Origin of the sequence: Clostridium sp. MF28 (assembly GCF_002969175.1) — a bacterium.
GTDB lineage: Bacteria > Bacillota > Clostridia > Clostridiales > Clostridiaceae > Clostridium > Clostridium beijerinckii.
Genome location: NZ_CP014331.1, coordinates 5,205,799 through 5,263,469, shown reverse-complemented (window position 1 = coordinate 5,263,469; position 57,671 = coordinate 5,205,799). Strand labels below are relative to the sequence as shown.

Sequence of the window (57,671 nt, the reverse complement as noted above, 5' to 3'; positions counted from 1 at the left end):
CCTCTGAAACAGTTAAAGTCTTAATATTCATTTTCCCGTAAAGCCTCACATGCATTTTTTATTAATAAAGTAGTTGTTAACGAGCCAACTCCACCTGGAACTGGAGTTAAGTATCTACATTTATCTATTACCTTATCAAAATCTACATCTCCAGTTATTTTACCCTCAAAAGATGATGTCCCAACATCTATTACAATCGCATTTTCATTTACGTATGTTTCATCAATGAATTTTGGTCTTCCTATAGCTACTACTAAAATATCTGCATTCTTGCAAACTTCTCTTAGATTCTTAGTTTTTGAATGACAAATTGTAACTGTCGCATTTTCATTCAATAAAAGCTGAGCTACTGGCTTTCCAACTATATTGCTTCTTCCAAGGACTACAACATTCTTCCCTACAATATCTATGTTTAGACTTTTAATTAAGGTAATTACTGAATTAGGTGTACAAGGTAAAAATTTTGGCTCTCCCATATATAGTTTTCCTTGACTCTCAAATGTAAGACAATCAATATCCTTATTAGGAGATATTTGCTTGATAATTTTCTTTTCATCAAAATTATTCGGAAGTGGCAACTGTAGAATAATTCCATGAATATTATTATCTTCATTTAATTTATGTATTTCTGCTATAACATCTTCGTCATTGCAAGTTTCTGGTAAAGTTAATTTTAGAAACTCAACTCCAAGAGAATTAGCTACTTTCTCCTGACTGCCCATATAATAAATAGATCCACCATCATTTCCAACTAATATTGATGCAATTTTAGGAACTTGAAGATTTTTTTCTTTTCTATTATTAACAAAATTTTTTATTTCTTCTTTCACTTTTAATGCAACTTCTTTACCATTAATAATTTGCCCCATTTTATCATTCTACCTACTTTCACTTTGTAATCCTATTTTATATAATTTTAAGTATCTTTATTGCAAATATTCTAAACAAAATTAAGTTATAAATCATGTATATTTAAAATGTATTAGTATATAAAAATTAGTCCTACTTAATCTTATCTAGTACTCCGTTTATAAACGATACACTTTTTTCATCTGAATATCTTCTTGTAATTTCTAAAGCTTCGTTGATGGCAACACCTCTTGGTACTTCCTTATCATATAATAATTCGTATGTTGCAATTCTTAAAATGCTTAAATTAACTTTAGATATTCTTTCAATTTTCCAGTTATGTAAATTCTCTTGTATAACTTTGTCAATTGCTTCTTTATTATTGTTTACACCAATTAACACTTGTTTTACATATGTTAAGTCAATCTCTTTTATATCCCCTTCATAATTCTCTACAAATGCTTCCACTGCATCTTCCATTGTATCTTTGCTCAAAGTCATTCCAAATAGTAACTCCATAGCCTTTTCCCTTGATAATTTTCTGTTCATATATTCCTCCTAAATATGTATCATAGTTAATTATGTACATTTATCATTATACACACTTTTGCTTTCTTTTAAACCTTGGTTAATTTCAGCATAGAAACACCCTCTGAAAGCTTCAGAGGGTGAAAATCAAACTAGTTAGATTCACTTTCTTCCTTTTTTGATATATAAATATTCTGAACATAGATATTAACGGCTTCAACATATAGTCCCGTCATAGCTTCCACGGTTTTCTTAACATTATCTTGCACCTGAGGCACAACTTCCATTATTTTTTTACCATATTCAACTGATACGTTCATATCTATAATTGCTTTATCTTCTTCTAGAGTAACTTTACTTGCTTTAGCGGTGTTCTTTTTACCTTTAAATATGTTTGTTAAGTTGTTTGCAACACCCATTTGAGCATCTAATATTCCATCAATCTCCTGAGCAGCAATTCCTGCAATAACGCTTACTACCTCATCAGAAATTTTAACTACTCCGATATTTTCTTCTCTAACTAAATCTTCCATGTTACTTTAACCTCCTAGGTTTTGTGATAACAAAACATGATAATCTTGTGTTCATTATATCAAATATAATTTAACATTACAAATATATTATGGTTTTTATACTATTTTTGTACTTGTATTATTACGTCTTTAATTTTTGATATCTCTTGAACTATTTCTTGTATAGCTACAGTTTCACTTTCTTGAAGTTCATTAGGTGATTTAACAATTACTGTTGCTTTATCTGATTGTAACATACATAAAGCATCCTCATAACCTTTATTTTTGATACTTAATTCTATTCTTCCTTCACTATCTTTTGTCATTGTTTTTTGTGTTAACTCTTTTGTTGCTTGATCCTTTTGCTCCTTTGATGTATTTCCATCTGAAATTATTGAATTTAAAGTTTGTATTGTAGTTGAATCCTGTTGATCTCTTTCGCTTCGCGCATCATAAAAATAATTTTGTTGACTTAAAGCCTGTGTATCTTGTTCAGTTTTTGATTGATCAGTAGATAAAACCTGGCTTAAATCTGTTGGATCATTTAGCCCTCCGTTATTAAGTTTTGCTGCTAGCATTCCTACACATAATATTAATGCTAATAATGTAAATATAATCCCACATTGTTTCTTTGTCATAATATTCTTCCTCCCATTCTTTTTCTATAAAATTATATGCTACTTCTTCATGCTATATACATTAACCTTATCTAAACTTAAGTTATATAGTTTTGACACAGCTTGTTCTATTCCATATTTTATCTTGCTATTGTCAGCACCTTCTGCAAGTATTATTATCCCAGTAATTTTAGGCTTATAGGTTTTCAAAATAAATGGTTCATTATTCCCATCAGATGTTGTCATTACAGTTTTTGACGTATCTGTGTCTTGATTTGTAACTCTTTTTCCACCCTCGGTATCATTTTCCTCTGTAGTTGACTTTTGATTATTATTATCATACGCCGGAACTTTTTCTCCCCCATTTTCAAAAGACATCATTACCTCAACATCACCAACTCCATTCATTTTCTTTAATATGTTTTTTAAATCATTTTTTTGTTTTTCTTCATAATTTTTTTCATCTGATTCATTATTTATTTTAGTATCATCTACATTTTCTGCATTTGTTTTAGCTGCGGTAGATGATAGTTTATTGCTGCTAAAATTATTGTTGCCAGATGAAAATACATTCATAGCAATAAGTATAAATGCAAGTATTATACAAACTGCTATAAGACTTTTCATCTTTTTCTGCTCTAGTATTTTGCTAAATTCTTTTTTAAATTTATCTTTATCCATATATATACCTCCTACTCCTCTAATCCATATACTTCTATTTTCTCCTTTGGAATGTTTAATTCATTGCTTGCAAAATCAGCTATTTCACTATATTCCGCATTTTTTCCTTCGTTATTTTCATCTGCACCTTTGCTTATTACTATTTTTTTTATTTTATTTATTTTATTACTACTTACACCTATCCTAAGTTTCTTTACATTTATAGCTACTTTACTAAAATCCACATCACAATCAACTTCGCTCTTAAAGTTCATCTCTTTGAAATTATTTTTTAAAATGTTATCACAATTTTTATTAAAGTTGGCTACAAATGCTTTTTTTCTCTCATCATCTGTATTACTTTTGCTTAATGTATTTATACTTTCAAAATTAGCTGTATCTCTATCTTTTGAAAATGCTTGTTCATAATTATTAATTACATCTGTAAAGTTTTTTTCTCCACCTTCTACAATTTGCAATATTGGATTTAATATAATTGTTATTAGTATTAATCCCAAGACAAATTTTATATATTTCTTCATCTTACTAGGAGCAATCATCTCTACAGCGCTCATAAATATAAGAACAGTCACAAGGGTAATTACAAATTTTTTTAAAGCTTCCATAAACATATTATTTTATCCTCCAACTATAAACCTACCAGTGGATGCCATGATACCTATTAATATAAAAAACATAAAGCTTACAGTTAATACACATGATATTATAAGCATCATGGAACTTCCCGCTGCCTCCAATGACTTCGTTATTCTAGAATCGCTTATTGGTTCTATTAATGCCGCTGATAATTTATATATAAACTCTATAAGAACTAACTTAATAAGGGGGTGTAAGAGAATTAAGATAATTACAACTAACCCTATTGAACTTATAGCGTTTTTTATTATAAGTGAATATCCAGCAACAGAAGTAATCGCATCCGAAAAGGCTTTTCCAACAATAGGAATAAAGTTGTCTACAGCGAATTTTGCCGTCTTTAGTGTTACTGCATCAATCGTAGTTGATGTAATCCCTCTAATCGTTAATAATCCTATAAAAATTGTTACTATGATTCCCTGAAACCATATGATGATTTGCTTAAACAACTTACACAAATTATTTATTTTATGCTCTGCTGATATGTTATTCGCAAATTCTAATACAAATCCCATTAATATCATTGGAATTATCACATTGGAATAAACTTTAGGTATAAATACAACTGCACCAAGTACTATAGGATCTAATGTAGTAGCCGCTGCTATTCCTCCAGCAAGAGAAATCATAGTCACAAGAATAGGGAGAAGCGCACTCATAAAATCTGAAATATTATTTATTACATCTTTAGCAACTGAAATTGAAATTATAAAACTCTTTGATAACACCATTATTATTAAGGCGTAGCATGCATAAAATGCTACTTGGGATATACTTTCACCTGAAAATGCATCTTGTAGATTTTTTAGTAGTGAACATATTATTGCTATTGTAACTATTGATATTACTAAAGATAATACACTTTTCACTTCTTTAAATATTATGCTTAATGCTGCTTTTAGAAGTGTATCAATTGAAAGATTCCCTTTACCTTCTTTGATATAAGTTTTGACATATTCAACTGGATTTAAATTATTCATGAGCTCAACATCTGTTTTCATTTTGCTTATATATTCATATAGCGAATTAATTTCTTCTTTCGCACTTCCCCCTAATTCATCTATGTTAACTTCATTTTCAGAAGATTGTTTACTTTTATTCTTATCATAAAAGTTTGTGTTATTACCTGTTTCAATATCAACTTTATTATTTACTTCTGCCGCATAAATAGTTCTCGATTCAATAAAAGAATCACCTGTCACAGCCGAAATAAATATGTTAATCATAAGGCTCATTAATACTATAAACGTAACTCTTTTTATCATCTTCATATATAAACACCTACATTATCTGCAATATAGAATTTAATACTGCCATAAGTATCGGAATTGCTAGTACTAAAATCATTATTTTACCTGATAAATCTATTTGAGTCGCAAGGCTATCGGCATTAGCATCCTTACATAATGCACTTGAAAATGATGCTATATATGCTATAGCCAAAATCTTGAGTACTATTCCAATATAGACCATATCAATATTGGCTTTATCTGCAATTTCTTTTACAAAGTCTATCACTTGTCTAAGTGGCTCTATCATAATAAGAAGAATTAATGCACCCGCAGTTAGAACAAGGAATGTATTTAATTCATTTTTAGATTGCTTGAATAATAGCATAATAAATAATGTTATAAACGCTATGCCTACAATTTTTACTATTAACATAATCTGCATCCCTACATTACAAACATAGTTTTAACAGTACTAAATAAATCCCCTATGATCGAAACTATCATAAGCAGAATTATTACAACTCCTGCAATATTTGTTATAGCTGCAATCTCACCTTTTCCACTGCTAGTAAGAACCTTATCTAATACTACTAAAAGTATCCCAGCTCCTCCAATTTTAAAAAGTATAGTTATATCATGCATTTATCTTCCTCCAATCCTTATTTAGTATAATTATTTTAGCTATTATAAATTATTTATAATGACCTCATATCATAAATATGATTATCATTGCTCCCAAACATACTCCAAGATATCTATAAAGCTTTGTATTCTTCTTTGCATTTTCCTCTGCATCACTTAGATTTATTTTTATTCCTTCAATCGCCAATAAGAATATTTTTTCTTGTCCATAAACACCTGATTCTCCAAGAGACTTAAAAAAATCTGACATTATCTTTCTGTCATCACGTTCAAGATAAAATTCATTTTCCAACACTTCAAACTCCTCTAATGCTGCTTCATATACGCTTTCTACATTCCCTTTTAGTAATCTATTAACCACTAATTCAATAAAATTGCTCAGAGGCTTGCACACTTTATGTGATAAATTTCCTAAAGCTTCAGGCAAAGGAGTTGTTCCATAAACTATATCATTTTGGAGAATTGTTAAAGATTTCAATATCTCTTTAAGCTGCTCCTGCCTTTTCTTGAAAGTTTCTCCATATGCAAATCCTATATATGTGCTTATAATAAATATGCATACTATAAGAATTAATTTAAGCACATACTCTCACCTCCTTTTATGCTATACACATTTTCAACTGTTCCAATACCATTTCTATTACTTAATATTATTACTCTTTCCAAAATCTCATTATCTAATAAGTCACTAAGGACCCTTCTCTTATATAGATCTTCTATTGTAAAACCATGGATTGTTGTTATTATATTTACGCCAGAATTGAACGCCATAATAAGTGCTTCTACATCTCCCTTAGTGCCTATTTCATCGCAAATTAGTACTTCCGGAGAAAGACTTCTAATTGCCATGATTAACCCTTCTCTTTTTAAACAGTTATCTAATACATCTGTTCTGATTCCTAAATCGCTTTGAGGAATTCCAAAATAGCAGGCTCCTATTTCACTTCGTTCATCTATCACCGCCACCTTCTTACCAGCAATCCCCAAAGATGGCATTCCACTTGATATATTTCTAGCTATGTCTCGTAAAATTGTTGTCTTTCCACATTTAGGTGGAGAAATTATTATAGTATTATAAACTTTATATGCTGATGTAATATATTTCATAACCTTATTTGAACATCCAATTACTTCTCTGCAAATTCTTATATTTACAGATGAAATATTTCGTATAGTCTTTACTTCACCCTTTTCCATTACACATTCACCAGCTATGCCGATCCTATGTCCACCTTTAATTGTTATAAATCCTTGCCTTATATCTTCTTCATAGGCATATAATGAATAATTGGAAACTTTTTGCATAATACTTTTCATATCTTCCTTTGTAGAAATATAATTAATAATACTTTCTCCATATTTTGAGTAAACTAAAATTGGTTTCCCAATTTTAATTCTAAGCTCATATACCTGTTCTTTATTAAGCCTATCCTTAAGTAAATTGCCTATTTTAGTTGGAAAAATTCCTACTATCTCTTCTTCACCAATCAAAACTCCACTGCCTCCTCCATCGTTCTCTTAATTAATTAATATTTAATATCTCCCCAAAATATTACTGAATTATAATAAAAATATGTAAATTAAAAAATGGCTATCTTAAATTTAACTTTAAGATAGCCATTTTATTTATATATTTAATAATTAATTATCCTTTTATATTCTTTTTACAATAAGGACATGGAATTTCTTCGTTATTGCTTAGGGTAGATTGTTCAATAAAAATTGGTTTATTACAATGAATACAGTTTATTTCCGTATATTCATCTTCGATATCATTTAATTCATCTATAGACATCTCTTCAAATAGTTCATCTTGAATATTTGATAAATCATCATCCATAAATCTAATATTTTCTTCCAATGTTTCTTGATTTACAGTCAACTCTTCTATTCTTTGATTCATAACTTCTAAAATAGAGTATACATTATCAAAACATTCTTTATAATCCTTATTTTCTATTTTAGATAAATTCTTTTTTAAAGCTTCAATCTCTTTGCTAAGCTCTTCCATATCTTTTCACTTCCTTCTCTTTATTTGTAAAAATGTTGAGATTAAATATAAAATAAAGTTGCTAAGCTTCTCGCTTAGCAACTATATAGCTTAAACTCTTTCCATGTATTCGCCAGTTCTAGTGTCTACTCTTATAACATCACCTTCATTAACAAACATAGGAACATTAACTATCGCACCTGTTTCAAGTGTAGCTGGTTTCATTGCATTAGTAGCAGTGTTTCCTTTAACACCTGGTTCAGATTGTGTTATTAATAATTCAACAAAGTTTGGAGCTTCTACTGAGAATGCATCACCTTTAAAGAATTTTATTGTTGCAAACATATTTTCTTTTAAGAATCTTATTGCATCTTCAACTTTTTCATAGTTTAAAGGAATTTGCTCATATGTTTCTTGATCCATGAAGTAATATAATTCTCCATCTGAATAAAGATATTGCATTTCTTTTCTTTCAATTACTGCTTCTTGTAATTTTGTAGTTGGGTTGAATGTTGTATCTGTAACTCCACCTGAAATTACATTTCTAAGTTTAGTTCTTACGAATGCTGCTCCTTTACCTGGCTTAACATGTAAAAATTCTACTACTGTAAATACTTGTCCATCCAATTCAAACGTTGTTCCTTTTCTTATATCTCCTGCTGTTATCATTAAAGATCCCTCCAAATTTATAAAATAAGACATATAATAAATAACACCTCTAAGATGTTCTGTATTCTTTTTGTTACTAAATAAACAACATTACATCAAAGTAATATATTATTCAGTAAATATATTACTTTAGTATTATACAAAACAGACTATCATAATGACTTGTTATTTTTTTAATATGCCTAATTACCGCGTAACTTTTTCCAAATATTAAGCTAATATACTTAATCGTTGACATAACACTCATATTTTATCAAAAGACAATGATAATTGCAATCTTTCTGATTATTTTCCAGTAAAATTTTATAATTTTATAGCCTTTTAAACACTTTCCTTAGTGCTTATATCTAATATAATAGAGGTTTCGTCCTTATTTTTATCTATAATATAGTTATTCACATCATAATTTTTTAATTTAGGCAACTCATTTAATAGATCATCTTTACTACCGGATATTTTTATTTTCACATACCATTTACCGTCTTTTTCATTAGCAGAAAGAATATTCTTTTCATTTAAGCAATCTAAATCTCTGTTAATTTGTTTTAAAGTTTTATGATCGTAAAATTTATTTTGATAATTGTGTACTTTGATATTATTAGCTTTTTTTATATTATTTATACATAGTATTTGCGTAAAGGCTAATATTATCATTATGCTTAAAATTATATGATTGAGTAGTCTATTCATATAAGCTTACTCCTAGTTTATATTTTTCATTATCATTTAAATTCATATCATGTATTTCTATAAAACCATTGGAACTTAACTCATCTATATCACTTAAATTATTTACTATTATATCCCCGCCATTATTAGTTATGTGTGCCTCTTCAATATTGTCTTTCATTAAATTTTTTACCCAAATGCTAATATCTTCAAACTTAATCTTACCTTCTTCTAGGTTACTATTTCTATTTAATTTAGAACTTTCTTTAGTTTCACTTATATTTTGAACTACAAACGGAAAAGCAATTAAGTTAATAATTAAAAATAATATTATTACTTTATTCTCCTTTCTAATTGTGTTCATTTCAGCCTTGTTAAAAAATCTTTCTGGAATGAAATCTTTGTTTTTCGTATATATTTTCATTTATAAATTCTCCTATATTCACTTTTTTAGCCTTAGATTTATTATTGTCTGAAATAATATCAACCGTATTGTCATCAACGTATATTCCTTCGAGATCACCTTTCTTTAAAAGTTTCTCTTCAACAATATGTTTATTTTCAGAAACAAATCCATCATGATATAATCTATCCCTAAATGATACATAATAATAGCATGTATCATATTTTATTAGTGCTTTAAAATTTCTATTATTATCTCTAACTATTTTCATCAAAGCATCTTTTATTATAAATTGAATTGGCTTAATTTCTATATTTATTGCCTTCTCCACTACTTTTTCAACTCTCTTAGACCCCTTTATAGAGTATATTGAAATTACATTTCCCTTTTTCTCAAAATCATATAGTATATCTCCATTTTGAGGGAAATCATTTCTAATTTTTGAATCTACAAAGCCGCATAATTTACATCTTCTTACAGAATTCTCAAAATGGCTCACAAATAATTCTTCTTGAAGTATTACCACCTTTATATTTGAAGTTAATAAACCACTTAATTCTCTAAATTCATTAAAATCATATTTTTTTCCATCATATGTGCAATAATTTTTTTTAATAAATATTATTGATTTTCTCATTAAACACCTCTTTTATAAACTCTTAGTCTAAATGCTTTTATAATTATTCACATTATCATAGATGCTATTTGTTATAGTCATCAAAATTATATGTCGGAATTAAAATTATTTTTTCCCCCTTAAAACTGTAAACAATTGATCTTTTTCTTATTACATCATCTTCTTTGTAAGTTGTTAATAGAAGTTTATTATTATCTTTATTGTATTCGATTATATTATCATCTATTTTTTTATTAAAGTTTTCTGAAAACATATCTTCATTCAGTTTCTCACTATTTACTTTCTCTCTATTAATCTCTATCATAAACTTATTTAACACTTGCTCCTCATTTGAATTCAAATCATATCTATCTTTATCAAAATTGTATAAACAGCTTAGTTCATTGTTGTTTTTCATCATTTTGAACATAAAACACCCTAGAATGCTCATTAAGGATAATACTATCATAGTACTTATTAATACAGTTCCTTTTTTCTTCAAATGCACTTAATAAATTCCCTCCCATCTTTGTCATGTAGTATAAAATAAATTAATTTTCCTTTTCCCTTAATTTCAAGATTGTCTATATCTTCAAGCATAGTATTTATTGTTTGTGTAACATCATTTCTTGTATATTTTATAAAAACTTTTCCATCATAAGATTTAATTATTTTATCCATGCTATTAAATTCATCATTCTTTAAAAATTTAATTTGGTTATTATTGACTGTTATCTGCTTAATTCCACCTTCACTTACGATATTATCTAAATCTATAAAAAAATTTTGATAGTTATTATACTTTATACTTAACTGAATTGATTCTAAATACGCTCTATACATGGATGTAAACAAACTTATTCCAGATGCCAAAATCATTGTTGTTAAAAAAATATACGCTAATGATTCAATAATAGTAAATCCTCTCTTCTTTTTAAAAACGTATCCAATTTTATACTTCATCCATCCACCAACTTTTAGTAAACTTTTTTTCCACATTCACTTCATTTTTTCCGACCTTAATATTAGCTACTATTTCTAAATTTAAGCCAATGCCATCCTCACTTATTTTGTTTAGCCTAATGTCTTCTCCATCTTCTAATTCATCTAAATTTTTATATATTAATTCTCTACTAAAATCACCATTATATTTAAATCCAATTTTATTTTCTAACATTTCATGTATCTCTTCACTTGATGTATTGTATTTTAATTCATTTTCCAAATTACTTATTGCCCTATCGACTTCTTCTTTTAAAATTCTTTCCCTTAGTATATTAGAATTTTCTATGCTCGTACTTATAATAAATGTAGCAGTCAAAGTTACAATCATTGCAGACGCTAATGTTTCAATTAATATACTGCCCTGCTTTTTCATATTGCTTCACCATTCTTTATACTAATCAAATCCACTCCAACGCCTATCGTTATATCCTGCTTTACACCGCAATTATCTATTATCTTTATTGTATTCCCCCTAGATATTTTTCCATCTGGCGTTACCAATATATTTATATCTCCACTAATGATTTTTATTTCTTTCGAAATATATACAGTCTTCTCTATACTATCCCATCCATCTATAAATTTAATTTCATTTTTACTTGCCATTACAGTTATTTTTCCATAGTTATTCTTTTCTCTACAAACCGCTTTGCCATATGAAAGTAAATTTTGAATCTCATAAATATATTCCGAATTATCTATATTTTTTGATACATTCCGAGCAAATTTACTTAATGATATTCCTACACTAAGTAAAATTGTTAGTATAAAAATACTTACCATAGTTTCTATTAAAGTGAATCCCTCTCTTCTCATTTTCTTATTCCACCCTGAAGATTATTAAACAATGGAAGGACAAATATCAGTAAAAATAAAGCTATGAAGCTTGCCATCATAATTATGAAAATCGGGTTTATCATTTTTAAATATTTTTGTATTTTCTCATTAAGTCTATATTCTAGAGTATTGGCTAATTCTTTAAAACCTTCTTCTATTGTCCCCCCTTCTTCTCTAATCCTTACAATAGCTAACGCATATTTTGAAAAAACTCCACTTTTCTCTAAAGACTCAGTTAGAGTTTCCCCGCTTATAATATTTGAATTTATTTCAGTAATTTTATTTCGTAAATACATAAAACTCATACTATTTTCACAATATTTAAGAGCCTGTGAAATATTTATTCCAGTACTTGTTATTATTGAAAAAAGCAATACCATTATATACTCAAAGAAAGATCTTACTATACTTATTTTCGTTAGCTTGTTTATGCTAATTTGATTAGATAAACACTTTGCTAAAATTATTAATATTACACTCCAAGAAAAAATTGCAGCACCAGTAACTAGATGATTGTCCTTAAAAGCAATACTCATATCATATATGACTTGGCAACCTTTTGGTAATTTGATATTCATAGATTTATAAATTTCGAAGAAATTCGGAATCACTTCATTTACCAAAAATATACTAAGTAATATCATTGAAATAAATACAAACATCGGATAAATACATGCATTTTTAATTTCTTTCTTAATAAATATAGATTTATCATAATAGATACTTAATCCCTTTAACACCTCATATAGTTTTCCTGTATTCTCGCCAATTGAAATAATTCCTATGAAGAATTCTGGATATAAGTCTTTAAACTCCGAAAATCCTTGTGACAAACTACTGCCTTGTTTTATTAACTCTAAAACGCCATATAAACTTTCCTTATATATCTTACTTTGTAATGTATCCGCCACCAAATCTAACGCTTCGGTTATTCTTATTCCATCTTTATAAATCTGTGCTAAACTTCCTGATATTAATGCCAGTTGTTCTTCATTTACTTTATGCTTAATCTTAATCCCTTTTTTTAAGCTAAAATATGTTATATTTTTAAATCCTCTATAACTTGAACTTTCCGAATCATTACTATTCATTCAATCTTTCCCCTTCTATAAATTCTATATAATCACTATTAGATATCTTTCCTTGAAGTAATAACTCTTCCAAATCTTTCTTCATATTTTCATTTGATAGGTATTTGCTATCCTTATATAAATCCCCCATCCTTTTTTCACTATTTTCCTGTAAGAAGTGAACCGAACTGATTATTTGTCTTCCTGCATACCCTGAATAATTACACATTTTACAGCCACATTTTTTATATAATATCTTTCCATTCACTGAATTTTCATCATCTATATTCTTACAATCATCACATAAAATCTTAACTAATCTTTGTGATATTATTCCAACTAGCGCATCACTCAATAGATATGGTTTGATCCCCATATTTTCTAATCTTATATAAACTTCCCTTGCTGATTTACAGTGAATAGTGCTATATACTTTATGCCCAGTAATCGATGCTCTTACCGCCATGCTAGCAGTCTCTTCATCTCTTATCTCTCCAATCATAATCACATCTGGGTCCTGTCTCAATATACTTCTAAGGCCATTCGAAAAATCTATGTCCAATTTTTTATTTAGACTCATTTGGTTGATATTAGGCATGACTATCTCAACTGGATCTTCCAAAGTCGTTATATTTAAAGCCTTGGAATCGATTTCCTTCAATATTGTGTAGATTGTAGTAGTTTTACCAGAACCGGTTGGGCCGCTAATTAATATAAGCCCGTTCTTCAAAGATATTATTTTTCTAATCAGTTTAATTTGACTTTCTGAAAATCCTAAGTCCTCAAGATTATAGTCAAAGTTATCACAATATAATATTCTAATTACTAATTTTTCTCCATATACTACAGGTATTGAAGATACTCTTAAATCGTATTTTAGATTATTATAATTAACTATTATTTTTCCATCTTGAGGTCTTCTTTTTTCAGTTATGTCCATATTAGCTTTCAGCTTAATCTTCGATGCAAGAGTTATATATTCATCAGAATCTATTTTGTGCACCAAAACTAAACTACCGTTAATTCTATATCGTACATAAACACATCCATTTTGAGGTTCTATATGAATATCGCTGGCATTAACCTTTATTGCATTAGTTATCAATATCTCTTCTAATGATTTATCATCTATACCAAATATTATATTTTTTAAACTTTCGTAATTTCTCTCTTCGATTTCTTTGATAACTATGTTTTTGTTATATATAAATCTTAGATATTCTTTTGCTTCTTCAGTTACTCCATATGACAAAACTATTACCTCGTCCAATTTTTCCTTTATTGGAATAACTCTATACTTCTCACAAATTTCTTTTTTTAAATTTTTAGCAGTTCCTAAATCTACATCTTCAATTTCATATTCCTTAATTTTAAACACACCTATCTAATTTTATATTTTTTAGTTTCTATTTTAAATTTTGAACCAAAATCTCAGTAATTATTCATTATATTCCAAATAATGTAATCTTTTTTATCGCCTAAATAATAGAAATTACTAAACTTTTAAATTAAAAATCCTAGACATTAATTAAAATGCCTAGGATTTCATGATAACTTAACGAATCAAATTCTAATACATACTTTTTATTTCTTAACATCACTATATTTTCTTGCAGCTTTCCATGTTTTACCGTACAATGACTTAGGATTTTTATTGGGCTTAACTCCCCTCATTTCTTCTCTAACAATTGCTCTAGCAATAATTTTAAATTTTCTAAACTCTTCTTCAGTAACTTCTTGCCCAAGTAAGTTCTTTGTTATTAATTCACTAGTCTTTTGGTTAATAACTTTATCAAATTTATTCATTTTCTACGCTCCTATATCACAATTTTAAATTCTAAAGATATTATTATCTTTAAAGCTTTAGTTTATCCATTAACTCTTACTTATTCTTTTATTATTCTATAAAACCTTTCATTTGCATTTTAATTGAATTTCTGAAAAAAGCCATTCCTGTTTTCATCTTTTTAAAATTTAATTTTTCATAAAATTTTTCTTTTCCAGGTGAAGCATATAATATAGCATTACATGTAGGAACGCATTCTAAGATTTTATTAACAATCTTACTTCCTATACTCTTACCTTGATATTCAGGTAGCACAGCTATATCATAAATTGCAGATTGATAAACTCCATCAGAGATTGCTCGTCCAAAGCCAATCAACTTATCATTATCAAAAGCAAATACAGCAGCATAACTATTTTCAAATGCTTTCTTATGTATTTCGCCTTTATAATGACTCATCCCTACTTTTTCTAGTATACTAGATACTTCTTCCCAATCTATATTACTACAGTTATATTGTAATTTTAGATCCATTCTACTATCTCCTTTTTTAATATATATGTTGCAATTCGCAATGCATATTTCATAATTCACAATTACAGCTAAAATTCTTTTGATATTTTTAGAATTATGATGAAGAATTATTTTTGCAATATGTATATTATTATTTTTATGATAAGAATAGCATATACTCCTACGTAAGGTAAGAGTCAATACTTTTTTATATTAATAAAGAATCCTCCATCATATAAAAACATGATAAAGAATTCTAAATTTAAATTACTGCGTATATGCTAAAAAAACATATTCTGATGAACTATTCCCTATTTCACTTATACTACCATCTTGAGTGTATGTATAAATTTGCTCTTTCTTGAGATCTCCATTACTAGAACCTATAAACAAAACATCTCCATTTTCACTTACCTCTAATCCTTTTTCTATTTTTACGGTACCCGGAAAATCAAAAACTAATCTTTTTACCTTATTATCTATTAATTCATATAAAGAATTAACATTATTATACGCTTTTCCTGTAAAATACAATTTATCTTTATTTATAATTATATCTGAAATCTCTTCTATGTTATCTGCCAAAAGCTTAACATCCTTTGTTTTTTTGTTTATCATCATTACTTCTCTTTTATTTTCCAGTGTTAATTGTAAAAATACTACATCGTCATCTCTTGATTTTATAAATGCTAAATAGCCTTCATTAATCTTATAAAGTAACTCTTCTTTATTTTCTTTTATATTATAAGTAAATAATCCATTAACGCCATCATTGCTTACTCCATAATAAACCAATGTATCTGTATCATACCAATCATATAATGTTCCCGATATTGAAACATTAGATTTCATTTCAATTTCTTTATTTCCATTTGTATTGAATATTTTTAACTTAAGCCCATTATCATCTATAAAGTAAGAAATATAATTTCCACCTTTTGATAATTTTAATCCACTATAATTTTCATCTTGGATTTCATATCTATTTCCGTTATTAACTACATAATTTTTACCACTATCTACATATATATAATTAGAACTACTTTTATCATAATCTATGATAACCTTATTTTCCTTTGTCTCCACATACTTACCATTGTCATAATTATATAGTTTATAATTACCGTCTTCGCTTTTTAGAACTGCTCCTATATTTAACTTAATATCCTCTGTCACATTAGGTATGTCTTCTTTTTTAGATGCACATCCTAAGACAAACAGTGGAATTGCAATGAAAGCAAAAATGCTTAAGCACTTTCTTACTAATGAATTCATTTTTTGTTTCCTCGTTTTTTATAATTTTATAAAGAAAGTTCACCCTTGAAAACCACTTCTGCAGGACCTTTCATATAAACATCTTGACCTAAAATTTCTATGATTAACTCTCCTCCAGGAGCTTTAACAAAAATTTCTTTATCCTTATTAACAAGTCCCAACTTCTTGGCAACTACTACTGAAGCACTACATCCTGTTCCACAAGCTAACGTAGCTCCAGCGCCTCTCTCCCATGTATTAACTCTTATATGGGTATCATCAACTATTTTCACAAAATTCACATTACTTCCTTCACCAAAAATATCCAATTTTTCTATCTTTGATCCCTCTTGAATAACATTGTATTCTCTATCACTTTCGAAAATTATTGTATGAGGAACTCCAAGGAGCAACGTAGTCATCTTATACTTTTTATCATCTACTGCAATTTCTTTTTCTATAAGACTTTCCAAATTATTTAAAGGTATATCGCATCCGTTATAAGATGGATTCCCCATATAAACTCTCACATACTTAACCTTTTCATTTTCTAATATTATTTCAATCTCTTTAATTCCATCACCAGTTTCAACTGAAAATTTATCACCCGTAGCTATTTTATGTTCATAAACATATTTTCCAAAACATCTTATAGCATTTCCACACATATTAGCTCTTGAACCATCGGCATTTATTATAACCATTCTAGCATGAGCTAACTCTGATTTTCTGACAATCACAAGACCATCGGCACCAATTCCAAAATGTCTGTCACAAAGCTTCTTTGCTAATAAGCATTCATCTTTAATCTTATTATCGAAATCCTCAATAAATACGAAATCATTTCCTGCCCCTTGCATTTTATAAAAGTTCATCTAAATTCCCCCTACTGATTAACTGTATTTCTTATAATTAGTAATTGTATAATTTCATAAGCTTCAACTATTTAATATTAAACTTTTGTATTTAATCATTAATAATATCACCAAGTTTAAATTATAACTTATTTAAAAATTTTTCTATATACTTTTTTAAATTTTTTTATAATATTTGGCTCTTTTTTCATTCTATTATTCTAATTTTACATTTATAATATATAATTTTTTAATATAAGTTTACATTTGGTATTTTAGCAATCCAAAAACTCAATTAGGATTACAATGATAAAACTATATTATAATACATCAATATAACATCTATGCATGAATTTGATTCACCCTTCTTCTCATTTTTGCTATTAATTGATAATTATATGCCTATAATGTTATACTATTTATAGTTACACTAAGAAAGGATGACATAAAATGGCATTAGATGGTATCTACCTATATAGTTTAGTAAATAATTTAGAAAAATCAATATTAAATTCCAAAATAGATAAGATAAATCAACCTGAAAAAGATGAAATTATTCTGACTCTAAGAAAAGATCGTCAGAATATCAAACTTTTAATTTCAGCATCCCCTAGGTTTGCCAGAATACATTTAACAAATAGCACGAAAGAGAATCCTATTAAAGCTCCTATGTACTTAATGGTTCTTAGAAAATATATACTAGGTGGTAGAATTACAAATGTTACTCAAAAAGATAACGATAGAATCTTAATAATAGAAATTGAAAATAGAGACGAACTAGGATTTGATAGTTTATATTCTCTTATAGTTGAAATTATGGGACGACACTCTAATATCACACTTGTTAGAAATAGAGATAATAAAGTTATGGAATCAATAAAACATATAACTACTGATATAAATAGTTATAGAGTATTATATCCTGGTGTTAATTTTATTTATCCCCCATCTTCTACTAAGTTAAATCCTTTTTCTATTACTTTAGAAGAACTATCCTCTTTTACAAACAAAAATTCTATTGTTTTTGATAATAAATTTTATTTTAATTGTTTCACAGGAATAAGTAATCTATTGTCTAATGATTTATATTATAACATTACAAATCATAATAATTCACCTACAATAAGTGAAATTTATGAAAATTTTAATAAATTCATTTATGATTTAAATCAAAATATCTCTTACAATATGTATACAAATAAATTAGGAATTGTAAAAGATTTTTATTCTCTAAAATTAAATTCACTAAATGAAGATTATTTATCAATTTCATATGATGATCCTAATGTATTAATGGATGCCTTTTATGAGAAGAAAGATAAACAAGATAGATTACAAAATAAATCTACTGATTTACAAAAGCTTATTCATACAAATATTGATAGATGTAATAAGAAATTAAAAATACTTAATGAAACTCTTAGTGAGTGCGATGAAAAAGAATCATTTAGAATAAAAGGTGATCTTTTAACTTCATATATTTATAGTATAAAAAAAGGTGATAGCGAATGTACTCTACTAAATTTTTATAACGAAAATCAAGAAGAATATATTACTATCTCTTTAAACAAAACCAAAACACCTGCTGAAAATATTCAGTATTATTATAAAAAATATAATAAGTTAAAGACATCTGAGGAATACGCTAAAGTTCAACTCAAGAAAAATGATGAAGAAATGAAATATTTAAATTCTGTACTTACTAATATTCTAAATGCTGAAAGCTATAATGAAATTGATGAAATAAAAAACGAACTTATTGAAACTGGATATATAAGATTTAGAAAAAACAACAAGAATTCAAAAAAGGTAAAGACTTCTAAGCCTAATCACTTTGTTTCAAGCGATGGAATTGATATTTATGTTGGTAAGAACAATCTGCAAAATGATTATCTAAGTTTAAAATTTGCAAATAAAAACTATCTGTGGCTCCATGCAAAAGATATTCCTGGATCTCATGTTATAGTTTGCTCTTTTGATGTACCAGACAAAACTCTTGAGGAAGCAGCTATAGTCGCAGGTTACTATAGTAAAGGAAAAAATTCATTAAAATTACCTATTGATTACACAAAAGTTAAAGAATTAAAAAAGCCTAATGGGGCAAAACCTGGAATGGTAATTTACCATACTAATAAAACTCTAATTGTAAACCCTGCTGACTTTAATAACATATTTAATTCATAATCTACTGAAAAAGAGATATATCTTAATCCTAGGATATATCTCTTTTTAGTAAACATATAATATTTTTAGATTTAAATAAACAAATCAAACTTTCTACACGCTTCCTCTAGCAATTCTACATTACTATTAAAAAAGTCTTTCTTTTCTTTTTCAATAGATGCAATCAAAGCATTAATCAGGCTCAATGGTGCAGCAAAAGATTCTATAAACCTTGTTCCCTTGCTTATAGCTGTTAGAGTTATATCAGAATATGGAACAAGCGGAGACAACATACTGTCAGTTATTGATATTGTTGTAGCTCCTTTTCTTTTTAGATGTGTAAAAATTTCTACTGTACTTCTTGCATATTTCTCAAAGGTAATCCCTATAATTACATCTTCATTATTAACTCCACTAATCTGCTTTGGAATTTGCTCTATATGCTCAATTAAATTTACGTTGTTAAACATTAAATCAAGATAATATTTTAAAAACATTCCGAGTACAGCAGAACTTCTTCTTGCTACTATATATATTCTTTTTGCATTTAATAGCAGATTAACAGACTTTCTTAATTCATATATATTTAAGTCCTCCATTGTCAGTTTAATATTATTTACGTCATCTTCAAATATGTTATAAATATCTCTTTCTTCACTATCACTTGAATCAGAATCAATCCTTATACGCTTGGCTTTAGATACTTGCTGTTGCATGGATTCTTGAGTATGTTTTAAAAATTCAGGATAACCTTTGTATCCCAAAAAAATCACAAACCTCGTGACAGTTGCTATGCTTACTCCTGATAATTTAGCTAACTTTTCAACAGTTAGAAAAGGCGTACTATTTGGGTGCGCTAATATATATTTTGCTATTTTTTCTTGTGCTTTGCTCATATTCGGTATTTTTTCTGCCATTTTTTGATATACCTCTGACATAGTTTAAACTCCTTTCTTTTGGCAATTTAAGAGTATCTATCTGACTACTAGTTTCAAGTTCTTTACAATCTCATTTCTCAAATTATTAATTTCTAATATGCATATTACAATTGATTCCCTACATTTTACTTATAACTAAAGATTTGGATTATTAAATTTTCGAATTTAAATTTGTTATTGAAACTGTATATCTTATATGTTTTTATTTCAATTATCATATGCAGAAACTCTTTAACAAAAAAAGACGCTAACAATTCCAACTGATTGTTAGCGTCTTTGCTATCAAATTTTATTTAAATTTATTTTATCACTTTAAGAAAACTTTGTAAATATGTTTTCAAAGCTTTCTGATGCCTTAAACTTTACTTTATTAATTCATTTATTAATATATCACCAGCATTTTTAATTTTATTATTGTCAAAATATTGATAATAATAACATTTTATTTTTCCATTGTATAATTTTCTATTCTTTGTTGATTTTAATCCAAATGTTTTTTCAAATGGCTCAAAGGATGTTAATATGTTAAAATCCCAATCTTCCAGCTTTTTCTTTGCATTTCCCATATGTTTATATAGTATAGGTAATATTTCCTTCTCACCGATTCTTTCTCCATATGGTGGATTTGAAACTACAAATCCATACTTTCTTGAAGTTGAAAATTCCATAAAATCTCTTTTTTGAAATTGTATATATTTATCAACTCCTGCTTTTTTTGCATTTTCCATAGCAACTTTAAGAACTCTATAGTCTATATCGTATCCTATTAGTTTTATATCCTTATTCTTTTCAGATTTCTTTGCACCTTCTCTTACTGAATCAAATATATCTTTAGTAATTGAAGGCCATGTTTCACATACAAAACTTCTGTTTACTCCTGGTGCAATATTTTGAGCTATCATAGCCGCTTCAATTAAGATTGTCCCCGATCCACAAAATGGATCTATTAATTCAAACTCGTCCTTCCATCTTGAGATTAGAAGCATTGAAGCTGCTAAAGTTTCTTTTAATGGTGCTGCTCCAGCAAGTTCTCTATAACCCCTTTTATGTAATCCTGGTCCTGTTGTATCTATAGTAAGCGTAACTCTATCTTTTAAGATAGCTACTTCTATTTTATAAACTGGTCCACTTTCGCTGAATGTCTCTATTCCATAGCTTTCACTCATACTTTTAACAACAGCTTTTTTAACTATAGATTGGCAGTCAGGAACGCTATGAAGCGTTGATTTAATACTTTTGCCAACAACATGCATAACTCCATCTTCAGGAATTATCTTACTCCATTCTACTTTTTTGGTCCCTTGAAAAAGTTCTTCGAAAGATTTAGCTTCAAATTCTGCCATTTTTATAAGTACTCTATCCGCAGTTCTTAAGTGAATATTGCAAATTGCTATATCCATTTCGTCTCCCTCAAAAGTTACTCTTCCGTTTTCAATTTTCAAATCTTCATAACCAAGTGCTCTTAATTCTTTTGCAGTTATGCTTTCTATTCCGAAAGTACTTGTTGCAATTAACTCATACATATTTTTGCATTCTCCCTTTTTATCTATTTATCAAATATTTTCCTGAATCTTCTCCATCAATTTCTTTTAGAGATACTGCTATAACCTCATTTTTAGAAGTTGGAATATTTTTACCCACATAATCTGCTCTAATTGGTAGTTCTTTATGCCCTCTGTCTATAAGAACTGCTAATTGAATACCTCTAGGTCTATTTACATCCATAATTGCATCTATAGCTGCTCTTGCTGTCCTACATGTATATAAAACATCATCAATTATAATTATCTTTTTATCTTTTATTTCAAGACCTAAATCTAAATTCTTAATCTCTAAATCTTCACTTATCTTAGTTAAATCATCTCTGTACAATGTTATATCTACAGATCCAACTGGAACATCTACCCCTTCTATTCCCTTTATATACCTAGCAATTCTTTTTGCAAGCGGATACCCTCTAGTCTTAATTCCAAGTAAAACTAGTTCATCTATTCCTTTATTTCTTTCAATTATTTCATGAGAAATTCTTATTAGTGTTCTATTAACAGCTTTTTCATCTAATAAAACTGATTTTAATTTCATGTTATTCCTCCAATATTTTTATCTTACTTCATTTCTTAATTTTTCTATTATTTCTTGAAAGTATTCTGGCAATTCTGTTGTGAATTCCATATACTCATTTTTGCTTGGATGAACAAAACCTAATGTCTTCGCATGTAACACTTGACCTTTCAATTTGAATCTTTGTTTCTTAAATCCATAAAGAGGATCACCAACTAGCGGAAATCCGATAGATGCCATATGAACTCTTATCTGATGTGTTCTTCCAGTTTCTAATATACATTTTATCAATGTGTAGCCATTGAATCTTTCTAAAACTTCATAATGTGTTACAGCTCTTTTGCCTCCCTCTACAATTCCTATCTTTAATCTATCTCTCTTATTTCTAGCCAAAGGTTTATCAATTATACCTTTATCATTCTTTAGTCTTCCTTCAACCAAAGCATAATATTCTCTCTTCATTGAGTGATCTTTTAATTGATCTGAAAGCTTATTATGAGCTTCATCATTTTTTGCTACAACCAGAACTCCGGATGTATCTTTATCAATTCTGTGAACTATTCCTGGTCTTATAATTCCATTTATGCTCGATAAATCTTTACAATGATAAAGCAGAGCATTAACTAACGTTCCATTATAGTTTCCAGGCGCAGGATGCACAACCATCCCCTGAGATTTATTAACAACAACTACATCTTTATCTTCATAAAGTATATTAATAGGTATTTCTTCAGCCTCTACTTTTAATACTTCAGGTTCGCTAAATGTTACTTCTATTTCATCAAGAGCTCTTAGCTTATAATTACTCTTAGGAGTTTTATTATTAACCTTAATACCATCCTTTTCAATAAGTCCTTGGATAAAAGATCTTGATTTATCAACAAAAATTTCAGCTAAATACTTATCGATTCGCTCTCCTCTATCTTTTTCATCAACTATAAAAACATTTTTCTCCATAAATCAATATCCCTTCCTATTTAGCATATTCTTTCAACATTATAATATAATAACTTAGACTTTACAATTACTTAACACCTTAAATTTATTAGATTAATTTGTATGAATTAACGGTCATACATGAACTTCTCCCCTAAATATATAATTATTTTACATATTTTTTATAATATGCTATTATTTTTATATAAGTATATAAATTCATATACTGTATCAAATTTACATAAATATATATTAACCAGTATGAAAAATGCTACATATGAGCTAAAATTTCATATATTCAAGGGGGATAATTTTATGGATATTATGACAATTTTAAGTGTACTATTTGCATTTATTTGTATTATAGTAGGCTTTATTATTGAAGGGGGAAAACCCATAGCTTTACTGCAGCCAACTGCTGCAATGATAGTTATTGGTGGAACACTAGGTGCCGTAGGAATTTCATTTCCTTCCTCAACATTGAAGAAATTCCCGAAAGTATTATCAATAGCTTTCAAAAAGAAAGAGATTGATCTTAAGGGGTATATAGACTATTTCAAAGGAGTATCACTTAAAACAAGAAGAGATGGGCTTTTGAGTTTAGAATCTGAGCTAACAGATGATGCCTTAGATCCATTTGTAAAAAAAGGGCTACAAATGGTTGTGGATGGTATAGATCCATCCTCTGTGAAAAGCATCTTAAATACCAAGCTCGAACAGCTTTCTACAAGACATGAAAATTGTATTGAAATGTTCACCTCTGCAGGTGGCTATGCTCCTACTATGGGAATAGTAGGAACCATAACGAGTTTAGTTATAATATTGAGCGCTTTAAGTGATGTAGCTGCAATGGGTGAAAAAATTGCTGTTGCATTTGTAGCTACTCTATATGGTCTTGCTACAGCAAATCTTTTTTGGCTTCCTATAGCAAGTAAATTAAGAGAAATAAATAAAGAAGAGATTGCTGAAAAAGAAATGATCATTGAAGCAGTATTACTCATTCAAGAAGGAGTTAATCCAAATACCTTAGTGAGTAAGCTTGTTAGTTATCTAACCGAAGATGAAGCTAAAGATTTAGAAGGAATTTAAAGAGGTACAATTATGAAAAAGAATACAAAAAAAGAAAAAGATGATACTGAGAGATGGATGTTATCTTACCTTGATTTTATAACATTAATGATGATTTTCTTTTTAATGATGTATGCTATTTCTAATGTGGATACTAAAAAATCTCAAACTCTAGCAAATTCATTGAAAATTGGATTTAATAGTGGTAATGGAGAAAACGTAATAGCAGTATCTGATAGCTCAAATTCTCCTCCTACTGTAATTGATCAACAAAATACTCAGAACAATTCAGACTCTATAGCAGAAGAAGAAAAACTATCCGATGTAAAAAAGAAAGTAGATGATCTTGTCAATGATTCCGAGCTAAAAGGAAGTGTTACTACATCCATTCAAGAAAGAGGACTCATAATAAGCTTCAATGATAGCGTATTCTTTAATAGTGGACAATCTACTATCAAACCTGATTGGCAAGGTAAACTAATATCTATTTCAAAGATTTTAAACGATATTGATAACTATATACATGTTGAAGGACATACTGATAATGTTGCTATTAATAATGATTATTTTCATTCTAACTGGCAGCTTTCAGCTGTAAGAGCCGCAAATGTAGTAGAGTTTCTAATTTCAAAGGGAAACGTTAAACCCGAGAGGTTATCTTCAGTAGGCTATGGAGAGTATAGACCTGTTAAAGATAACAATACCGAAGATGGCAGAGCTGCAAACAGAAGAGTTGATATAGTAATACTAAATACTAAATTTAATAATTCTGAAATCCCAAAAGAATAATATTATAGATAACACAATCACAAACTCTACTTAGACTATGAAATATATTCCAACCAGAAATGAGTAAAATACTTTTGTAACCACAAGGGTAATAATATGGAATGTTTCATTAGTAATTTTGATGGATGTGATTCTTTGGCTATAAGTTGTTCCAAATGTGCTAGTTAAAAGCCTGTTCTTTGAGGCTAGCACTTTGGGTGCAACTTTATAGCCTTAGAATTCCCCAGAAACTGGAACAAACGTATTTTACTCATTTCGGCGAGTTATATGCATAAGTTCAGGTCTTAGTTTGGTTATCTGTAATTAAGCAAATATATAAAAGCTATCCTTAATCGCTTCAGGATAGCTTTTATATTATTCAAAAAATACATAATCTTCATTTTATTACGTTATGTAAATAAAATATGCATAATTTTTATTCATTATTTCTGTTGGATAGTAAATTTATTCACCTTGAACAAAAAAACTTTTAATCTCATTTAATTCATCATTCAATGAAGGATCATTTTCTTCAGCCTCTATATTTTCACTTAATCCACTCGTAGTGCTTGCAACTTCTTTTTCAACTATTTTTTCTATATTAGTTACTTCATCATCTTCTATAGGATCAGATACATTATAATTTTTTATAAAATCCTTCTCTAAATCATCAAATGTTTCTAACTGTGCATTCATGAAGTTTCTATATTTTGCTCTAAATTTAATAAATTCTTGTTTAACTCTTTCATATTCATCATTTATTTGAATAACATCATTATGTGCCTTATCCATAACCTTCTGAGCAGTTTCGTTAGCATTTTTCATCATAAATTCGGCTTCTTTTTTAGCCGAATTTTTTGCTTGCTCTGCAGCATTTTGAGCTAATATCAATGTATTTTGTATAGTACTTTCGATTTTAGAGTAATGCTCTACCTTTTCATTCAAATTAGCAAGCTTCTCTTTTAGATTTGCATTTTCTTTATAAAGCTCTTCATAGTTATCTACTACTTCATCCAAAAATTCATCAACTTCATCAGAATTATATCCTCTTAATCCCTTTTTAAATTCCTTGTTGTTTATATCCATTGGTGTCAACTTCATACTTTCACCTCTATTATGTATATTTTTTGATAATAATTTTTATCCTTCCACTTTTGCTATTTCCAACAGAATTACCAACTATAAATTTTCCAAAACCTCTTATAGTAATTCTTTCTTGTCCTTTTAGTTCATAACTTTTATCTTTTATCTTAACGTAATCTATAAGCACTCGACCCTGCTCGATCATTGCTTGAGCTTTAGATCTAGATATATTTATAATCTTAGAGACAATTCCATCAATTCTCAAAGAAGAAACTAAAACTACTTCTTCTTCAAAATTAACCTTTGGTAAAAATCCAAAATCATCCACCACTTTTACATTACAAATAACCTTAGAAATTCTGTTTAAATTATATATAATGAAATCTTCTACTTCTTCGTGAACTGGCACATAACATGTATTATTATCTACTAATAAATCACCTATCTTATTTCTTTCTATTCCTAGAGATAGAATTCCGCCCAAAAAATCTCTATGAGTAAGATTAGAAAATTTCGAGGTACTTTCAATTTTAATCAATTTCATAGGAAATGGACTTTTATATATGTTATTAAAAGAAACCATTCTTCTTTCAGAATCATCTAAAAGTCCATTACTTTCAATTTTTAAATCATTGCTAGAGAGGTTTTTCTCAAACCACATCCATATATTTGGTGTATAAAAACTTTTTCCAAATACAGTTATGTTTTTATCTCTAGCTAGTAAATATTTTTCATATAAATTCAATGCATCATTTCTATCATCATCTGCAAAATACTTTGCTATTCTTTCTTTCATAATTTATGGTATAATCCTTTGTAAAAAATTTATAATAATCAATGCAAATATAGGTGAAAAATCCAATGGTAATCCAGGACTTAATCTATATTGTAACTTTCTAATTGGTTCTAAAACGGGACTAACAAAACTGTGTAGTAAATCAATAAATTTATTCCCCTGAATTTGTGGTATCCACGAAACTATACATTCTATGAATATAGCTAGCTCTAATATGTTTAGAAACATATCAATAACTATGTAAACACTATATATCATAATTTATACCTCCTATTTTGACCAATTAAATAGAGCTTTTGAACTTAGTTCATTTTTTAATTCATTTGTTACTTCTACATTTGATGGTGAAAGAATATATACTCCCTTTTCAATTTGTTGTAATTCTCCGCCTAAAGCATAACATGAACCACTGATGAAATCTAATAATCTTTGTGCAATCTTTAGTTCCAAAACCGTTGTGTTTACTAATACTATTCTTCTATTCTTAAGTGCTTCACAAATTTCAGTAGCCTCTTCATAATCGATTGGCTTAGTTATTGTTACCTTTGTAGTCGAAGATGTATGGATATTTACAACCTTACTATTCTTCTTATTGGTAATAACAGGTTCTATTTCGTCTTCATCCTTCACCTGTTCTTCGTATTGTTCTTCTTCGTACTCGTCATACTCCTCGTAGTCCTCAAACCCTAATAAAGATTTAACTTTTGATATAACATTACCCATTATTTTCGCCTCCTAAATTATAATTTCTTTCTCCAAATATTCCTGTTCCTATTCTTACTAAGTTAGAACCTTCTTCTATAGCTGTCATAAAATCATGAGTCATCCCCATTGATAATATTTTCATACTAATATTATTATAATTTTTTTCCTTAAGCTCATCAAATATTTTTTTTGTTTTCTTAAAATATTTTCTATTGCTTTCTTCATCCCCTATTGGAATAATAACCATTATACCTTTTACAGAAACAAATTTGCATTTTTCAATTGCTTCTATGAATTCATATAAATCTTCTTCCAAAATTCCACTTTTGCTTTCCTCTCTTCCAATATTAATTTGGATTAAAGTATTAGCAACCTTGTTAACTTTACTAAACTGCTTTTCAATTTCATTTAGCAAACTAATACTAGATAAAGAATGTATCAAATGTACCTTATCTACTAAATACTTAACTTTATTACTTTGAAGCTGTCCTATAAAATGCCATCGTACATCCTCATGAAAATTTTCGGATTTTTTTACTAATTCTTGAACTTTATTTTCCCCAAAATCTCTCATTCCTGCCATATACGCATCTTCTAGAGCCTCTAATGGCTTCGTTTTTGAAACAGCTAAGAGCGTTACTTGTTCTGGAATTTTGGATCTTAGTTCTTCAATATTTTGCTTAATTCCCATACTATAACACCTTACTAAATTATTCCTTTCTTTATCACTTTGTATAATATTCTATATAAACTTAAAATTTCCTTCCTAAATATCAATTAATTTCATTTTTTACTTTCATCTCTACTCATATATTTTACATTTGAATTTGCTGTCGTTGGCGGCATGATTATTTTATCTACAACTTTAATATCAACATAAAGCTTTCTAAGCATTAATTGTTTAACATGGCTTCCATCTTCAAGTAAAGCCGCCTTCAATTTTTCTGGATCTCCTATGGCATATATATTAAAAGGAGCATACTCCATTCCACCATCATCAAACCCTAAAAATGCCCAATTACAAATTACTCCAGACCATGGAAGTATTCTATGGTTATTAACACTAATCGCCTCAGCTCCAGCCACTCTAAGTTCATTTAAAACAAGCGCCATATCATTATCATGTAAAAGCTTATTATTTATTTCATCTGTATTTTCTTCAAGAGCATTTGTAGTTCCATCATTTATCTTAAGTATAATTCCTGGTCCCTCTACGTTATTTGACCCAATAAATGATTTATAATCACTAATTTGAGTTTTCATATCATCAAGGATCTTATCATTTTTTTTATCATTCTGAGCATAATTCCTAATCTTATCTTTTTTCTCATTATTATCTTCTTGAAGATTTCCAATGTCTCTATATAATGCTGCCCTTTCTTCAACAGCATTTTGGTACTCTGTTGCATTTAATTGACTATAGGACTGAATACCTTTAAAATTAAAATTCATTGATATTAAACCCCTAATATTATGGTTGCAATGAAAACAAAGAAAAAACCTTTATTATTTTTCATCACATCACCTCTCTATTTATCATCATGATTTTCTTTATCTATAGAATTATTTCTAGACCTATTTCTTCTTCTTATTTTAAATTCTTCTAATAATAGTCTGCGTATTATTGCGAAGTTATCAAATATTCTTCCTCCGAAAACTATTACCGCCGCCATATATATAGGTATTCCAAGCTTATCACCTAAATAAGCAAGTCCTGCTGCAAGTAATGCATTTCCAAAAAATCCAGATATGAATATATCTGCTTGAAAGTTTTTAGAGAGATTTCCTCTGACTGCTCCAAAAACTGAATCCAAACATGCTAGTATTGCAACAGACATGTATGGTGACAATTTATCAGATATATTAACATCTAATACAAATCCAAGTATTATTCCGATTAGTAGTCCTATAATTGCTATCAAATTAACTCTCTCCTATTCTTTAACTGATTTAATAAAGTCACTCTTCAATGACTGTTTTGATTTTCCTATAAATATATCATCTTCTGATTTAACTTCATTATTGTAGTTAGGAAGAGCAAGATATTCTAATGAACCTGGGAAAGAAATTCCAACGTTAAGTCTGCCCTTGTCTCCAATTGCCTTAATTATAATTTTATCTCTAGGATAAACTTTCCCAGTCGAACCTATGGCTATTCCATTTCCAGCAGTTTTTATTCCCGTTTGTGGTGTTATTCTAATATCATTTATAGATATTGCCTCAGCTCCTGAATACCAAAGTAAGTTAACTATATGAACCAATTCATCTTCTCCTAGATCTCTGCTACTATCATTTGTCGTAGAACCGAAAATAGATGTTTTAGGTGTTATTGTAAGAACAATACCCTGCCCTTTAACATCAACTATCCCTAAATGCATTCTAGCCTCATCAAGTTGATTTTTTATATCTTGCCCCATGTCACCATTTTTGGCTGCTGTTTCTTCCATTTGTTTTAACTGATCAGATAATTTTGAATTTGTTGACGCTAATTCTTCTTTTTCTTTTTTTAGAGATTCAACTTCTGAAATAATATCGTTTTTATCATAATTACTAATTTTTGACTCTATATTCTTATTTGATAATACCTTAAATTGATATGCCAATAAAAAGCCTAAAAGTCCACAAACAATTGCTATAAATAATTGTGATCTAGATATCTTCATTAATTACCTACCTTTCTTCCTTATAATATACAGGCGCACCATTAAATCCTACATCTACATATCCCTTAACAATCCCTATATCAGGATTTTGAATTATATGTAATAATTTATTCATTTTATCTGGTATATTTTCGTCATTACCAAGTCTTCCTTCTACTTCACCAACATATACTTTTATGTTAGTAAAATCACTTATATCAACATAATCAATTTTATAATTTGTCGGATTGATCTTTATAATTTGATAAAAAATATCTAAAAAATCTAATACTCTACTGTCATCTATCATCTTTTGTCCTAGCGCTACATCTTTTAAATCTATTCCTTTAACATTAACTAAACTTCTGTTTTCAACGCTGTCTGTTTTTTCAAGTAAATTTCCATCATTATCCAAAACATATTTATATCCATCTTTTTCAACATAATAAATCCCCTCTTTTTCTGAGATCTTTATATTGACTTGTTTAGGATACGACTTGCTTATTTCAACATTTTCTACGTATGGATTCTTTTTAGCATTGCTTATTATATTTTGTTTATTTATAAATAGAATATTCTGTCCTATTAGATTCTCTGTACCATTCTTAACATCTTCTCCACTCATTACTGGATTACCTAAAATAGAAACCTTTTTAATAATGAAAAAATTCGATTTTATTGCAAAAATTGTTCCCACTATAAATAGGACTATAATAGTCATAATTATTTTCCTTATTAGTCTTCTTCTTTGCGACCTCAAGATCAATTTATTATTATTCGTTTTTACCATACCCATCCCTATTCTTATCTATGCCTTATATATTCTAACACTTATTATTTTATAATCTTTAGTATAAATTTCATATATAATAATACCACTTTAACGATATATTTTCATCTAAAATTTAAAACTACTTTAAATAATTACCTAAAAAATACAGGGCAAAGACTTGTATTCTAATTCTTTGCCCTGTATTTTCTTATATTTCCTTAAATTCATCTTTTCCTTCAGTTTGCCTTGATATGTTTAAAAGTATTCCTATTGCCGTCATATTTATTACTAATGAAGTTCCCCCATAACTAATAAACGGTAGCGGAACCCCTGTAACTGGCATCGATCCTGTAACAACTGCAATATTTATTAAAGATTGAACTGCTACAACTCCAGTTATGCCTATTGCAAGAAGAGTACCATATGTGTCTCTAGCTTTCATCGCTACACTTATTCCTCTCCAAACAAATATTACAAAAAGTAATATTATACATATACATCCAATAAGCCCCAATTCCTCGCCGATAATGGAGAAAATAAAATCATTATGTGGCTCTGGCATATACAAAGTTTTTTGCCTTGATTGGCCAAGACCAAGCCCTGTAACCCCTCCAGCACCTAATGCATAAAATGATTGTATAAGTTGATATCCATCTCCTATTGGATCTTTCCATGGATTTGTAAAACTCATTAACCTTTTCATTCTATACGGTTCTAATACTGTAAATGCAACTGCTGCTGCAACTAATGCTGGCGCAACAATTCCAAATAAATGCTTTATTCTTCCACCTGCTGCAAATAAAACAAGAAATGTAACTATCATTATAACAGAAGCTATACTTAAATTTTTTTCAGCTAATACAATAGCTGCATAAAATCCTGATGTAGCTAAATAAGGAACTATTCCAGTTTTAAAATCTTTTACGCCTTCACCTTTCACTTCAAGACTTCTTGCTAAAAAGAGCACCACAACATATTTTGCAAGCTCAGATGGTTGAAAGCTTAACGGACCTAAATTAATCCATCTTTGCGCTCCATTAGTTCCTGGAAAAAGAAATACTGCTAATAGTATAGGTATAGTCGCTATCATTATTATAGCCGTATATTTCTTTATCTTATGATAATCAACACTCATCGCTACTGCCATCGCTATAACTCCAACAACCCCTGCCATTAATTCTTTTTTCAGAAAAAACATGCTATCTTTATACATAAACATAGCATAATAAGAACTTGCAGAATATACCATAACCACACCAATTGTTAAAAGTAATGCTACTGTATAAAATATTCCATAATCTATTTCACCCATTTTTGATTTTCTTTTGGACCCAATGACCTTCATACATAAATCCTCCAAATCTACTACTTAACTTAAAGTGCTACAAAGCCAATTATACATAAAATTGCTGTAATGCTTGAAAAAATTGTTACTATTTTTACTTCACTCCACCCAACTTGCTCAAAGTGATGATGGATCGGAGACATTCTAAATACTCTTTTACCTGTTAATTTAAATGATGTAACTTGAATTATAACAGACAATGTTTCGATTAAATATATTCCTCCAACTATAATCACAAACAACTCCATTTTTAACATTAATGCTATTGTTCCAATAACTCCCCCTAGAGCTAGCGAACCTGTATCACCCATAAATATCTTTGCAGGGAAAGCATTAAATTTTAAAAATCCAAGTAATGCTCCAGCTAATGCTATTGCAAAAACTGCTACTTCAACATTCTGTGTTCTAAAACCAATGATAGCAAAGAAAGTTAACACTATAACCGTAACTGAAGTTGCAAGTCCATCTATTCCGTCAGTTAAGTTTACAGCATTAGTTACTGCTGCATAATATACTACTATAAATGGTATGTATAGTATTCCTAAATTCAATCTAAAATTTTGATTTATAAATGGAATCAAAATATCTGTACCCACATTTGTATATCCATACCATGCTAAAGCTACTGAAAATAAGACTAGCAAAATCATCTTTTGCGCTGCTCTTAATCCTAGATTATCTTTATGAATTATTTTTAAAATATCATCTAAAAATCCAATAAATCCAAAAGCTAAAAATGAATAAAGTAATATCATTTCTCTACTCATAGGTTTTTGCCCCATAATTAATATAGCTGTAGCTGTAGCTATAAAAAATATAAGCCCTCCCATTGTTGGTGTTCCAGATTTTTTCTGATGACTTTTAGGTCCTTCTTTTCTTATATTTTGACCAAATTTCAACTTGTGTAATATCGGTATAAATATTGGTCCAAGTACTATTGAAAATAAGAACCCCATAATTAATGGTGCTAAAATTTTTGAGTTAATTAATAAGTTTATTGCTTCCCCCATCCAGTGTTGCCTAAGATATCCGAAAGAAAATAATCATGCTAAGTAATTATTTTCTTGAAGATCCTAATTAAGGCAAGTCACCTCCTTCGTGTTATTTTAAATTCTATAGATATTTGGTTATTTCCTCAAATTTTGCACTTCTAGATGCTTTAATTAAAATAGTATCATTTACTTTAATCATATCAGTTAACCTCTGCATTAATTCTTGTTTACTCTCAAACACCATTGTACGCTCTCCAAAGCCTTTCTTATAATACTCTTTAAATTCACCAGTAGTCAATAAAATATCTGCCTTATCTTTCGCAAATTCACCAACTTGGATATGTGCTTCTTCCGCATAATCTCCAAGTTCACCCATAGTTCCAAGTACTGCGATTTTCCTTGATCCAGAATAATTTTTTAGCACTTCAAGTGCAGCTTTCATTGAATCTGGATTAGCATTATAAGAATCATTTATAATAGTAAACTTATCTTTATTTATAACTTCAAGTCTCATAGAAGTAGCATTAAAATTCCCTAACCCCTTTTCCATCTCTTCAAAAGTCAACCCAAAATTTCTTGCTATTTGTATTCCTATAAGTGCGTTTAAAACATTATGTTCTCCGACCATATTTAGAGTAAATCTATAATTTTCATTATCATCAGTAACTACATCAAACGAAGTATTTTCAGATGTTAATTTTATATTCTTAGAGTAAAGATTATAAGTAGAATCATAACCTACTCTCTCTAAATTAAACTTATCACACTCAACTATTGTTTTTAGCATATCATTTTCACAGTTCACTATTAATGAGTTTTTGTTTTCAAAGAAATCTGTTATAGACATCTTCTCTTTAAGTATATTTTCTCTAGTCTTCAAATATTCTATATGAGCCACTCCAATATTAGTTATTGCACCAACATCCGGAAGTGCAATACTCGCCAACTTGTTTATCTCTCCAAAATTACTCATTCCCATTTCAAGGACAGCTATATCATAATCTTTAGAAAGTTCAAATATCATAAGTGGTAATCCAATTTCGTTATTGAAATTTCCTTGAGTTTTAAAAACTTTGTATTTTCCACTTAGAAATGCAGCTACTAAATCTTTTGTTGAAGTCTTACCAGTAGATCCTGTTATCCCAACTACCTTTACTCCAATTTTCTTTCTGTAAAACCTAGCCAAATCTCCTAAAGCTTCTTTAGTATCTTTTACTTTAATAATAGTTCCCCTATTTTTTAACTCTTCAATTTTAAACTTCACATCATCAATTATTATTATAGATGCCCCTTTTTCGATAGCTTGTATTGTATAATCATTGCCATTAAAATTCTCTCCTTTTAATGCAATGAATAAATTATTTTCCTGAATTTTTCTAGTATCAGTTGAAATCTTATTAAAAATACCTTCGTTATTTTTAACTATTATTTCTCCATCCACTGCCTTAATTATTTCCGCTAAATTTAAATCCAAGTTCATCCACCCCTTATTTTCCTGTTAACTTCATCACCAAAATAACAATCCTAAATATCGCTTAAATCCGTCATTGTTACATTATGAATAAGCTCCCTAATTGTTCATGTTATCTAATATTTCTTTTACAATTTCTCTTTCATCAAAATGTATAGTTTCATCTTTCAATACTTGGTAAGTTTCATGACCCTTACCCGCAATAACTATTACGTCATTATCTAGAGCTATATCTATAGATTTTTTTATTGCTTCTTTTCTATTTTCTATTACAAAATAATTATCCTTATCAATTCCAGATTCAATATCTTTTATTATACTTAGAGGTTCCTCACTTCTAGGGTTATCTGATGTCACAATTGTAATGTCTGCAATATCTGTAGATATTTTACCCATTTCAGGCCTTTTTACCTTATCCCTGTCTCCCCCACAACCAAATACAGATATCAATCTTCCTTTTGTAAATGCCTTAGCTGTCTTTAATATATTTTCTAAACCATCTGGAGTATGTGCATAATCTATGATGATTTCATAACCTAAATTATATTCTTTTGCTACTCTTTCACATCTTCCCAAAACTACTACATTTTCAATGCCGCTTTTTATATCCTTTATAGGCATACCTAATTTAAAACACGCTGCTATTGCACCTAACGCATTATATATATTATATTCACCTGGTATATTTAAAACAAATTGCTCATCTTCTTTCAAGTTGAGTTTAAATTTGATTTCTTTACTTCCCATTTCTTCATCAAAAGCTTTAAAATCTGAAATGCTTTTTACTGAGAATGAATATATATCATCACATTTTAAATTGTTTAAATCACTAATTACTTGTCTCCCGTAATTATCGTCAACATTAACAATTTTTATTCTAGATCTTTCAAACAATTTAAACTTTGCCTTATAATAATTTTCAAAAGTCTTGTGAAAATCCAAATGATCTCTAGTCAAATTAGTAAATATTCCAACCTGAAATTCAATACCATAAACTCTATCTAATGCTAATGAATGGGAAGACACTTCCATAACACAATACTCTACACCTTTATCAACCATTTCAGAAAATAATTCTTGAAGCTCTAAGGATTCTGGAGTTGTTCTTTCAGTATGAATTTTTTCATCACCTATAAAATTTGCAATAGTTCCGATAAGACCAACTTTTTTATTACTTTCTTCTAAAATATGCTTAATCATAAAAGCTGTAGTAGTTTTCCCATTAGTTCCAGTAACTCCAATTATCTTCATTTTAGAACTAGGATTATCATAATAATTTGCTCCCATTAATGCCAATGCTTTTCTTGTATCATTGCATTTAATAATGGTAATATTCTCATCCTTTATTTCTATATCATCTTGGATTACTATAACTTTTGCTCCGTTTTCAATAGCTTTTTCTATATATTTATGGCCATCAGTTGCATATCCTTTTACACAGACAAAAACATCATCATTGCCAGCTTTTCTGCTATCATAGTTTATTTTGTTAACTTCAATATCAATATCACCCTGAATTGATTCATAATCTATTCCTTTTAAAATACTTTTCAAATTCATATTGAATTCCTCCTAATTAACTTATGGTATATGAATATTTTAATTTATTTTTTATATTAATAATTATTACGTTTAAGAAAATTAAATGCACAATTATTATCTAATCTCAACGAATATGATTTATTTTGTATGTAATGATCTTATGAACTATGAAATCCATTAATTAGAACTTATATGATAAAAAAATATAGCATGCGAGCACCCCCACATGCTAGTATTTTATCATTCGCCAATTTACTTTAAATTTTCCGCAAAAAGCGATTTTAATTTAAATTTCCTATATATCTACCATTATTCTTAATCTTCATAATACGAACTTAAAATCAACTCGGCAGTTGTTCCTTTAGGTATAACTTCACCTTCTGAAATATTCTGTACTGAAACAACTCCATTTCCTTCAAAAGTTGCTGTTATTCCAAGATTTTTTAATAAAGTAGTCGCATCCTCTTTTAAATATCCCCTAACATTTGGCATTACAACATTATTATTATAAGTCGCATCCCCACTTGTGTAAAGAGTTATTTTAGAACCTTCCTTTACTGATGAACCTGGATATGGCTTCATACTTAATATTGTTTCTTCATTTCCATCTATATTAAAATCTAGGCCTTTATCCTTTAATACTTTCTCAGCATCTGAAACTTTCATGTTTCTAACTTCTGGGATAATAATATCCTTAACAATTTTCTCATTAGAAGATGCACTATCTAAATAGTTAAAGATACCTGTAAACAGCATTTTTGCATATGGTACTGCTACTTGTGAAGCATAGTATTCACCGTTACTAGGCTCATCAACAGTTATCATAACTGTAACTTTAGGATCATTAGCTGGAGCCATTCCCACAAATGAAGATATATATTTGCCTTCTCCATACTTACCACCAACAACCTTTTCTGCAGTTCCTGTTTTACCCCCAATGTGATATCCCTCTATAAAAGTTCCAGTTGCTGTTCCTCCAGTTACAACACCTTCAAGATAACTTCTAAGTTCTGCTGTTTTTTCTGCACTTGCGACTGTAGCAGTCGTAGGTTTAAAAGTTTCATCAACAATCTTAACACTATTTTCATCATTATGAGTAATTTCTTTCATTACGTGAGGTTGAATTAGAGTACCTCCATTAGCAATAGCATTAAATGCAGCCATATATTGAACAGAATTTACTGTATTAGTCTGTCCAAATGATATTGTTGCAAGATCCGCTTCTGAAACTTTATCGATTGGTTTCACAATTCCAGATGCCTCCCCTGGTAAGTCAATTCCACTTACTTTTCCGAATCCGAACTTATTAATAGATTCATACAATTTGTCTTTACCAATCATTTGTCCTAATTTTACAAAACACACATTTGATGAATTCTGAATGATTTGAAGTAAATTTTGAAGTTTATTTTCTCGTTCCGCATCCTTCACTACAATTCCACCTACAGATATTGATCCATTATCCACAAATTGTGTATCTTTATTTGCAACATTGTTTTCTAGACCAGATATAGTAGTGATTACTTTAAATATTGATCCTGGTTCAAACGTATCACTTACCAATCTATTTCTCCACATTTTCTGTATCTTATCAGTGAGGTCTGCTCCATCAAATTTACTTGCTCCATCATATGGATTATTAGGATCAAAATCTGGTTTATTTACCATTCCTAGAACTTCCCCAGTCTTAGGATTCATTACTAATATCGAAACTTCTTTAGCTTTATCATCTTTATAGGCTTTTTGTGCTATATTTTCAACAATGTTTTGGATATTTTCATCGATAGTTAAAGTAACATCTTTTCCATTTACAGGTTCCGTATATTGAGAAACTGTATAAGGCAAATCTTCATTATTTTTATCAAGCTCCGCAACCTTCATTCCAGGAATTCCTGACAAATATGAATTATATTGAAGTTCTACACCACTTAATCCTTTGCCATCAGGATCAGTAGTTCCTAAAACATGCGATAGAAAATTATTATTAGGATAATATCTTTTAGTATCTTGCGAAACTATAATTCCATTTATATTAAGTTCTTTTACTTTATCCGCTATATCTTTTTCTATTTTTCGTGCTACAGTCACAGAAAATGCATCTGCCCCACTTGGAAGCTTCTTTTCTAAATCCGCTTTTATTTCTGACACATCCATATTCAATACTTTCGCAATTACGGGTGCAATATCATCGTTTGTTAAGCCACTTCCTTCTGTAGGGATCGGAATTCCTACACTTTTCATATTGGTAAGCTCTTTATTTGGAATGGATTTTACAGATCTTTTCAAGTAATTCCTTATTGAATTTAAATCAAAATCCACTCTATAGACATTAGCAGATACAGCTAGCTCATTTCCATTTCTATCCAGAACTTCTCCTCTTTTAGCATCTATTTTCACTTCACTTGTCCACTGTTCTTCAGCTCTTGCAGAATAGTCTTTTCCATCAACCATCATTATATAAGAGAGTCTAATTATTAATATAGCAAAAATAGCTGTTAATGAAAAAGCGACACTTCTCGTTCTCTTTCGTATTTTTACTTTACTTACATGTTTTTTCTTTTTCAATACCTGTTCCTCCATTTATTTTCCTCTGAATAAAACACTAATTTAGATATTCACCTATTAGCTGAGTATTGCTTTTAACAATTCTAATAAAATACGTAAATATATAACGGATATTATTACTAAAAAATATTAGTATGCGAGAATTCTCACATACTAATATTTTTTCATTTGTATAATTCATACCAACCCCCTTACAAAACATACCCGTTTCGTTTTAAAGTTTTAGTATTAATTTATTCTCACTTTTTAATCCTTATAGTCTGAACTTAATGTCAACTTAACAGTTGTTCCCTTTGTTATAACTTCACCTTGAGAAATATCTTGTTCTGAGACTGCTCCACTTCCTTCAAAGGCAGGCACTATTCCAAGCTTCTTCAATAGTGTATTAGCATCTTCCTTTGAATATCCCCTAACATCAGGCATTACAACATTATTATTATTTGTTCCATCGCTACTTGTATAAAGATTTATTTTTGACCCTTCTTTTACCGAATATCCTGGATATGGTGTTAAGTTTACTACTGACTCCCCATCACCATCTATATTAAAATCTAACTTGGCATCCTTCAACGCTTTTTTAGCATCATCAACTTTCATTCCTCTAACTTCTGGAATAATAACATCTCTAGTAATTTGTCCCATATTTTCATCAGAAAATTTGTTATTAAGGTAATTAAAAATATCAGTAAATAATGGTTTTGCTGGCGGTACAGCTACTTGTGCCGCATAATAAGCACCATTACTTGGTTCATCAATAGTTACCATCATAGTAATTTTAGGATCATCCACAGGCGCCATTCCAACAAATGAAGATATATACTTACCTTCTTGATATCTTCCATCAATAACTTTCTGAGCCGTACCTGTTTTACCGCCTATATGGTAACCTTCTATAAATGTTCCTGTTCCAGATCCCCCAGTAATAACCCTTTCAAGATAACTTCTAAGTTCTGCTGTCTTTTCAGTACTTGCAACTGTTGTTGTCTTGGGCTTAAAAGCTTCATCGACAATATTAACATTATTTTCATCTTCATGAGTGATTTCTTTCATTACATGTGGTTGTATCAAAGTTCCGCCATTAGCAATAGCATTAAACGCAGTCATATATTGAACTGAATTAACCGTATTAGTTTGACCAAAAGATATTGTAGCAAGATCTGCCTCAGAAACCTTATCAACTGGTTTAACAATTCCTTTTGCTTCTCCAGGTAAATCAATTCCACTCGCTTTTCCAAAACCGAATTTATTAATATATTCACATAATTTTTCTTTTCCAATCATTGCCCCAAGCTCCATGAAGCCTACATTACATGAATTTTGAATTATGTCTGGGAATACTTCTGCTCCATGCCCCTGAGTTCTCCAGCACTTAGGAGTAATTCCTCCAACTTTTAATGAACCTCCACAATAAAACTTACTATCCTTATTTACAATGTTTTCTTCAAGACCTGTAATAGCTGTTACTACCTTAAATATTGAACCAGGTTCAAAAGTATCATTTACAAGCCTATTTCTCCACATTTTTTGTACTTTGTCATCTGAATTTGCCCCATCAAATTTATCTGCACCATCACGCGGATTATTAGGATCAAAATCAGGTTTGTTTACCATTGCTAAAACTTCACCTGTTTTAGGATCCATAACAAGAATTGAGACTGCCTTAGCTTTTGTATCATTATAAGCTTGTGTGGCAGCTTTTTCCGCAAAATTTTGTATATTCTCATCAATTGTAAGTGTAACATCTTTACCGTTTACCGGTGCTGTAAACTGAGATATTGTATAAGGTAAATCTCTATTATTTTTATCAAGTTCTGCTATCTTCATTCCAGGAATTCCTGATAAATACGAATTATATTGAAGCTCTACTCCTGTAAGCCCTTTACCATCAACATTAGTACTTCCAAGTACATGTGATAAGAAATTATTATTTGGATAATATCTTTTAGTATCTGGTGATACTAAAACTCCACTTATATTAAGATCTTTTACCTTATCTGCCTGTTCTTTTTCTATCCTTCTAATTAAAGTAGCAGATCCAGCCTTTGCTCCACTTGGAAGCCTTGTTTCAAGCTTATCTTTTACTTTATCTACATCTAAATCTAATGCCTTTGCAATAACAGGCGCAATATCATCAGTTTTTAATCCATCATCTCCAGAAGGTATTGGAATTCCTACACTTTTCATATGCTCTATTTCTGTTTTTGATAAATCCTTTAATCCTCTTGATAAATATGCTCTTATAGAGTTCAAATCGAAGTCTACTCTATAAACATTCGCAGATACCGCTAATTCTTTACCATTCCTATCTAATATCCTTCCTCTTATGGCATCTATTTTTACCTCACTTGTCCACTGTTCTTCTGCTCTTGCTGCATAATCAGCTCTTTTAACTATCATTATATAAGAAAGTCTAAGAGTTAATATTACAAAAACAATTGTCAACGCAAAAGCTGCTATACTCATCCTTTGGCGCATCTTTGCCCTATCTTTATAATTCTTTTTTTTCAACTTTTATTTCCCCCATGCACACTTTCTTTTACATAAAACCCAAAAGAACCAAGATAAAGCCAATTAATTTTCTAATATAATTACTTATTTTTTATTATTTTAAGTAACTTATTATTTTATTAAACTTATTAATTTAGAGAATATGTTCTTACTTTTAGCAGTATTTTCGGAACTTTTAGGTTTTAAATCTTCAAAATAATTCTGTGAAAAATCAACTTTTATAGTTTGTTCTTTTTTGGGAATAGCCATTGCCAATTTGCTTTCAGCATTTTTTTGAATATTATTTAATGAAGAAAATTTCAATATTTTTACTTTTAATGCCTCATTATCTTCTTGTGTTTGTTTTATTTGAGTATCCAAGTTTCTCGCATTGCTTTCCATAGTATAAACCTTGTTATCTCCGTGAATAGTAATAAACCCTAAACTAAATATGACAACTGCCACAGTTAGTAAGTATTTCCTATCATTTTTTCTCCTGTTTTTTAATAGGATATTTTTACTTATAATTTGTTTTCTTCTTTGTATTTGTTTATATTTTTTATCCGGTTTACGTACTCTTGTTTTTCTTTCTGGAGCTAATACTGTATTCCCTTTTATATAATCATATTCTCTTCTTCCCAATTTATTCACATCCCAACTCATTTATAACATAATAATAATTATAATTTCTCAATTACTCTAAGCTTAGCGCTTCTACTCCTTGGATTTTCTTCAATCTCTTCTTTAGTTGGTGCAATACCTTTTTTAGCTATATTTTTAACTAATGGCGATTTTCCACATATACACATTGGAAATTCTTTTGGACAAGTACATGGATTCTCTAATTCTCTAAACTTTAATTTCACTATTCTATCTTCCAAAGAATGGAAAGTTATAATAGCTATTCTTCCACCCTTATTTAATCTATTCACTCCATCCTCTATAGTTTTATTAAGTATCTTTAATTCTGAATTAACTTCTATTCTAATTGCCTGAAAAGTTCTTTTAGCTGGATGAGGCCCTTCTCTTCTCATCTTTGCTGGAATTGCAGCCTTGATAATGTCTACAAGTTCAAAAGTTGTTTCTATAGGCTTCTCAATTCTTCTATTTATAATAAAATTCGCAATCCTTTTAGCAAATCTTTCTTCACCATAGTCCTTTATTATTTTATATAAGCTGTCCTCATCGTAATTATTTACAATATTGTACGCTGAAAAATCATTTTCTCTATTCATTCTCATATCTAACGGAGCATCTTTCATATAACTAAAACCTCTTGATGCTTCATCAAGTTGATATGATGAAACTCCAAGATCCATCAAGATTCCATCAACCTTTTCAATATCTAGATCGTTTAAAATACTATCAATATTATAAAAATTGCTATGAACATACTTTACATTTTCAAAATCTTTAAGTTTTTCTTTTGCTGCCTTTAGAGCGTCTTGGTCTTGATCTATCCCAATAAGCATCCCATCTTTAGAAAGATTGCTTAAGATATGAGATGAGTGTCCTGCTCCTCCTAAAGTACCATCAACATAAATCCCATTTTCCTTTATGTTTAATGCCTCTATACATTCATTTAATAAGACCGATACATGTTTAAATTCCATAATAAAAACTCCTTATATTCCTAAATCATTCATTTTTTCTGCAATTGAATCAAAGTCTATATTTGATTCGTTATATTCGCTCCACTTTTCCTTGCTCCATATTTCTACTCTAGATAATACTCCAATACTTACTATGTCCTTTTCTATACCTGCATATTCCTTTAAATTTTGTGGAATCAATCCTCTTCCTTGCTTGTCTAACTCGACTTCACAAGCTCCAGAAAAAAAGAACCTCACAAAGGATCTAGCATCCTTATTTGTTAAAGGTAAAGTTTTTAATTTATCCTCCAATATTCTCCATTCATCAAGCGGATAAGCATACAAACACCCATCAAGTCCTTTGGTAATAACAAATTTATTACCAAGTCCATCTCTTAGCTTTGCTGGAACAATTATTCTATTTTTAGGATCTAACGCATGTTGATATTCCCCAATGAACAATATTCTCAGCTCCTACTTTTATTGATTAGGTAATTTCCCTCTATTTTAAACCACTTAACACCACTTTTAACCACTTTATCTATACTTATTCTATAGAAACATGATATTTCCTTCTTTAAACTTATATTTTTTTGTATAAATAAAAATAGCTGCTTCAAAAATAATAAAACTTATTTCTGAAGCAGCTTTCATGGAGCAAAGCTTGAGTTATTATATTTTAATCTCTTAATGTAGCTCCAAGCTTATATTCTAAAGATTTTAGGATTTTTTCATGAACTTTATTAACATCTTTATCTGTTAATGTTTTATTTTCATCTCTGTACCAGATTGCATAAGCTATACTCTTTTTACCATCTGGAATTTGTTTTCCTTTATATATATCAAATAATTCTACTTTTTCAACTAAATTTCCACCAGCTCTTTTTATTGTATCATCAATTTCTTGGACCAAAAGACTATCATCAACAAGTAATGCAATATCTCGTGTTACTGCTGGGAATTTTGGAAGTGCTTTATATTTTTTATCCATATCAGCATTTTCATATAAAACATCCAAATCTAATTCTGCTACATAACAAGGCACATCCAAACCGTAATTTTCGCATACATCTAAATGAACTTCTCCTAAAGTTCCAGCATTAGTTCTGCCAACAACTATCTTAGCTGTTTTTCCAGGATGGTAACTTACATTTTCGCTCTCTCTTTCATATTTAACACTCTTTATACCTAATCCATCAGTTATATTTTCAACAACACCTTTAAGATCTAAGTAGTCACAATCTCCATAAATACCTATAGTTAAAATATTCTTTTCTGTTGGAAGTTTTGTTTCATCCACATTTGGAATGTAAACTTTCCCCATTTCAAACAATCTTACATATGAGTTATTTCTAGAATAATTTCTTCCAAGTGATTCCATCATTGATGGAAGTGTTGAAGTTCTCATCACACTATAATCTTCCCCTAATGGATTTCTTATCTTAACTACATTTCTAAGGTCACTATCTTCTGGTAAATTAATTTTATCAAAAACCTTTGGAGATACAAACGAATAACTGATAGATTGATTTAATCCACTTCCTGTAGCAAGCATCACTACTCTATTATCTAATAATCCTTTTCTATATCTTGGCTCTCTTTCTGTAGAAACTTTAAAAATTGTTGTAGGAATTTTTTCATATCCATAAATTCTTGCAATTTCCTCAGCTATATCTTCTCTAATTGCAATATCAACTCTAAAAGTTGGAGCTGTCACAACTAAGTTATCACCATTTATTTCTGTAAATAAATCAACACTATCTAAACATCTCTTCATCTCTTCTTTAGAAAGATCTGTTCCAAGGAAGCTGTTTACCCAATTTGATTCAACAGTTACAGTTGATACTTCTTTCTTGTTATTGTAAACATCTATAGTACCTTCCATAACTTCTCCGGCATCTAATTCACAGATTAAGCTACATGCTCTATTTAATGCAATTTCAGCTAAGTTAGGATCTATATCTTTTTCAAATCTCCCAGACGCTTCTGTTCTTAGATTTAATTTCTTTGAATTTACTCTTATGTTAGTTCCATCAAAATTTGCACATTCAAAAACAACTTCTGTAGTATCTTCTTTTATTTCTGAGTTTAAACCACCCATTATTCCAGCAAGACCGATAATATTTTCTCCATCTTTAATGCAAAGCATCGAATCATCTAATTCTCTTTCTACTTCATCTAAAGTTGTAAACTTTTCTCCTCGCTTTGCTCTTTCAATTACTATTTTATTCGTAGCAATTTCTCTTTTATCAAAAGCATGCATTGGTTCACCAGTTTCAAGCATAACAAAATTTGTTATATCAACTATATTATTTATTGGTCTTATACCAGCTTCAAGAAGTCTCTCTTGCATCCAGCCTGGTGATGGCTGAACTTTAACATTTTTCACGCCTCTTGCCATATACCTATTGCAAAGAGTATCTTTAACTTCAACAGTTAACTCTTCATTTATATTTTTAGAATTTTTAATTTTATATTCTAAATTTGGCATTTTATAAGTTGTTCTAAGAGCTGCTGCTGTTTCTCTTGCCATCCCTACCATACTTAAGCAGTCAGGTCTGTTTGAAGTAATTTCAAAATCTAAGATAGCTTTATTTAATCCTAAAAGTTCCTTAATATCAACTCCAAGCTTAGTATCAGTAGGTAAGATCATCAATCCATGAACTGGCTCATCTCCAGCTGTACCTAATTCTTCTTCTGAGCAGAACATACCATTAGATACTACTCCTCTAAGTTTTCCTTTTTTTATTTTAGTTCCGTCAGCAAGTGTTGAACCATGAAGAGCAACCGGCACAACATCTTGCTCTTTCATGTTCGTTGCTGCTGTAACTATTTGTATTTGTTCACTTCCTATATCAACTTGACATATGCTTAACTTATCTGCATCAGGATGTTTTTCAATATTAGTAATTTTTCCTGTAACTACATTTTGAATTACATCTCCTTGGATAACAAGTTCTTCTAGTTGTGAACCAGTTAAAGTTAATTTATCTCCTAATTCCTTAGGACTAACATTTATATCAACATAATCTTTAAGCCAATTATATGGTACTTTCATTTTGTTTCCTCCTTTTATTGCTGGGTATAGAATAATATTTTAATCCAATTTCTTCACTAACCCTCATTTTTAATATTCAAAAAATCTTAGTTGTAGCATAACTGCTTTTTTAAGGTGATAAGTTCGTAATTGAAACATAACTGCTTTTTTTAAGTTAATAAGTTTTTAATTGCAGCATAGCTGCTTTTTTCATATGGGCATATCTTTAGAATATATATGGTAATATTCTTCAGAATAAATATTCCTAAGAATGTATATTCTTAAATTCTTGAATTTCAAATAAAACTAAGCTTTTAGAATTGATTTAAGAATCTCATATCACTTTCATATAATAATCTTATATCATCTATTCCATACTTTAGCATTACCATTCTATCAACACCAAAACCAAAAGCAAATCCACTATATACTTCTGGATCAAGTCCGCAGTTTCTAAGAACATTTGGATGAACCATTCCGCAACCTAAAAGTTCTATCCAACCGCTGCCTTTACATACTCTACAGCCTTCACCGCCACACACAAAGCATGTTGCATCCATTTCAGCAGATGGCTCTGTAAATGGGAAGTGATGTGGTCTGAATTTAGTTTGAACCTTGTCTCCAAACATTTTTTTTGCAAATAATTCTAATGTTCCTTTTAAATCAGCAAATGTAACTCCTTTATCTATAACTAATCCTTCCATTTGATAGAATATAGGTGAATGTGTAGCATCTACTGAATCTGATCTATATACTTTACCAGGGGAAATCATCTTTATTGGTGGTTTTTGATTTTCCATAGTTCTAACTTGAATTGGTGAAGTCTGAGTTCTAAGTACTATATTATCATTTATATATAAAGTATCTTGTTCACTTCTAGCCGGATGATCCTTAGGTATATTTAGAGCTTCAAAATTATAATGATCATATTCAACTTCAGGTCCATCTTCAATTGTGAACCCCATTGAAACGAAAATTTCTTCCATACTTTGAAGAGTCAAATCTAACGGATGCCTCTTTCCTATAACTTTCTTTCTTCCTGGAAGAGAAATATCTATAGTTTCACCTGCAAGCTTTTCAGCCTTTTCTTTATCTTTAATAGCTTTTAACACGCTTTCTAATTTTTCTTCAACAGCAGCTTTAGCTTCATTAACTAATTTTCCTACAATAGGTCTTTCTTCTGGAGAAAGATTCCCCATACCTCTTAATATTGTAGTAAGTTCCCCTTTTTTTCCTAAGAACTTAACTCTAATTTCTTCTAATTCACTGCTAGTTTTAACAGCTTCAATTTTGCTTAATGCAAGTTCTTGTAATTCTTTAAGTTTTTCTTTCATTATTGTTTCTCCTTTCAATAAGACATATAAAAATAATAATGGACCTATAAATATTTCTTTTAAAATCATTTGTTGGTAATTAAAAAGATTTTTTGCATAAAAAAAAACGCCACCTCATAAAAAGGGACGAATTATCCGCGTTACCACCCTAATTGGAACTAAAAAAGTACCCAACTCAATTTAATTAACGACTCTTCTTGCCGCTAGCTACTACTATAAATTTCACAGCTAGAACTCCTGAGCGAACTTCAATATTATATTATTTAAGAAGGCTTACAGTCTATGACCTTCTCTCCCTTAAAACTTTTCTAATATCTACTCTCTCATTCACAGTTTTTCAATGTTCAATTAATACAACTCATTATACAAATAAATATATAAAATATCAATACTATTTTCAAAATTTATATATAAATCCACTGCTTTTCTAATATACCATATTTATAAGTATATTCCCAAATCAAATTAAATATTTTATCTTAACATAATTATTCTATTTTAAATATAAAACCTCTGAACACCAGATGTTTCCTATAAATATTTATATATTTTAAAATTTACATAGATAAATATATAAATTTTAAAATTTTTTCATATTAATATAGATTCCTAGAAATATTCAAATCTACTTTCATTCTTAAATAGTTTCAAATTTTCCTAGAAACCTATTAATATACTTTCCTATTTTAATAAGATTTAATCACAATTGATTTTGTCTTACTTTCTCATACATTATAACAGATGAAGCTACTGCTACATTTAAAGATTCAGCATTGCCTGGCATTGGTATCTTAACCTTAGTATCCGCCATCTCTAACACTTCTCTACTTACTCCATTTCCTTCATTCCCAACAGTTAAGAGAACTCTCCCTCTTAAATCTGCTTGAAAGAAATTTTTATCTGTATCTAAGGATGTCACTACCAAATTAAAACCTTTCCCCTTTAATTCTTTTACCAAAGAGAGATTCTCATCATCATAATAAATAGGAATATAAAATATAGATCCCATTGTAGATCTAATTGTCTTTTCATTATATATATCCACAGTACCCTTTGTTAATATAATTTCTTGTACTCCAGCTGCATGTGCAGTTCTTATTATAGTCCCTAGATTCCCTGGATCTTGCACCTTGTCACAAAGCAAGTAAAAATCTCCATCGAATTTCGATTCCATTGTATTCATTTTTATAACTGCAAGTATTCCTTGAGGATTTTCTGTAGAAATAAGTTCTTTAAATAAATTGCTAGAAATTTCATAAATCTTAATTTCACCATTTATATATTTCCCCAAAAATTCGTCTACTTTATCCCGTGCATCTTCAGTCACAATTAGGTAATCCACATCGACTTTGGCCTTAAATGCCTCTTGAACTAATCTAAATCCTTCAATTATATATCTACTTGTTTTAGTCCTATTTTTTCTTTCTTTAAGCTTTTTTGTATTCTTAAATAAATTATTTTCTTTACTTTCTATATATATCAAAGTTTTACACCTCAAAACTATAGGATTATGGAAAAATAATAGTATTATTATTTATATTTGAATATAAAAATAAAATGCGGCATAAGCCGCATTTTATGTACTAAGCATTTAATTGTTTCTTAGCAACTTCTACTAATTCAGTAAATGCCTTTGGATCATTTATAGCTATTTCAGATAACATCTTTCTGTTGATGTCTATTCCAGCTAATTTGATTCCATTCATGAATTTAGAATATGATAAGTTGTTTATTCTTGTAGCCGCGTTAATTCTAGCTATCCATAAACTTCTATAATCTCTCTTCTTATTCTTTCTTCCAACATAAGAATTTCTTAATGCTCTTATTACTGATTCATTAGCAGTTTTATATAACTTACTTTTTCCACCGTAGTATCCTTTTGCAAGTTTTAAAACTTTTTTATGATTTTTACGAGAATTCTTCGCTCTCTTTACTCTTGCCATTACTTAAACCTCCTGCATTACCCCTATATTATAGGTATGGTAATAATTTCTTCATTACTTTTAATTGTGAATCTGAAACATATCCAGCTTTTCTAAGATGTCTCTTAGTTTTTGAACTCTTCTTTGTTAAGATATGGCTTCTAAATGCCTTACCTCTCTTAAGTTTTCCTGTACCTGTTTTTCTGAATCTTTTTGCTGCACCTCTATGAGTTTTCATTTTTGGCATGATTAAATCCTCCTCTCAAGTTACGCCTTTTTAGGCCCTAAAACCATTGTCATATTTCTGCCTTCTCTTTTAGGTCTTTTTTCTACTAGGCAGACATCTTCTAATTTAGCTGCAAAGTTATCAAGAATTTTTTGTCCCATGTGGGCAAGTTCCATTTCCCTACCTCTAAATCTTACAGTGATTTTAACTTTATCTCCTTCTAATAGGAACTTTCTGGCATTTTTTGCTTTTATATCAATGTCATGTTCCTCAATAGTTAGACTACATCTTACTTCTTTAATAGATATGATTTTTTGCTTTTTCTTAGCATCTTTTTCTTTTTTAGATTGCTCATATACATACTTACCATAGTCCATAATTCTACAAACTGGTGGTTTCGCAGTAGGAGACATCATAACTAAATCCATATCTTTTTCTTCAGCAAGTTTTTTTGCTTCAATAGTTGGGACAATCCCTAATGGTTCCCCGTTACTTCCTATTAGTCTAATCTCTTTTTCTCTAATCTCTTCATTCATAGAAAAATCTTTATTAATATTTTTCACCTCCGAAAAACTATATACATAATAAAAAGACGGCATAACTGCCGCCTCAAATTATCAATACTCAATGTATAGACACACATAAAACCCATACTAGTAAATTCAACACTGCAGGGTGAGAAACGGCTGTTTCTTCTTAACATGTATGAGTATATCATTGTTGTTAATCCATGTCAATATTTTTTTGCTATTATTTGACCAATTTTATTATAGTCGCTATTTGCTTCATAAAAATGAACCTTATCTCCAAATACATTTTGAATAGTATCTAAAAATTCTTTATTGCTACATTTTTCTTTTCCATAGATATTTATATTTTCAGGTGCACTTGTTATTAGTCCGCTAATTAATATATCTTCCATATTTAATTCAGCTTTATTTTGATCTGTTGCGATTTCACTGAAAAAATCGTAATATAAATCTTTGCCTTCCTTATCTCTTACTATATAATTATTATCTTCTACTATTATATTTATTTCTTCTATTTTACATTCCTGTATTTCTACAAAGTACTTTAGTAGTTTTATAAATTCCTTATATTCTTTTTCCACCATATATCTTTCTACTACTTTATCTATAACTTTTTCTATATCCTCTCTTAATTTTCTCATCCTAAAAGTTATAAATCCATCTATATTAATCTCTTGTTTTTCACTTATGCAGTCTCTAATCTTTTCTACCATAGAATTAATTTTATTTAAACAAAATATAGTATCCTCATTTGCATCTACTTCTTCATACTTTAACACCTTTAGTATTTGATCTTCAACCTCTAATATTTCAGATTGCTTTAAGAAAAAATAATTATCCGTTATAAATTCAAACATTTCCTTTTTTCTATAATTATCAATAACTATTCTATATAAAATATTACTAACATATAAGTTAATAATCTCTTTTACTTTTTCATTATAACAATTTTCTTCACAAATTATCTTTATTATATGAGTTTTTCCTTCTATACTTTCAACAAATCCTATTAAAATCTCCTTCTTCTTTAGTAGCTCTTTTAGCTCTTGCAGGTCACGGGAAAAAGTCAAGTCTTCACTATAAGCTAATTTTAAAATAAGCATGGATTTCACTCCCTTCTTAATATTAGTATGTATTAAAAATTTGAGGATATGCAAAATTCATATGATATATTTCTAGTTGATAAAATATTAATTTTTATACATTCTAGCAGTTACTTAATTGACATATCTGTCTTTAAAGCGCAAAATATAATTTAAAATAATAATTTCAGTATTGATTATTTTGCCTTTAAATATCAGTTATACATTCTTATAAGGAGAATTTATATGCATTGTTTTGTCGATTATAGAATTACTAAAGAAGAATTACTTAGCCTTTCCAAACTAGACCTAAAACCAATATTAGTCCCTAAATGTAATGATGTTTATGATGCCATAAATGGTCATCCTGATATTCAATTAAATGTACTAAAAAATGATTCATTTAATAAGATAATTATCCAACGAAATATCTCAGAAAATTTCAAAGAGATCCTTAAATTAAACGACATAAATTATATTGTTTCAAAAAACACATTGTCCAATACATATCCAAACGATATTATTTTAAATTCTTTAATTTTAGAAAACTATTTTATACATACTTTAAAATATAGCGATGAAAATCTCTTAAACTCTCAAAATTCAAAAATACACATTGATGTTCCTCAAGGTTACACAAAATGTTCTATTCTCCCTGTTAGAGAAAAAGCCTTAATCACAAGTGATAAAGGGATTTTTAATTCTCTTAAAAATTACGATTTTGACATCCTTCTGCTTCCTCCCGGAGATATACTACTACCTTCACTAAATTATGGTTTTATAGGCGGGGTCGGTGGTATGGTCTCTAATAATAAGATGGCTTTCTTTGGTGATTTAGATAGTTACACATGGGGAGATCAAATAAAGAAATTTCTTTTTAAATATGACATCTTACCCATTGCACTAAGAAAAGGGAAATTAATAGATCGAGGTAGTCTATTTACCCTATAACCATGTCCACTATATAATATGATTTCTACTTTTTTATGTTACTTTTAAATAAATATAAAGAAGATAGCATTCACACTAATAATGTAATTACTATCTTCTTTATATTCACCTTGTCATTCTATTCTTTATTTCATCAGTCAATTTTTCTGCTTTTGACTTTACTAATTCTCCTACGTTTCTCATTTCATTCCCCATATCTTCTGCCAAACCTTTCATTTCGTAACCCATTTTTTCTGCCATTTCTTTTATTTCCTTAGTTAAATCTAACATCATAGTATCTCCTTTCATATAATAATTTACGCAATTTATAATACCATCAATAAAAATTTTTTTTATACTAAAAGTTTACCCCAAAATAGGAATATTATTATAGAAATTCGGCTAAATTAATTTTTACTTACAAACAAAAATAACTTTTATCTAAATATAAAAATTAAGCTAATAGATATTTTCTTATCCATTAGCTTAGTTTCACGCCTTTTCTCTTACTATTCAGCAAAATGTTAATTTACTAACTAATTATTCTAAAAGTTCTTTAGACATTCTATTGTAGTCAGAATCATGTAAATTCATAACATTTGGTTATATTCTTAAGTTATTTTTATACTCAGTTCTAAAAATACAATAATACAATGTGGTTACCTCTTTATTATTTAAAAATTTTAATCTCTCGAACTTTTTAAATTTATATTTGAATCCGCACTTTTCAATTACTCTTTTTGAGTTGTTGTTAAAATCAAAATGTGCGCACCAAATTAATTCTAAATTTAGTTTATTAAACCCATAGTCCACTAAAGATTTTACAGCTTCAGGAACGATTTCTTTTCCCCAGTATCTAGGATTGAGAGCATACCCCACTTCTTTCTGATTTAGTTTCAACAAATTATTATCAGGCTTTCTATCATGAAGCCCTATGCTACCAATAACTTTATTTTCTGATTTTAAAACTATAGCATATGTTTCATTATTTCTAATAAACATTCTTATTATTTTTCTACTTTCATCCTCATCTTTATGCGGCATCCAACCAGCGTTAGGACCCACCAACTCACTTTTGGCATATTCATATAAATCTTTGTAATCATCCTCTTTCCATGTTCTTAATAGCAATCTATCAGTAACCAAATCCTCCATCTTGCTTCCCCCTTATATAATCTGGTCAAATATCTAATTACGCCTCCAGCATATCCTCTTTTCGTTTCTAGCACATTGAATTAAAAGTTTTATCAAGTAAAGTCTCTAAACAATTATCAACATTCTTTAATTTATAGACACACGAATTTTATTACTAAAATTATAACATATTATGTAAATATACAACCATAATTTATAACCAAGGTGCTTTGGGCAATTGATAAATATTAGCTTTAATGAATTTTACTATTTTATGAATATATTGTTATAGTTTCAATACTCTTCTCATCTATATTTTTAATATACACAAATTTTCTTAAATTTACTTTGACATACTAGCTTTTTATACTTTAAACTATTATGGATACGCAACTACAAAAAGTGATTATAAGCTTATTATTTTTCTCTTATTTTAGGAGTCTTTTTACTTAGTTGCAAATTTTATAAGTTTTTTGGAGGTAATTGATGAGCATACTTACTGTTAAAAATATGAATCACGGATTTGGAGATAGAGCTATTTTTGAAGATGTTTCATTTAGATTATTAAAGGGTGAACATGTTGGTCTTATTGGTGCTAATGGAGAAGGTAAATCTACATTTATGAATATAGTAACTGGTAAGCTAATGCCTGATGAAGGGAATGTTATTTGGTCTAATAATGTTAGAGTTGGTTACATGGATCAGCATGCAGCATTAATGAAAGGTCAAAGTATAAGAGATGCCTTAAGAGATGCTTTTAAATATCTTTTTGATCTAGAAGCAGAAATGAATTCTTTATACGAAAAGATGGGGGATTGTACTGAGGATGAGTTAAATAAAATGCTGGAAAGAACTGCTGTAATTCAAGACATGCTTGATCATAACGGATTTTATGTTATTGATCCAAAAGTTGAAGAAGTTGCAAAGGGTCTTGGGCTTTTAGACCTAGGGTTAGACAAAGACGTTGATGATTTATCTGGTGGACAAAGAACAAAAATTCTTTTAGGAAAACTATTATTACAATCTCCTGATATTTTACTTTTAGATGAGCCTACAAACTACTTGGATGAAGAACATATCGAATGGCTAAAAAGATATCTTCAATCATATGAAAATGCGTTTATATTAATATCCCATGATGTTCCATTTATAAATTCAGTAGTTAATTTAATATATCATGTAGATGAAAGAAAGCTTACACGATATGTTGGAGATTATGATGAATTCCAAAGGATATATGCAATAAATAAAGAAAAATTAGAAGCTGCTTATGAAAAGCAACAAAAAGAAATCTCGAGACTTGAGATTTCGTAGCAAGAAATAAAGCTAATGTTGCTACTGCAAATATGGCTAAGTCTAGACAAAAGAAGCTAGATAAGATGGATATAATTGAACTTTCAAAAGAAAAGCCAAAGCCAGAATTCAACTTCAAATCTGCTAGAGCTTCAGGCAAAGCTATTTTTGAAACTAAAGATTTAGTTATAGGTTATGACTCTCCTCTTACAAAACCATTAAATTTATATATGGAAAGAGGACAAAAAATAGCATTAGTCGGGGCTAACGGGCTTGGTAAATCAACTCTTCTAAAAAGTTTACTTGGTATAATAAAACCAATAAGCGGAGAAGTTCATTTAGGAGATTATCAATACATAGGTTATTTCGAACAAGAAGATAGAGGCAATAATAGCAATACTTGTATAGATGAATTATGGCAGGAATTCCCTGGATATACTCAATATCAAATAAGAGCTGCTCTTGCTAAATGTGGACTTACAACTAAGCAATTAGAATCACAAATAAGAGTTCTATCTGGTGGTGAGGCTGCAAAAGTTAGACTTTGTAAAATTATAAATAATGAAACTAATATATTAATACTTGACGAACCTACTAATCACTTAGATGTTGACGCAAAGGATGAGTTGAAAAGAGCACTTAAAGAATACAAAGGAACAATTCTGTTAGTTTCACATGAACCTGAATTTTATAGAGATATAATAACAGAAACTTGGAATTGCGAAGATTGGACAACTAAAATAATATAGTCAGTTAATAAAAAAATGTAGTCAGTTTATTAAAACTGGCTATTTTTTTATGTTTCAACCTAAATTTCTCTATAAAACTTATCAATAATTCTATTTTTATAGGCTTTATCTAGATTATCTACTAAGTCATAGAAGACATAATATAAATATAATTAATAACAACCTCTCTTTTCATTACTATACTCTTCTACTATAATAATATTTAAGAGATAAAAACACTGTTTCTGTTGGTAGTCAGAACCTATATTATAATATAGCAGTAACCTGCCCTCCTGGGGTTGTCCATTCTCTGTGAATTTATATACTACAGGAGGATTTAATTATGATAACAATAATTAAATTAACAGTTCTTTTTGATGATCCATTTTGGATTGGTGTCTTTGAAAGTATTGAAAATGGCGAATATAAGGTATGCAAAGTCACCTTCGGCTCAGAGCCAAAAGACGTGGAAGTCTACGAGCTCATACTGAAAAATTTCTATCGTCTAAATTTTAGTTCGCCAGTATTGTCTGACGACTTTAACTCATCAACAAAGAAGCCTAATCCTAAAAGGCTTCAAAGAAGCATTAGAAAAGAGGTTGATGTTAAAAGCATAGGAACTAAAGCCCAAATGGCAATACAATTACAGCATGAACAAAGCAAAATTGTACACAAACAAAAATCAAAAGAACAAAAGGAGCAAGAAGAGCAAAGAAAGTTCGAGTTAAGAAAAAAGAAAAAGCTTGAAAAGCATAAAGGACATTAACAATAAAAGTTCTTTATGAAAATCATATGTCTTAACTATATATTATGAATTTTTTCCTATCTAATAATGCTCAGAAATAACAAGTTAAAAATGCTATTAACACTTTAATACTAATAAATATATATTTTTGATAAATATATTTATTTCATTATAGTATTACAGCATCATCTTAACTTGTTATTTTTTTATCATTCCTTATTCCTAGAGTTACCTTTTGATTTAAATTCACAAAACTTATTGTCTTAAAAACTCTTACTTGACATAAAATACTAACATGTTATCATAAAACTATTAGCTAAAAGCAATATACATATAAAGGGGATATTACAAAAATGATGACACTTGATAAATTTGAAGAAGCATATGAAATCGTACAAAAAGTAATCTTAAAAACCAAGTTAGTGTTTAGCGACTATTACTCAGATATTACAGGAAATAAAGTTTACTTTAAGCCTGAAAATATGCAAAAAACGGGGGCGTATAAAATCAGAGGGGCATACTATAAGATTAGCACGCTTTCAGAGGAAGATAGAAACAAAGGTCTTGTGACAGCTTCTGCTGGCAATCATGCTCAAGGGGTGGCTTATGCTGCCAAAGCCTACAACACAAAAGCAATAATTGTAATGCCAACCACTACTCCTCTAATGAAAGTTAATCGCACAAAAGCCTATGGCGCAGAAGTCATTTTACACGGAGATGTTTATGACGAGGCTTGCAATTACGCCTTAAAACTTGCTGAAGAAGAAGGTTATACTTTTATTCATCCTTTTGATGACTTAGACGTAGCAACTGGTCAGGGCTCAATAGCAATGGAGATCATAAAAGAATTACCAACTGTTGATATAATCTTAGTTCCAATAGGTGGCGGCGGACTTGCTACAGGTGTTTCTACACTTGCAAAACTTCTAAACCCTAATATAAGAGTTATAGGGGTAGAGCCTGCTGGCGCAAACTGCATGCAAGTTTCTTTAAAGAATGGAGATGTAACTACTCTTCCTTCAGTAGATACAATAGCTGATGGTACTGCCGTTAAAACCCCTGGTTCTAAGATTTTTCCATATATACAACAAAATCTCGACGATATCATAACTATCGAGGATCACGAACTTATAGGAGCGTTCCTAGATATGCTCGAAAATCACAAAATGCTTGCTGAAAACTCAGGTTTATTAACTGTAGCAGCTTTAAAACACTTAGATGTAAAAGATAAAAAGATTGTATCAATTATAAGCGGTGGTAATATGGATGTAATTACCTTTGCATCCCTAGTGCAACATGGTTTAATAGAAAGAGAACGTATTTGTACAGTTTCTGTTTTACTTCCAGATAAACCTGGAGAATTAACCAATGTATCTAAGGTAATTGCTGAAGCTCATGGTAATATAATCAAACTTGATCAC

At 29.2% G+C, this 57,671-nt stretch carries 62 protein-coding genes, 4 pseudogenes and 1 other annotated feature (2 of these 67 only partly in view); of the genes and pseudogenes, 8 read left to right on the top strand and 58 right to left on the bottom strand.

Features of this window, described 5'->3' with window-relative positions; genetic code table 11:
- From xseA to dapF, 27 genes are all read right to left on the bottom strand, one after another.
- Nucleotides 1-31, bottom strand: partial view of an exodeoxyribonuclease VII large subunit gene (gene xseA / locus AXY43_RS23250; RefSeq protein ID WP_105412221.1) — the 5' portion only. Its footprint begins 1,169 nt before the window's first position; only the first 31 of its 1,200 coding nucleotides appear in the window; its start codon is at nt 29-31; its stop codon lies off the left edge, out of view.
- Entirely contained in the window at nt 21-869 is an 849-nt protein-coding gene (locus AXY43_RS23245; protein ID WP_105412220.1) for a bifunctional methylenetetrahydrofolate dehydrogenase/methenyltetrahydrofolate cyclohydrolase, read from the bottom strand. Before AXY43_RS23245 ends, xseA begins: the two co-directional genes overlap by 11 nt.
- 133 nt (nt 870-1,002) lie before the next feature.
- Nucleotides 1,003-1,398 carry a transcription antitermination factor NusB gene (nusB, locus tag AXY43_RS23240; protein WP_065416376.1) on the bottom strand — a complete coding sequence of 132 codons (396 nt, stop codon included), beginning with the start codon at nt 1,396-1,398 and terminating at the stop codon, nt 1,003-1,005.
- Between the two features lie 131 nt (nt 1,399-1,529).
- Nucleotides 1,530-1,910, bottom strand: coding sequence for an Asp23/Gls24 family envelope stress response protein (locus tag AXY43_RS23235; RefSeq protein WP_011969024.1), 381 nt, complete (start codon nt 1,908-1,910; stop codon nt 1,530-1,532).
- A gap of 101 nt (nt 1,911-2,011) precedes the next feature.
- Nucleotides 2,012-2,527, bottom strand: coding sequence for a SpoIIIAH-like family protein (locus AXY43_RS23230; RefSeq protein ID WP_105412219.1), 516 nt, complete (start codon nt 2,525-2,527; stop codon nt 2,012-2,014).
- Nucleotides 2,528-2,566: 39 nt separating this feature from the next.
- The gene (spoIIIAG, locus tag AXY43_RS23225) at nt 2,567-3,187 is read right to left on the bottom strand and encodes a stage III sporulation protein AG (RefSeq protein ID WP_011969022.1); all 621 of its coding nucleotides are present in this window, start codon (nt 3,185-3,187) and stop codon (nt 2,567-2,569) included.
- 11 nt (nt 3,188-3,198) lie between these two features.
- Nucleotides 3,199-3,798 carry a stage III sporulation protein AF gene (spoIIIAF, locus tag AXY43_RS23220; protein WP_077868086.1) on the bottom strand — a complete coding sequence of 200 codons (600 nt, stop codon included), beginning with the start codon at nt 3,796-3,798 and terminating at the stop codon, nt 3,199-3,201.
- Nucleotides 3,799-3,804: 6 nt separating this feature from the next.
- Nucleotides 3,805-5,094, bottom strand: coding sequence for a stage III sporulation protein AE (spoIIIAE, locus tag AXY43_RS23215; RefSeq protein ID WP_039770562.1), 1,290 nt, complete (start codon nt 5,092-5,094; stop codon nt 3,805-3,807).
- Nucleotides 5,095-5,104: 10 nt separating this feature from the next.
- Nucleotides 5,105-5,488: a stage III sporulation protein AD gene (gene spoIIIAD, locus AXY43_RS23210; protein WP_011969019.1), complete on the bottom strand. Its 384-nt coding sequence runs from the start codon at nt 5,486-5,488 to the stop codon at nt 5,105-5,107.
- 11 nt (nt 5,489-5,499) lie between these two features.
- Nucleotides 5,500-5,697, bottom strand: a complete 198-nt coding sequence (spoIIIAC, locus tag AXY43_RS23205) for a stage III sporulation protein AC (RefSeq protein WP_011969018.1) — start codon at nt 5,695-5,697, stop codon at nt 5,500-5,502.
- Nucleotides 5,698-5,761: 64 nt separating this feature from the next.
- Nucleotides 5,762-6,280 carry a stage III sporulation protein SpoIIIAB gene (gene spoIIIAB / locus AXY43_RS23200; protein ID WP_023974715.1) on the bottom strand — a complete coding sequence of 173 codons (519 nt, stop codon included), beginning with the start codon at nt 6,278-6,280 and terminating at the stop codon, nt 5,762-5,764.
- Complete coding sequence (spoIIIAA, locus tag AXY43_RS23195; protein ID WP_023974716.1) at nt 6,268-7,188, bottom strand: stage III sporulation protein AA; 921 nt, start codon at nt 7,186-7,188, stop codon at nt 6,268-6,270. The genes spoIIIAB and spoIIIAA overlap by 13 nt, the downstream gene beginning before the upstream one ends.
- 154 nt (nt 7,189-7,342) lie before the next feature.
- A complete protein-coding gene (locus AXY43_RS23190) occupies nt 7,343-7,708 on the bottom strand; it encodes a CD1247 N-terminal domain-containing protein (protein ID WP_011969015.1) in 366 nt (121 codons plus the stop codon).
- Nucleotides 7,709-7,798: 90 nt separating this feature from the next.
- Nucleotides 7,799-8,356, bottom strand: coding sequence for an elongation factor P (gene efp, locus AXY43_RS23185; protein WP_023974718.1), 558 nt, complete (start codon nt 8,354-8,356; stop codon nt 7,799-7,801).
- Between the two features lie 321 nt (nt 8,357-8,677).
- Nucleotides 8,678-9,046 (bottom strand): hypothetical protein, encoded by a 369-nt coding sequence (locus AXY43_RS23180; RefSeq protein WP_017208892.1) that lies wholly within the window; start codon nt 9,044-9,046, stop codon nt 8,678-8,680.
- Nucleotides 9,039-9,449, bottom strand: a complete 411-nt coding sequence (locus AXY43_RS23175) for a hypothetical protein (protein ID WP_017208891.1) — start codon at nt 9,447-9,449, stop codon at nt 9,039-9,041. The genes AXY43_RS23180 and AXY43_RS23175 overlap by 8 nt, the downstream gene beginning before the upstream one ends.
- Nucleotides 9,400-10,065 carry a hypothetical protein gene (locus tag AXY43_RS23170; RefSeq protein ID WP_023974719.1) on the bottom strand — a complete coding sequence of 222 codons (666 nt, stop codon included), beginning with the start codon at nt 10,063-10,065 and terminating at the stop codon, nt 9,400-9,402. The genes AXY43_RS23175 and AXY43_RS23170 overlap by 50 nt, the downstream gene beginning before the upstream one ends.
- 64 nt (nt 10,066-10,129) lie before the next feature.
- Complete coding sequence (locus AXY43_RS23165; RefSeq protein WP_023974720.1) at nt 10,130-10,552, bottom strand: hypothetical protein; 423 nt, start codon at nt 10,550-10,552, stop codon at nt 10,130-10,132.
- On the bottom strand, nt 10,543-11,043 hold the full coding sequence (locus AXY43_RS23160) for a hypothetical protein (RefSeq protein ID WP_236892163.1): 501 nt from the start codon (nt 11,041-11,043) through the stop codon (nt 10,543-10,545). The genes AXY43_RS23165 and AXY43_RS23160 overlap by 10 nt, the downstream gene beginning before the upstream one ends.
- Nucleotides 10,997-11,422, bottom strand: a complete 426-nt coding sequence (locus tag AXY43_RS23155) for a hypothetical protein (RefSeq protein ID WP_039770571.1) — start codon at nt 11,420-11,422, stop codon at nt 10,997-10,999. Before AXY43_RS23155 ends, AXY43_RS23160 begins: the two co-directional genes overlap by 47 nt.
- On the bottom strand, nt 11,419-11,865 hold the full coding sequence (locus AXY43_RS23150; RefSeq protein WP_039770574.1) for a type II secretion system protein: 447 nt from the start codon (nt 11,863-11,865) through the stop codon (nt 11,419-11,421). The genes AXY43_RS23155 and AXY43_RS23150 overlap by 4 nt, the downstream gene beginning before the upstream one ends.
- A complete protein-coding gene (locus AXY43_RS23145) occupies nt 11,862-12,977 on the bottom strand; it encodes a type II secretion system F family protein (protein ID WP_023974724.1) in 1,116 nt (371 codons plus the stop codon). Before AXY43_RS23145 ends, AXY43_RS23150 begins: the two co-directional genes overlap by 4 nt.
- Complete coding sequence (locus AXY43_RS23140) at nt 12,970-14,334, bottom strand: GspE/PulE family protein (RefSeq protein WP_181246065.1); 1,365 nt, start codon at nt 14,332-14,334, stop codon at nt 12,970-12,972. The genes AXY43_RS23145 and AXY43_RS23140 overlap by 8 nt, the downstream gene beginning before the upstream one ends.
- A gap of 206 nt (nt 14,335-14,540) precedes the next feature.
- Nucleotides 14,541-14,762, bottom strand: coding sequence for a hypothetical protein (locus AXY43_RS23135; protein WP_023974726.1), 222 nt, complete (start codon nt 14,760-14,762; stop codon nt 14,541-14,543).
- Between the two features lie 91 nt (nt 14,763-14,853).
- Entirely contained in the window at nt 14,854-15,276 is a 423-nt protein-coding gene (locus tag AXY43_RS23130) for a GNAT family N-acetyltransferase (protein ID WP_105412218.1), read from the bottom strand.
- A gap of 246 nt (nt 15,277-15,522) precedes the next feature.
- On the bottom strand, nt 15,523-16,530 hold the full coding sequence (locus AXY43_RS23125) for a hypothetical protein (protein WP_017208882.1): 1,008 nt from the start codon (nt 16,528-16,530) through the stop codon (nt 15,523-15,525).
- Between the two features lie 26 nt (nt 16,531-16,556).
- The gene (dapF, locus tag AXY43_RS23120) at nt 16,557-17,384 is read right to left on the bottom strand and encodes a diaminopimelate epimerase (RefSeq protein WP_087701456.1); all 828 of its coding nucleotides are present in this window, start codon (nt 17,382-17,384) and stop codon (nt 16,557-16,559) included.
- 429 nt (nt 17,385-17,813) lie between these two features.
- On the opposite strand from dapF, the gene AXY43_RS23115 reads away from it, so the two are divergent.
- A complete protein-coding gene (locus AXY43_RS23115; protein WP_105412217.1) occupies nt 17,814-19,547 on the top strand; it encodes an Rqc2 family fibronectin-binding protein in 1,734 nt (577 codons plus the stop codon).
- 71 nt (nt 19,548-19,618) lie between these two features.
- Here the strand turns inward: AXY43_RS23115 and AXY43_RS23110 are convergent, their stop codons facing one another.
- The 4 genes from AXY43_RS23110 to AXY43_RS23095 form a co-directional block, all read right to left on the bottom strand.
- Entirely contained in the window at nt 19,619-20,464 is an 846-nt protein-coding gene (locus AXY43_RS23110; protein ID WP_017208879.1) for a MurR/RpiR family transcriptional regulator, read from the bottom strand.
- 362 nt (nt 20,465-20,826) lie between these two features.
- Nucleotides 20,827-21,987, bottom strand: coding sequence for a THUMP domain-containing class I SAM-dependent RNA methyltransferase (locus AXY43_RS23105; RefSeq protein WP_039770581.1), 1,161 nt, complete (start codon nt 21,985-21,987; stop codon nt 20,827-20,829).
- Between the two features lie 19 nt (nt 21,988-22,006).
- Nucleotides 22,007-22,546, bottom strand: coding sequence for a bifunctional pyr operon transcriptional regulator/uracil phosphoribosyltransferase PyrR (gene pyrR, locus AXY43_RS23100; protein ID WP_105412216.1), 540 nt, complete (start codon nt 22,544-22,546; stop codon nt 22,007-22,009).
- An 18-nt stretch (nt 22,547-22,564) separates the two neighbouring features.
- Entirely contained in the window at nt 22,565-23,482 is a 918-nt protein-coding gene (locus AXY43_RS23095) for an RluA family pseudouridine synthase (protein WP_039770585.1), read from the bottom strand.
- Between the two features lie 294 nt (nt 23,483-23,776).
- On the opposite strand from AXY43_RS23095, the gene AXY43_RS23090 reads away from it, so the two are divergent.
- Nucleotides 23,777-24,550: a flagellar motor protein gene (locus tag AXY43_RS23090; protein ID WP_011968920.1), complete on the top strand. Its 774-nt coding sequence runs from the start codon at nt 23,777-23,779 to the stop codon at nt 24,548-24,550.
- Between the two features lie 12 nt (nt 24,551-24,562).
- On the top strand, nt 24,563-25,318 hold the full coding sequence (locus AXY43_RS23085) for an OmpA/MotB family protein (RefSeq protein ID WP_011968919.1): 756 nt from the start codon (nt 24,563-24,565) through the stop codon (nt 25,316-25,318).
- A gap of 444 nt (nt 25,319-25,762) precedes the next feature.
- Here AXY43_RS23085 and AXY43_RS23080 read toward each other — a convergent pair whose 3' ends face one another.
- Nucleotides 25,763-26,398, bottom strand: a complete 636-nt coding sequence (locus AXY43_RS23080; protein WP_011968918.1) for a DivIVA domain-containing protein — start codon at nt 26,396-26,398, stop codon at nt 25,763-25,765.
- On the opposite strand from AXY43_RS23080, the pseudogene AXY43_RS28775 reads away from it, so the two are divergent.
- Nucleotides 26,298-26,525, top strand: a pseudogene (locus AXY43_RS28775) (hypothetical protein); the annotation flags it as partial. The gene AXY43_RS23080 and the pseudogene AXY43_RS28775 overlap by 101 nt on opposite strands.
- Here AXY43_RS28775 and AXY43_RS28770 read toward each other — a convergent pair.
- The 24 genes and pseudogenes from AXY43_RS28770 to ytxC all read right to left on the bottom strand — a co-directional run.
- Nucleotides 26,517-26,924, bottom strand: a pseudogene (locus AXY43_RS28770) (YlmH/Sll1252 family protein); the annotation flags it as partial. The pseudogenes AXY43_RS28775 and AXY43_RS28770 overlap by 9 nt on opposite strands.
- Before the next feature lie 255 nt (nt 26,925-27,179).
- A complete protein-coding gene (locus AXY43_RS23070) occupies nt 27,180-27,434 on the bottom strand; it encodes a YggT family protein (protein WP_011968916.1) in 255 nt (84 codons plus the stop codon).
- 12 nt (nt 27,435-27,446) lie between these two features.
- On the bottom strand, nt 27,447-27,899 hold the full coding sequence (locus AXY43_RS23065; protein ID WP_011968915.1) for a cell division protein SepF: 453 nt from the start codon (nt 27,897-27,899) through the stop codon (nt 27,447-27,449).
- Entirely contained in the window at nt 27,892-28,572 is a 681-nt protein-coding gene (locus AXY43_RS23060) for a YggS family pyridoxal phosphate-dependent enzyme (protein WP_039770591.1), read from the bottom strand. Before AXY43_RS23060 ends, AXY43_RS23065 begins: the two co-directional genes overlap by 8 nt.
- A gap of 92 nt (nt 28,573-28,664) precedes the next feature.
- Nucleotides 28,665-29,398 (bottom strand): annotated as a pseudogene (locus tag AXY43_RS23055) (DUF881 domain-containing protein).
- Nucleotides 29,399-29,410: 12 nt separating this feature from the next.
- On the bottom strand, nt 29,411-29,803 hold the full coding sequence (locus AXY43_RS23050; protein WP_011968912.1) for a small basic family protein: 393 nt from the start codon (nt 29,801-29,803) through the stop codon (nt 29,411-29,413).
- Nucleotides 29,804-29,815: 12 nt separating this feature from the next.
- Nucleotides 29,816-30,544 carry a DUF881 domain-containing protein gene (locus tag AXY43_RS23045; protein ID WP_011968911.1) on the bottom strand — a complete coding sequence of 243 codons (729 nt, stop codon included), beginning with the start codon at nt 30,542-30,544 and terminating at the stop codon, nt 29,816-29,818.
- A 7-nt stretch (nt 30,545-30,551) separates the two neighbouring features.
- Entirely contained in the window at nt 30,552-31,313 is a 762-nt protein-coding gene (locus tag AXY43_RS23040) for a cell division protein FtsQ/DivIB (protein WP_011968910.1), read from the bottom strand.
- A gap of 190 nt (nt 31,314-31,503) precedes the next feature.
- The gene (spoVE, locus tag AXY43_RS23035; RefSeq protein ID WP_017208869.1) at nt 31,504-32,640 is read right to left on the bottom strand and encodes a stage V sporulation protein E; all 1,137 of its coding nucleotides are present in this window, start codon (nt 32,638-32,640) and stop codon (nt 31,504-31,506) included.
- A gap of 29 nt (nt 32,641-32,669) precedes the next feature.
- Entirely contained in the window at nt 32,670-33,650 is a 981-nt protein-coding gene (mraY, locus tag AXY43_RS23030) for a phospho-N-acetylmuramoyl-pentapeptide-transferase (RefSeq protein ID WP_011968908.1), read from the bottom strand.
- Between the two features lie 103 nt (nt 33,651-33,753).
- The gene (locus AXY43_RS23025) at nt 33,754-35,106 is read right to left on the bottom strand and encodes a UDP-N-acetylmuramoyl-tripeptide--D-alanyl-D-alanine ligase (RefSeq protein ID WP_011968907.1); all 1,353 of its coding nucleotides are present in this window, start codon (nt 35,104-35,106) and stop codon (nt 33,754-33,756) included.
- Nucleotides 35,107-35,202: 96 nt separating this feature from the next.
- Nucleotides 35,203-36,663 (bottom strand): UDP-N-acetylmuramoyl-L-alanyl-D-glutamate--2,6-diaminopimelate ligase, encoded by a 1,461-nt coding sequence (locus tag AXY43_RS23020; protein ID WP_077868080.1) that lies wholly within the window; start codon nt 36,661-36,663, stop codon nt 35,203-35,205.
- A gap of 297 nt (nt 36,664-36,960) precedes the next feature.
- On the bottom strand, nt 36,961-39,225 hold the full coding sequence (locus AXY43_RS23015) for a stage V sporulation protein D (protein WP_105412215.1): 2,265 nt from the start codon (nt 39,223-39,225) through the stop codon (nt 36,961-36,963).
- A gap of 231 nt (nt 39,226-39,456) precedes the next feature.
- Complete coding sequence (locus AXY43_RS23010) at nt 39,457-41,718, bottom strand: stage V sporulation protein D (RefSeq protein WP_023974740.1); 2,262 nt, start codon at nt 41,716-41,718, stop codon at nt 39,457-39,459.
- A 111-nt stretch (nt 41,719-41,829) separates the two neighbouring features.
- Nucleotides 41,830-42,348, bottom strand: a complete 519-nt coding sequence (locus tag AXY43_RS23005; RefSeq protein WP_023974741.1) for a hypothetical protein — start codon at nt 42,346-42,348, stop codon at nt 41,830-41,832.
- A gap of 29 nt (nt 42,349-42,377) precedes the next feature.
- On the bottom strand, nt 42,378-43,310 hold the full coding sequence (gene rsmH, locus AXY43_RS23000; protein ID WP_105412214.1) for a 16S rRNA (cytosine(1402)-N(4))-methyltransferase RsmH: 933 nt from the start codon (nt 43,308-43,310) through the stop codon (nt 42,378-42,380).
- Nucleotides 43,311-43,322: 12 nt separating this feature from the next.
- A complete protein-coding gene (mraZ, locus tag AXY43_RS22995) occupies nt 43,323-43,751 on the bottom strand; it encodes a division/cell wall cluster transcriptional repressor MraZ (protein ID WP_011968901.1) in 429 nt (142 codons plus the stop codon).
- Nucleotides 43,752-43,968: 217 nt separating this feature from the next.
- Nucleotides 43,969-46,347 (bottom strand): phenylalanine--tRNA ligase subunit beta, encoded by a 2,379-nt coding sequence (gene pheT / locus AXY43_RS22990; RefSeq protein WP_105412213.1) that lies wholly within the window; start codon nt 46,345-46,347, stop codon nt 43,969-43,971.
- A 293-nt stretch (nt 46,348-46,640) separates the two neighbouring features.
- Complete coding sequence (pheS, locus tag AXY43_RS22985; RefSeq protein WP_011968899.1) at nt 46,641-47,660, bottom strand: phenylalanine--tRNA ligase subunit alpha; 1,020 nt, start codon at nt 47,658-47,660, stop codon at nt 46,641-46,643.
- Between the two features lie 119 nt (nt 47,661-47,779).
- Nucleotides 47,780-48,000, bottom strand: a binding site (T-box leader).
- Nucleotides 48,001-48,360: 360 nt separating this feature from the next.
- Nucleotides 48,361-49,143 carry a TrmH family RNA methyltransferase gene (locus tag AXY43_RS22980; RefSeq protein ID WP_105412212.1) on the bottom strand — a complete coding sequence of 261 codons (783 nt, stop codon included), beginning with the start codon at nt 49,141-49,143 and terminating at the stop codon, nt 48,361-48,363.
- Between the two features lie 100 nt (nt 49,144-49,243).
- Nucleotides 49,244-49,603 (bottom strand): 50S ribosomal protein L20, encoded by a 360-nt coding sequence (gene rplT / locus AXY43_RS22975; protein ID WP_011968897.1) that lies wholly within the window; start codon nt 49,601-49,603, stop codon nt 49,244-49,246.
- 28 nt (nt 49,604-49,631) lie between these two features.
- Nucleotides 49,632-49,829 carry a 50S ribosomal protein L35 gene (rpmI, locus tag AXY43_RS22970; protein WP_011968896.1) on the bottom strand — a complete coding sequence of 66 codons (198 nt, stop codon included), beginning with the start codon at nt 49,827-49,829 and terminating at the stop codon, nt 49,632-49,634.
- Between the two features lie 20 nt (nt 49,830-49,849).
- Complete coding sequence (gene infC, locus AXY43_RS22965) at nt 49,850-50,371, bottom strand: translation initiation factor IF-3 (RefSeq protein WP_023974742.1); 522 nt, start codon at nt 50,369-50,371, stop codon at nt 49,850-49,852.
- A 170-nt stretch (nt 50,372-50,541) separates the two neighbouring features.
- Nucleotides 50,542-51,441, bottom strand: a complete 900-nt coding sequence (ytxC, locus tag AXY43_RS22960; protein ID WP_011968894.1) for a putative sporulation protein YtxC — start codon at nt 51,439-51,441, stop codon at nt 50,542-50,544.
- 225 nt (nt 51,442-51,666) lie between these two features.
- On the opposite strand from ytxC, the gene AXY43_RS22955 reads away from it, so the two are divergent.
- Nucleotides 51,667-52,371 carry a DUF6873 family GME fold protein gene (locus AXY43_RS22955; protein ID WP_011968893.1) on the top strand — a complete coding sequence of 235 codons (705 nt, stop codon included), beginning with the start codon at nt 51,667-51,669 and terminating at the stop codon, nt 52,369-52,371.
- Nucleotides 52,372-52,476: 105 nt separating this feature from the next.
- Here AXY43_RS22955 and AXY43_RS22950 read toward each other — a convergent pair whose 3' ends face one another.
- Nucleotides 52,477-52,659, bottom strand: a complete 183-nt coding sequence (locus AXY43_RS22950) for a hypothetical protein (RefSeq protein WP_011968892.1) — start codon at nt 52,657-52,659, stop codon at nt 52,477-52,479.
- Nucleotides 52,660-52,953: 294 nt separating this feature from the next.
- Nucleotides 52,954-53,505 (bottom strand): GNAT family N-acetyltransferase, encoded by a 552-nt coding sequence (locus tag AXY43_RS22945; protein WP_011968891.1) that lies wholly within the window; start codon nt 53,503-53,505, stop codon nt 52,954-52,956.
- Between the two features lie 465 nt (nt 53,506-53,970).
- Here AXY43_RS22945 and AXY43_RS22940 point away from each other — a divergent pair.
- From AXY43_RS22940 to ilvA, 3 genes and pseudogenes are all read left to right on the top strand, one after another.
- Nucleotides 53,971-55,526 (top strand): annotated as a pseudogene (locus AXY43_RS22940) (ABC-F family ATP-binding cassette domain-containing protein).
- A gap of 322 nt (nt 55,527-55,848) precedes the next feature.
- The gene (locus tag AXY43_RS22935; protein ID WP_011968889.1) at nt 55,849-56,271 is read left to right on the top strand and encodes a YjdF family protein; all 423 of its coding nucleotides are present in this window, start codon (nt 55,849-55,851) and stop codon (nt 56,269-56,271) included.
- Between the two features lie 332 nt (nt 56,272-56,603).
- A protein-coding gene (gene ilvA, locus AXY43_RS22930; protein WP_011968888.1) for a threonine ammonia-lyase crosses the window boundary here: on the top strand, nt 56,604-57,671 show its 5' portion. Its footprint extends 153 nt past the window's final position; the window shows 1,068 of its 1,221 coding nt (coding positions 1-1,068); the start codon lies at nt 56,604-56,606; the stop codon falls past the right edge of the window.

Bases quoted from the DNA above. Each gene is read 5' to 3' on its own strand.
- AXY43_RS23245 (WP_105412220.1), bottom strand. From the start codon at position 869: ATGGGGCAAATTATTAATGGTAAAGAAGTTGCATTAAAAGTGAAAGAA.
- nusB (WP_065416376.1), bottom strand. From the start codon at position 1,398: ATGAACAGAAAATTATCAAGGGAAAAGGCTATGGAGTTACTATTTGGA.
- AXY43_RS23235 (WP_011969024.1), bottom strand. From the start codon at position 1,910: ATGGAAGATTTAGTTAGAGAAGAAAATATCGGAGTAGTTAAAATTTCT.
- AXY43_RS23230 (WP_105412219.1), bottom strand. From the start codon at position 2,527: ATGACAAAGAAACAATGTGGGATTATATTTACATTATTAGCATTAATA.
- spoIIIAG (WP_011969022.1), bottom strand. From the start codon at position 3,187: ATGGATAAAGATAAATTTAAAAAAGAATTTAGCAAAATACTAGAGCAG.
- spoIIIAF (WP_077868086.1), bottom strand. From the start codon at position 3,798: ATGTTTATGGAAGCTTTAAAAAAATTTGTAATTACCCTTGTGACTGTT.
- spoIIIAE (WP_039770562.1), bottom strand. From the start codon at position 5,094: ATGAAGATGATAAAAAGAGTTACGTTTATAGTATTAATGAGCCTTATG.
- spoIIIAD (WP_011969019.1), bottom strand. From the start codon at position 5,488: ATGTTAATAGTAAAAATTGTAGGCATAGCGTTTATAACATTATTTATT.
- spoIIIAC (WP_011969018.1), bottom strand. From the start codon at position 5,697: ATGCATGATATAACTATACTTTTTAAAATTGGAGGAGCTGGGATACTT.
- AXY43_RS23190 (WP_011969015.1), bottom strand. From the start codon at position 7,708: ATGGAAGAGCTTAGCAAAGAGATTGAAGCTTTAAAAAAGAATTTATCT.
- efp (WP_023974718.1), bottom strand. From the start codon at position 8,356: ATGATAACAGCAGGAGATATAAGAAAAGGAACAACGTTTGAATTGGAT.
- AXY43_RS23180 (WP_017208892.1), bottom strand. From the start codon at position 9,046: ATGAATAGACTACTCAATCATATAATTTTAAGCATAATGATAATATTA.
- AXY43_RS23175 (WP_017208891.1), bottom strand. From the start codon at position 9,449: ATGAAAATATATACGAAAAACAAAGATTTCATTCCAGAAAGATTTTTT.
- AXY43_RS23170 (WP_023974719.1), bottom strand. From the start codon at position 10,065: ATGAGAAAATCAATAATATTTATTAAAAAAAATTATTGCACATATGAT.
- AXY43_RS23160 (WP_236892163.1), bottom strand. From the start codon at position 11,043: ATGTGGAAAAAAAGTTTACTAAAAGTTGGTGGATGGATGAAGTATAAA.
- AXY43_RS23155 (WP_039770571.1), bottom strand. From the start codon at position 11,422: ATGAAAAAGCAGGGCAGTATATTAATTGAAACATTAGCGTCTGCAATG.
- AXY43_RS23150 (WP_039770574.1), bottom strand. From the start codon at position 11,865: ATGAGAAGAGAGGGATTCACTTTAATAGAAACTATGGTAAGTATTTTT.
- AXY43_RS23145 (WP_023974724.1), bottom strand. From the start codon at position 12,977: ATGAATAGTAATGATTCGGAAAGTTCAAGTTATAGAGGATTTAAAAAT.
- AXY43_RS23135 (WP_023974726.1), bottom strand. From the start codon at position 14,762: ATGAATAAATTTGATAAAGTTATTAACCAAAAGACTAGTGAATTAATA.
- AXY43_RS23130 (WP_105412218.1), bottom strand. From the start codon at position 15,276: ATGGATCTAAAATTACAATATAACTGTAGTAATATAGATTGGGAAGAA.
- AXY43_RS23125 (WP_017208882.1), bottom strand. From the start codon at position 16,530: ATGAATTCATTAGTAAGAAAGTGCTTAAGCATTTTTGCTTTCATTGCA.
- dapF (WP_087701456.1), bottom strand. From the start codon at position 17,384: ATGAACTTTTATAAAATGCAAGGGGCAGGAAATGATTTCGTATTTATT.
- AXY43_RS23115 (WP_105412217.1), top strand. From the start codon at position 17,814: ATGGCATTAGATGGTATCTACCTATATAGTTTAGTAAATAATTTAGAA.
- AXY43_RS23110 (WP_017208879.1), bottom strand. From the start codon at position 20,464: ATGTCAGAGGTATATCAAAAAATGGCAGAAAAAATACCGAATATGAGC.
- AXY43_RS23105 (WP_039770581.1), bottom strand. From the start codon at position 21,987: ATGTATGAGTTAATTGCAACAAGTACTTTCGGAATAGAAAGCATAACT.
- pyrR (WP_105412216.1), bottom strand. From the start codon at position 22,546: ATGAAATTAAAATCAGTTTTATTAGATGAAAAAGCTGTTAATAGAACA.
- AXY43_RS23095 (WP_039770585.1), bottom strand. From the start codon at position 23,482: ATGGAGAAAAATGTTTTTATAGTTGATGAAAAAGATAGAGGAGAGCGA.
- AXY43_RS23090 (WP_011968920.1), top strand. From the start codon at position 23,777: ATGGATATTATGACAATTTTAAGTGTACTATTTGCATTTATTTGTATT.
- AXY43_RS23085 (WP_011968919.1), top strand. From the start codon at position 24,563: ATGAAAAAGAATACAAAAAAAGAAAAAGATGATACTGAGAGATGGATG.
- AXY43_RS23080 (WP_011968918.1), bottom strand. From the start codon at position 26,398: ATGAAGTTGACACCAATGGATATAAACAACAAGGAATTTAAAAAGGGA.
- AXY43_RS23070 (WP_011968916.1), bottom strand. From the start codon at position 27,434: ATGATATATAGTGTTTACATAGTTATTGATATGTTTCTAAACATATTA.
- AXY43_RS23065 (WP_011968915.1), bottom strand. From the start codon at position 27,899: ATGGGTAATGTTATATCAAAAGTTAAATCTTTATTAGGGTTTGAGGAC.
- AXY43_RS23060 (WP_039770591.1), bottom strand. From the start codon at position 28,572: ATGGGAATTAAGCAAAATATTGAAGAACTAAGATCCAAAATTCCAGAA.
- AXY43_RS23045 (WP_011968911.1), bottom strand. From the start codon at position 30,544: ATGAAGATATCTAGATCACAATTATTTATAGCAATTGTTTGTGGACTT.
- AXY43_RS23040 (WP_011968910.1), bottom strand. From the start codon at position 31,313: ATGGTAAAAACGAATAATAATAAATTGATCTTGAGGTCGCAAAGAAGA.
- spoVE (WP_017208869.1), bottom strand. From the start codon at position 32,640: ATGAAGGTCATTGGGTCCAAAAGAAAATCAAAAATGGGTGAAATAGAT.
- mraY (WP_011968908.1), bottom strand. From the start codon at position 33,650: ATGGGGGAAGCAATAAACTTATTAATTAACTCAAAAATTTTAGCACCA.
- AXY43_RS23020 (WP_077868080.1), bottom strand. From the start codon at position 36,663: ATGAATTTGAAAAGTATTTTAAAAGGAATAGATTATGAATCAATTCAG.
- AXY43_RS23015 (WP_105412215.1), bottom strand. From the start codon at position 39,225: ATGGAGGAACAGGTATTGAAAAAGAAAAAACATGTAAGTAAAGTAAAA.
- rsmH (WP_105412214.1), bottom strand. From the start codon at position 43,310: ATGGAATTTAAACATGTATCGGTCTTATTAAATGAATGTATAGAGGCA.
- pheT (WP_105412213.1), bottom strand. From the start codon at position 46,347: ATGAAAGTACCATATAATTGGCTTAAAGATTATGTTGATATAAATGTT.
- pheS (WP_011968899.1), bottom strand. From the start codon at position 47,660: ATGAAAGAAAAACTTAAAGAATTACAAGAACTTGCATTAAGCAAAATT.
- rplT (WP_011968897.1), bottom strand. From the start codon at position 49,603: ATGGCAAGAGTAAAGAGAGCGAAGAATTCTCGTAAAAATCATAAAAAA.
- rpmI (WP_011968896.1), bottom strand. From the start codon at position 49,829: ATGCCAAAAATGAAAACTCATAGAGGTGCAGCAAAAAGATTCAGAAAA.
- ytxC (WP_011968894.1), bottom strand. From the start codon at position 51,441: ATGCTTATTTTAAAATTAGCTTATAGTGAAGACTTGACTTTTTCCCGT.
- AXY43_RS22955 (WP_011968893.1), top strand. From the start codon at position 51,667: ATGCATTGTTTTGTCGATTATAGAATTACTAAAGAAGAATTACTTAGC.
- AXY43_RS22950 (WP_011968892.1), bottom strand. From the start codon at position 52,659: ATGAAAGGAGATACTATGATGTTAGATTTAACTAAGGAAATAAAAGAA.
- AXY43_RS22945 (WP_011968891.1), bottom strand. From the start codon at position 53,505: ATGGAGGATTTGGTTACTGATAGATTGCTATTAAGAACATGGAAAGAG.
- AXY43_RS22935 (WP_011968889.1), top strand. From the start codon at position 55,849: ATGATAACAATAATTAAATTAACAGTTCTTTTTGATGATCCATTTTGG.